General features: G+C 57.4%; 58 protein-coding genes, 1 tRNA gene and 1 riboswitch (1 of these 60 cut by a window edge). Of the genes, 27 read left to right on the forward strand and 32 right to left on the reverse strand.

Annotated elements, in window-relative coordinates; translation table 11 throughout:
- The 6 genes from AC2FJV_RS10575 to cbiE form a co-directional block, all read right to left on the reverse strand.
- Positions 1-133 (reverse strand): SAM-dependent methyltransferase (locus AC2FJV_RS10575; protein WP_496713769.1); only part of this gene is annotated, 133 nt, incomplete at its 3' end.
- The gene (gene cobA, locus AC2FJV_RS10580) at positions 126-854 is read right to left on the reverse strand and encodes a uroporphyrinogen-III C-methyltransferase (RefSeq protein WP_142632880.1); all 729 of its coding nucleotides are present in this window, start codon (positions 852-854) and stop codon (positions 126-128) included. The genes cobA and AC2FJV_RS10575, both read right to left, overlap by 8 nt.
- Entirely contained in the window at positions 851-2,173 is a 1,323-nt protein-coding gene (locus AC2FJV_RS10585) for a cobyrinic acid a,c-diamide synthase CobB (protein ID WP_496713665.1), read from the reverse strand. Before AC2FJV_RS10585 ends, cobA begins: the two co-directional genes overlap by 4 nt.
- On the reverse strand, positions 2,160-2,954 hold the full coding sequence (gene cobM, locus AC2FJV_RS10590) for a precorrin-4 C(11)-methyltransferase (protein ID WP_271947964.1): 795 nt from the start codon (positions 2,952-2,954) through the stop codon (positions 2,160-2,162). Before cobM ends, AC2FJV_RS10585 begins: the two co-directional genes overlap by 14 nt.
- Entirely contained in the window at positions 2,951-3,319 is a 369-nt protein-coding gene (locus AC2FJV_RS10595; protein WP_271948085.1) for a cobalamin biosynthesis protein, read from the reverse strand. Before AC2FJV_RS10595 ends, cobM begins: the two co-directional genes overlap by 4 nt.
- A complete protein-coding gene (gene cbiE, locus AC2FJV_RS10600; RefSeq protein ID WP_281994383.1) occupies positions 3,316-4,515 on the reverse strand; it encodes a precorrin-6y C5,15-methyltransferase (decarboxylating) subunit CbiE in 1,200 nt (399 codons plus the stop codon). The genes AC2FJV_RS10595 and cbiE overlap by 4 nt, the downstream gene beginning before the upstream one ends.
- Here cbiE and AC2FJV_RS10605 point away from each other — a divergent pair.
- Positions 4,514-5,263, forward strand: a complete 750-nt coding sequence (locus tag AC2FJV_RS10605; protein WP_496713667.1) for a cobalt-precorrin-6A reductase — start codon at positions 4,514-4,516, stop codon at positions 5,261-5,263. The two genes, cbiE and AC2FJV_RS10605, sit on opposite strands and share 2 nt — an antisense overlap.
- Here AC2FJV_RS10605 and cobJ read toward each other — a convergent pair.
- The 8 genes from cobJ to AC2FJV_RS10645 all read right to left on the reverse strand — a co-directional run bounded on the left by cobJ (position 5,236) and on the right by AC2FJV_RS10645 (position 14,427).
- Positions 5,236-5,988: a precorrin-3B C(17)-methyltransferase gene (gene cobJ / locus AC2FJV_RS10610; RefSeq protein WP_496713669.1), complete on the reverse strand. Its 753-nt coding sequence runs from the start codon at positions 5,986-5,988 to the stop codon at positions 5,236-5,238. The two genes, AC2FJV_RS10605 and cobJ, sit on opposite strands and share 28 nt — an antisense overlap.
- A complete protein-coding gene (locus tag AC2FJV_RS10615) occupies positions 5,985-6,713 on the reverse strand; it encodes a precorrin-2 C(20)-methyltransferase (RefSeq protein ID WP_496688603.1) in 729 nt (242 codons plus the stop codon). Before AC2FJV_RS10615 ends, cobJ begins: the two co-directional genes overlap by 4 nt.
- Positions 6,710-7,339 carry a precorrin-8X methylmutase gene (locus AC2FJV_RS10620; RefSeq protein ID WP_496713671.1) on the reverse strand — a complete coding sequence of 210 codons (630 nt, stop codon included), beginning with the start codon at positions 7,337-7,339 and terminating at the stop codon, positions 6,710-6,712. Before AC2FJV_RS10620 ends, AC2FJV_RS10615 begins: the two co-directional genes overlap by 4 nt.
- Entirely contained in the window at positions 7,339-8,466 is a 1,128-nt protein-coding gene (cobG, locus tag AC2FJV_RS10625; RefSeq protein WP_496688599.1) for a precorrin-3B synthase, read from the reverse strand. The genes AC2FJV_RS10620 and cobG overlap by 1 nt, the downstream gene beginning before the upstream one ends.
- Complete coding sequence (gene cobN / locus AC2FJV_RS10630; protein ID WP_496713673.1) at positions 8,463-11,756, reverse strand: cobaltochelatase subunit CobN; 3,294 nt, start codon at positions 11,754-11,756, stop codon at positions 8,463-8,465. Before cobN ends, cobG begins: the two co-directional genes overlap by 4 nt.
- Before the next feature lie 3 nt (positions 11,757-11,759).
- A complete protein-coding gene (gene cobW / locus AC2FJV_RS10635) occupies positions 11,760-12,815 on the reverse strand; it encodes a cobalamin biosynthesis protein CobW (RefSeq protein WP_142632900.1) in 1,056 nt (351 codons plus the stop codon).
- 2 nt (positions 12,816-12,817) lie between these two features.
- Positions 12,818-13,192: a DUF1636 family protein gene (locus AC2FJV_RS10640; RefSeq protein ID WP_496688588.1), complete on the reverse strand. Its 375-nt coding sequence runs from the start codon at positions 13,190-13,192 to the stop codon at positions 12,818-12,820.
- A 94-nt stretch (positions 13,193-13,286) separates the two neighbouring features.
- A riboswitch (cobalamin riboswitch) is annotated at positions 13,287-13,493 on the reverse strand.
- Positions 13,494-14,022: 529 nt separating this feature from the next.
- Positions 14,023-14,427: a hypothetical protein gene (locus AC2FJV_RS10645; protein WP_496713675.1), complete on the reverse strand. Its 405-nt coding sequence runs from the start codon at positions 14,425-14,427 to the stop codon at positions 14,023-14,025.
- Between the two features lie 522 nt (positions 14,428-14,949).
- Here AC2FJV_RS10645 and AC2FJV_RS10650 point away from each other — a divergent pair.
- Positions 14,950-15,393, forward strand: a complete 444-nt coding sequence (locus AC2FJV_RS10650) for a hypothetical protein (protein ID WP_496713677.1) — start codon at positions 14,950-14,952, stop codon at positions 15,391-15,393.
- Positions 15,390-15,755 (forward strand): hypothetical protein, encoded by a 366-nt coding sequence (locus tag AC2FJV_RS10655; RefSeq protein WP_496713679.1) that lies wholly within the window; start codon positions 15,390-15,392, stop codon positions 15,753-15,755. The genes AC2FJV_RS10650 and AC2FJV_RS10655 overlap by 4 nt, the downstream gene beginning before the upstream one ends.
- A gap of 226 nt (positions 15,756-15,981) precedes the next feature.
- Here the strand turns inward: AC2FJV_RS10655 and AC2FJV_RS10660 are convergent, their stop codons facing one another.
- On the reverse strand, positions 15,982-16,881 hold the full coding sequence (locus AC2FJV_RS10660; protein WP_496713681.1) for an HNH endonuclease: 900 nt from the start codon (positions 16,879-16,881) through the stop codon (positions 15,982-15,984).
- A 200-nt stretch (positions 16,882-17,081) separates the two neighbouring features.
- A complete protein-coding gene (locus AC2FJV_RS10665; protein ID WP_496713683.1) occupies positions 17,082-17,909 on the reverse strand; it encodes a competence protein CoiA in 828 nt (275 codons plus the stop codon).
- A gap of 467 nt (positions 17,910-18,376) precedes the next feature.
- On the opposite strand from AC2FJV_RS10665, the gene AC2FJV_RS10670 reads away from it, so the two are divergent.
- The 3 genes from AC2FJV_RS10670 to AC2FJV_RS10680 all read left to right on the forward strand — a co-directional run bounded on the left by AC2FJV_RS10670 (position 18,377) and on the right by AC2FJV_RS10680 (position 20,564).
- Positions 18,377-19,147, forward strand: coding sequence for a ParB N-terminal domain-containing protein (locus AC2FJV_RS10670; RefSeq protein ID WP_496713685.1), 771 nt, complete (start codon positions 18,377-18,379; stop codon positions 19,145-19,147).
- 450 nt (positions 19,148-19,597) lie between these two features.
- Positions 19,598-20,236, forward strand: a complete 639-nt coding sequence (locus tag AC2FJV_RS10675) for a recombinase family protein (RefSeq protein WP_496713687.1) — start codon at positions 19,598-19,600, stop codon at positions 20,234-20,236.
- Positions 20,237-20,294: 58 nt separating this feature from the next.
- The gene (locus AC2FJV_RS10680; protein ID WP_496713689.1) at positions 20,295-20,564 is read left to right on the forward strand and encodes a hypothetical protein; all 270 of its coding nucleotides are present in this window, start codon (positions 20,295-20,297) and stop codon (positions 20,562-20,564) included.
- Between the two features lie 54 nt (positions 20,565-20,618).
- Here AC2FJV_RS10680 and AC2FJV_RS10685 read toward each other — a convergent pair whose 3' ends face one another.
- Complete coding sequence (locus AC2FJV_RS10685; protein ID WP_496713691.1) at positions 20,619-22,004, reverse strand: tyrosine-type recombinase/integrase; 1,386 nt, start codon at positions 22,002-22,004, stop codon at positions 20,619-20,621.
- 98 nt (positions 22,005-22,102) lie between these two features.
- Positions 22,103-22,176 (reverse strand) — tRNA-Cys (locus AC2FJV_RS10690).
- 228 nt (positions 22,177-22,404) lie between these two features.
- On the opposite strand from AC2FJV_RS10690, the gene AC2FJV_RS10695 reads away from it, so the two are divergent.
- The 3 genes from AC2FJV_RS10695 (at position 22,405) to AC2FJV_RS10705 (ending at position 25,364) form a co-directional block, all read left to right on the forward strand.
- Positions 22,405-23,058, forward strand: coding sequence for a protein-L-isoaspartate O-methyltransferase family protein (locus AC2FJV_RS10695; protein ID WP_142635071.1), 654 nt, complete (start codon positions 22,405-22,407; stop codon positions 23,056-23,058).
- A 95-nt stretch (positions 23,059-23,153) separates the two neighbouring features.
- Entirely contained in the window at positions 23,154-24,572 is a 1,419-nt protein-coding gene (locus AC2FJV_RS10700) for a TolC family outer membrane protein (protein WP_281971845.1), read from the forward strand.
- A 75-nt stretch (positions 24,573-24,647) separates the two neighbouring features.
- Positions 24,648-25,364 (forward strand): hypothetical protein, encoded by a 717-nt coding sequence (locus tag AC2FJV_RS10705; RefSeq protein WP_271947944.1) that lies wholly within the window; start codon positions 24,648-24,650, stop codon positions 25,362-25,364.
- A 3-nt stretch (positions 25,365-25,367) separates the two neighbouring features.
- Here the strand turns inward: AC2FJV_RS10705 and AC2FJV_RS10710 are convergent, their stop codons facing one another.
- Together AC2FJV_RS10710 and AC2FJV_RS10715 are read right to left on the reverse strand one after the other, a co-directional pair.
- Entirely contained in the window at positions 25,368-26,825 is a 1,458-nt protein-coding gene (locus AC2FJV_RS10710) for a cobyric acid synthase (protein WP_271947942.1), read from the reverse strand.
- Positions 26,826-27,029: 204 nt separating this feature from the next.
- Entirely contained in the window at positions 27,030-27,350 is a 321-nt protein-coding gene (locus AC2FJV_RS10715) for a DUF6280 family protein (RefSeq protein WP_108785849.1), read from the reverse strand.
- A gap of 218 nt (positions 27,351-27,568) precedes the next feature.
- On the opposite strand from AC2FJV_RS10715, the gene efp reads away from it, so the two are divergent.
- Positions 27,569-28,132, forward strand: coding sequence for an elongation factor P (gene efp / locus AC2FJV_RS10720; RefSeq protein WP_142632922.1), 564 nt, complete (start codon positions 27,569-27,571; stop codon positions 28,130-28,132).
- Positions 28,133-28,195: 63 nt separating this feature from the next.
- Here the strand turns inward: efp and AC2FJV_RS10725 are convergent, their stop codons facing one another.
- Together AC2FJV_RS10725 and ygfZ are read right to left on the reverse strand one after the other, a co-directional pair.
- On the reverse strand, positions 28,196-29,134 hold the full coding sequence (locus AC2FJV_RS10725) for an ABC transporter transmembrane domain-containing protein (RefSeq protein WP_271947939.1): 939 nt from the start codon (positions 29,132-29,134) through the stop codon (positions 28,196-28,198).
- Positions 29,135-29,240: 106 nt separating this feature from the next.
- Positions 29,241-29,978, reverse strand: a complete 738-nt coding sequence (gene ygfZ, locus AC2FJV_RS10730) for a CAF17-like 4Fe-4S cluster assembly/insertion protein YgfZ (RefSeq protein WP_496713693.1) — start codon at positions 29,976-29,978, stop codon at positions 29,241-29,243.
- 73 nt (positions 29,979-30,051) lie between these two features.
- Between ygfZ and AC2FJV_RS10735 the strand changes: the two genes are divergently transcribed.
- Positions 30,052-30,726 (forward strand): TIGR04283 family arsenosugar biosynthesis glycosyltransferase, encoded by a 675-nt coding sequence (locus tag AC2FJV_RS10735; RefSeq protein WP_282021858.1) that lies wholly within the window; start codon positions 30,052-30,054, stop codon positions 30,724-30,726.
- 838 nt (positions 30,727-31,564) lie between these two features.
- On the opposite strand, the gene AC2FJV_RS10740 is transcribed toward AC2FJV_RS10735, so the two are convergent.
- Positions 31,565-32,428, reverse strand: a complete 864-nt coding sequence (locus AC2FJV_RS10740; RefSeq protein WP_246097116.1) for a MurR/RpiR family transcriptional regulator — start codon at positions 32,426-32,428, stop codon at positions 31,565-31,567.
- 162 nt (positions 32,429-32,590) lie between these two features.
- Between AC2FJV_RS10740 and AC2FJV_RS10745 the strand changes: the two genes are divergently transcribed.
- From AC2FJV_RS10745 to AC2FJV_RS10785, 9 genes are all read left to right on the forward strand, one after another.
- Positions 32,591-33,346, forward strand: a complete 756-nt coding sequence (locus tag AC2FJV_RS10745; RefSeq protein WP_496688570.1) for an N-formylglutamate amidohydrolase — start codon at positions 32,591-32,593, stop codon at positions 33,344-33,346.
- Between the two features lie 8 nt (positions 33,347-33,354).
- The gene (locus AC2FJV_RS10750; protein ID WP_185956598.1) at positions 33,355-33,927 is read left to right on the forward strand and encodes a TRAP transporter small permease subunit; all 573 of its coding nucleotides are present in this window, start codon (positions 33,355-33,357) and stop codon (positions 33,925-33,927) included.
- On the forward strand, positions 33,924-35,243 hold the full coding sequence (locus tag AC2FJV_RS10755) for a TRAP transporter large permease (RefSeq protein WP_496713696.1): 1,320 nt from the start codon (positions 33,924-33,926) through the stop codon (positions 35,241-35,243). Before AC2FJV_RS10750 ends, AC2FJV_RS10755 begins: the two co-directional genes overlap by 4 nt.
- Positions 35,244-35,295: 52 nt before the next feature.
- Entirely contained in the window at positions 35,296-36,330 is a 1,035-nt protein-coding gene (locus tag AC2FJV_RS10760) for a TRAP transporter substrate-binding protein (RefSeq protein WP_142632938.1), read from the forward strand.
- A gap of 146 nt (positions 36,331-36,476) precedes the next feature.
- Positions 36,477-38,162, forward strand: coding sequence for a Na/Pi cotransporter family protein (locus AC2FJV_RS10765; protein ID WP_142632940.1), 1,686 nt, complete (start codon positions 36,477-36,479; stop codon positions 38,160-38,162).
- A 57-nt stretch (positions 38,163-38,219) separates the two neighbouring features.
- The gene (locus tag AC2FJV_RS10770; RefSeq protein ID WP_281971850.1) at positions 38,220-39,581 is read left to right on the forward strand and encodes a glutamine synthetase family protein; all 1,362 of its coding nucleotides are present in this window, start codon (positions 38,220-38,222) and stop codon (positions 39,579-39,581) included.
- Positions 39,582-39,711: 130 nt separating this feature from the next.
- Positions 39,712-41,094 (forward strand): aldehyde dehydrogenase family protein, encoded by a 1,383-nt coding sequence (locus AC2FJV_RS10775; protein ID WP_496713698.1) that lies wholly within the window; start codon positions 39,712-39,714, stop codon positions 41,092-41,094.
- The gene (locus AC2FJV_RS10780) at positions 41,091-42,236 is read left to right on the forward strand and encodes an iron-containing alcohol dehydrogenase (protein ID WP_496688565.1); all 1,146 of its coding nucleotides are present in this window, start codon (positions 41,091-41,093) and stop codon (positions 42,234-42,236) included. Before AC2FJV_RS10775 ends, AC2FJV_RS10780 begins: the two co-directional genes overlap by 4 nt.
- A gap of 59 nt (positions 42,237-42,295) precedes the next feature.
- A complete protein-coding gene (locus tag AC2FJV_RS10785; RefSeq protein WP_496713700.1) occupies positions 42,296-43,075 on the forward strand; it encodes an alpha/beta hydrolase in 780 nt (259 codons plus the stop codon).
- Positions 43,076-43,293: 218 nt separating this feature from the next.
- On the opposite strand, the gene AC2FJV_RS10790 is transcribed toward AC2FJV_RS10785, so the two are convergent.
- From AC2FJV_RS10790 to AC2FJV_RS10800, 3 genes are all read right to left on the reverse strand, one after another.
- A complete protein-coding gene (locus AC2FJV_RS10790) occupies positions 43,294-43,971 on the reverse strand; it encodes a DUF2971 domain-containing protein (RefSeq protein ID WP_496713702.1) in 678 nt (225 codons plus the stop codon).
- Positions 43,968-45,926: a DNA topoisomerase IV subunit B gene (parE, locus tag AC2FJV_RS10795; RefSeq protein WP_496713704.1), complete on the reverse strand. Its 1,959-nt coding sequence runs from the start codon at positions 45,924-45,926 to the stop codon at positions 43,968-43,970. Before parE ends, AC2FJV_RS10790 begins: the two co-directional genes overlap by 4 nt.
- A gap of 214 nt (positions 45,927-46,140) precedes the next feature.
- A complete protein-coding gene (locus tag AC2FJV_RS10800; RefSeq protein ID WP_246097118.1) occupies positions 46,141-46,701 on the reverse strand; it encodes an NYN domain-containing protein in 561 nt (186 codons plus the stop codon).
- Positions 46,702-46,966: 265 nt separating this feature from the next.
- On the opposite strand from AC2FJV_RS10800, the gene AC2FJV_RS10805 reads away from it, so the two are divergent.
- Positions 46,967-47,575 (forward strand): carboxymuconolactone decarboxylase family protein, encoded by a 609-nt coding sequence (locus tag AC2FJV_RS10805; protein WP_496713706.1) that lies wholly within the window; start codon positions 46,967-46,969, stop codon positions 47,573-47,575.
- Positions 47,576-47,578: 3 nt separating this feature from the next.
- Here AC2FJV_RS10805 and AC2FJV_RS10810 read toward each other — a convergent pair whose 3' ends face one another.
- Complete coding sequence (locus AC2FJV_RS10810) at positions 47,579-48,454, reverse strand: alpha/beta fold hydrolase (protein ID WP_496677910.1); 876 nt, start codon at positions 48,452-48,454, stop codon at positions 47,579-47,581.
- Between the two features lie 110 nt (positions 48,455-48,564).
- Between AC2FJV_RS10810 and ppk2 the strand changes: the two genes are divergently transcribed.
- Positions 48,565-49,491, forward strand: a complete 927-nt coding sequence (gene ppk2 / locus AC2FJV_RS10815) for a polyphosphate kinase 2 (RefSeq protein WP_281971857.1) — start codon at positions 48,565-48,567, stop codon at positions 49,489-49,491.
- 104 nt (positions 49,492-49,595) lie between these two features.
- On the forward strand, positions 49,596-50,960 hold the full coding sequence (locus tag AC2FJV_RS10820; RefSeq protein ID WP_496677908.1) for an MATE family efflux transporter: 1,365 nt from the start codon (positions 49,596-49,598) through the stop codon (positions 50,958-50,960).
- Between the two features lie 7 nt (positions 50,961-50,967).
- On the opposite strand, the gene AC2FJV_RS10825 is transcribed toward AC2FJV_RS10820, so the two are convergent.
- A complete protein-coding gene (locus AC2FJV_RS10825) occupies positions 50,968-51,369 on the reverse strand; it encodes a hypothetical protein (protein ID WP_281971859.1) in 402 nt (133 codons plus the stop codon).
- Positions 51,370-51,380: 11 nt separating this feature from the next.
- A complete protein-coding gene (locus AC2FJV_RS10830; protein ID WP_496693368.1) occupies positions 51,381-52,583 on the reverse strand; it encodes a pyridoxal phosphate-dependent aminotransferase in 1,203 nt (400 codons plus the stop codon).
- 92 nt (positions 52,584-52,675) lie between these two features.
- Between AC2FJV_RS10830 and AC2FJV_RS10835 the strand changes: the two genes are divergently transcribed.
- The 3 genes from AC2FJV_RS10835 (at position 52,676) to AC2FJV_RS10845 (ending at position 53,897) form a co-directional block, all read left to right on the forward strand.
- Positions 52,676-53,065: a helix-turn-helix domain-containing protein gene (locus tag AC2FJV_RS10835; protein ID WP_142632968.1), complete on the forward strand. Its 390-nt coding sequence runs from the start codon at positions 52,676-52,678 to the stop codon at positions 53,063-53,065.
- Positions 53,066-53,097: 32 nt separating this feature from the next.
- Complete coding sequence (locus tag AC2FJV_RS10840; RefSeq protein WP_281971861.1) at positions 53,098-53,322, forward strand: succinate dehydrogenase assembly factor 2; 225 nt, start codon at positions 53,098-53,100, stop codon at positions 53,320-53,322.
- 77 nt (positions 53,323-53,399) lie between these two features.
- Positions 53,400-53,897, forward strand: a complete 498-nt coding sequence (locus AC2FJV_RS10845) for a MarR family winged helix-turn-helix transcriptional regulator (protein ID WP_496688549.1) — start codon at positions 53,400-53,402, stop codon at positions 53,895-53,897.
- On the opposite strand, the gene AC2FJV_RS10850 is transcribed toward AC2FJV_RS10845, so the two are convergent.
- From AC2FJV_RS10850 to AC2FJV_RS10860, 3 genes are read right to left on the reverse strand one after another with little or no spacing between them, the layout of a single operon-like run.
- Positions 53,891-54,619, reverse strand: a complete 729-nt coding sequence (locus AC2FJV_RS10850; RefSeq protein ID WP_496688547.1) for a DUF1194 domain-containing protein — start codon at positions 54,617-54,619, stop codon at positions 53,891-53,893. The two genes, AC2FJV_RS10845 and AC2FJV_RS10850, sit on opposite strands and share 7 nt — an antisense overlap.
- Positions 54,616-55,320: a DUF1194 domain-containing protein gene (locus AC2FJV_RS10855; RefSeq protein ID WP_271947892.1), complete on the reverse strand. Its 705-nt coding sequence runs from the start codon at positions 55,318-55,320 to the stop codon at positions 54,616-54,618. Before AC2FJV_RS10855 ends, AC2FJV_RS10850 begins: the two co-directional genes overlap by 4 nt.
- Positions 55,317-55,745 (reverse strand): VOC family protein, encoded by a 429-nt coding sequence (locus AC2FJV_RS10860; RefSeq protein WP_142632976.1) that lies wholly within the window; start codon positions 55,743-55,745, stop codon positions 55,317-55,319. The genes AC2FJV_RS10855 and AC2FJV_RS10860 overlap by 4 nt, the downstream gene beginning before the upstream one ends.
- A 175-nt stretch (positions 55,746-55,920) precedes the next feature.
- Between AC2FJV_RS10860 and thyX the strand changes: the two genes are divergently transcribed.
- A protein-coding gene (thyX, locus tag AC2FJV_RS10865; RefSeq protein WP_281971864.1) for an FAD-dependent thymidylate synthase crosses the window boundary here: on the forward strand, positions 55,921-56,032 show its beginning. 800 nt of this gene lie beyond the right edge of the window; the window shows 112 of its 912 coding nt (coding positions 1-112); its start codon is at positions 55,921-55,923; its stop codon lies off the right edge, out of view.

Genomic DNA, 56,032 nt, shown 5'->3' on the forward strand with positions numbered 1-56,032 from the left:
CTGCCAGATCGGCCTTGTTTTCGCCCTTGCGGGGGATCAGGATCAGGTCCGCCGAGCGGATCGCCTGCGCCCCTTGAAATGTCACATGATCCGGGTTGCCGGTGCCAATACCGATCAGCGTCAGGTCAATCATTTTCGAACTCTGCCAGAGGTCCATACAGGATCAGGGCCGGGGCGGTGCCGATCTCGGTTTCCAACTGCTGCGACAAGGCACCGATGGTCGAGCGTTGCAGTTTTTGCTCGGGGGTCGAGACGGACTCGGCCATCAAAGCAGGTGTGTCCAGCGGTAGGCCGTGGGAATGCAGGGCGCCAACCAAAAGGGGAAAGGTGCGCTTGCCCATAAACACGACGGTCGTAGCCTGTGGATCAGCCAGTGCTGCCAGGTTCAGATCTTCGGGCAGTTTGCCACTGACATCGTGGCCGGTGACGAATTGCACGCGCCGCGCGGTCAGTCGCCGGGTCAGCGGAATGCCCGCCGCTGCCGCCGCCGCTACCGCCGAGGGGATGCCGGGGATGATTTCATAGTCGATCCCGGCCTCTTGCAGGGCCACCAGTTCTTCTTCAAGCCGGCCGAACATGCCGCCATCACCGGATTTCAGCCGCACAACATGCTGACCGGTTTGTGCATATTCGACCAACAAGCGGCTGACGTGATCCTGCTTGGGCGAGGGGCGCCCGGCGCGTTTGCCGACACCAACCAGATCAGCATCCTCACGCGCGTGGCTCAGGATCGGGCCACTGCTGAGGTCATCAAACAGCACCGCATCGGCTTTCTGCATCCTGTCTACCGCCTTCAGTGTCAGCAATTCCGGGTCGCCGGGGCCTGAACCGATGAAGGACACAAAACCACTCATGCCGAGGCCTCGGCGATCAGATGAAAGAATGTCCCGGTGACATTGTTTCGCACCGATCCGGTTTGCGGGCCTTCCGCGCCTTCGGCGTCGAACACGCGCGCCAGCGGGGCGTCAGGCTGTTCGATGATCGAGGAATAGTGGAACTCATGCCCGCGTAGCGCTGTGCCTTCGGCAAATCCGGCCATTGGGGCCAATAATTCCGCCTTGCGATAACCCAGGTTGAACTTGCGCTTTTCATAGGAGGTCACAAGGCCCAGAAGGCCCGCCATTTCGTGCCGGGCACCCTCTTTGTCGATCAACGCCTGACCCAGCGCCATGTAGCCCCCGCATTCGCCATGCACAGGTCTTGTCTCGGCATGTTTGCGCAGCCCAGTCTGGAAGGTGTTGGCGGCGGCCAATGTGGCTGCGTGCAACTCGGGATACCCACCCGGCAGCCAGACCAGATCGGCATCCGGGGCAGGGGCTTCATTCGCCAGCGGTGAAAACGGTAGGATTTCTGCACCCGCCGTGCGCCAGCCTTCCAGCAAATGCGGATAGGTGAACGAAAACGCAGCATCCCGCGCCAGTGCGATCCGCTGCGCCGGAGGGCGGGGTAGCACGGCTGGCGATGGCCTATTTGGGCTTGAGGAAGCCGCCCGCTTGATCGCCTCCAGATCGACATGTTCACGCAGGAACGCAGCATAGCCGACAATGGCGCTTTCCAGATCGGGATGTTCCACCGCCTGGATCAAACCTAAGTGCCGCTCGGGAAGTGTCAGGTCTCCGCGTCGTGGCAGAACGCCCAGAACCGGCAGGCCTGCACGTTCCATACCCAACCGGGTCAGACGCTCGTGACGCGGGCTGGCGCAGCGGTTCAAAATTACCCCGGCAAAGGGCAGGTCGGGGTTGTACATCCGAAACCCCAGCGTCGTGGCTGCAGCTGATTGCGCCTGACCGCCGACATCCAGAACCAACACCACAGGCCAGCCCATACGCTGCGCAGTTTCCGCGCTAGATCCATGGCCAATCTCACCGGGTTTGGCGACACCGTCGAACAGACCCATCGATCCTTCGGCTACGACGATATCCGCGCCGTCAGCCTGTGCCGATATTGCGTTCAGCAGAGGATCGCCCATCGCCCAGCTGTCCAGATTGAACGAGGCGCGCCCAGCCGCCGCCCGGTGAAAGGCCGGGTCGATATAGTCAGGGCCGCTTTTGAATGGTTGGACGGTCAGGCCATCCTCGGCCAGCGCACGCAGCAGGCCCAGCATCACGGTGGTCTTGCCAGTCCCCGAAGACGGTGCCGAAATCAGAATACCCGGAGGGTTAGTCATCACCATGGCTCCAGCTTGACCAAGGGCTGTCCGCGCTTTGCGGGCGATACCGGCGGTCGTAATCCTTTGAATACAGGCAGCTTTCGTCGAATCCTTCACCAGCCAGTGCCGGGCCAACCATGATCAGCGCAGTGCGCGAGATGCTCTCGTCCAACGCGTCTTTTAGGGTTGCCAGCGTCGCACGGATGATCCGCTCATCGGGCCAGCTGGCACGATAGACAACGGCCACTGGGCAGTCGGCCCCATAGGCAGGTGTCAGATCGGCGATCACCGTACCCAGATTGCCGATCGACAGGTGGATGGCCAGCGTCGCCCCGGTACGGGCAAAATTCGCCAACGTCTCGCCCTCGGGCATCGACGATGCGCGTCCCGGTGTCCGGGTCAGGACCACTGATTGCGCAAGTCCGGGCAGGGTCAGTTCCGTGCCCAGTGATGCGGCCGCAGCGGCAAAAGACGGCACGCCAGGGGTCACGCTGACCGGGATGCCCAGCTCTTTCAAGCGGCGGATCTGCTCGCCCATCGCGGACCAGACCGACAGGTCGCCGGAATGCAGTCGCGCAACATCCAGACCGGCCTGATGTGCGGTTGCGATTTCGGCCATGATCTGGTCCAGATCCATCGCCGCCGTGTTCACGATCTTGGCGTCGTCGGGGCAATGGTCCAGAATTTCCTCTGGCACCAGCGAACCCGCATACAGGCAGACCGGGCAAGCGGCGATGATATCGCGCCCGCGCAGGGTCAGCAGGTCGGCGGCGCCCGGTCCGGCGCCAATGAAATGAACGGTCATGTCTGTCCTCCGATGGCGATGGCGCAGGTGGCCAGCCGGTCGTCTGAAATCTGTCGGGGTGAGATCAGCCGCGCACCAGGTCCGGCGGCGGCAAGGGCGGTCGCTTCGGCAACGCTGCCGGTGCCATAGGTGGCGCGGCTGCGGGTCGAGCAGGTGAGGGTGCGCTGCCCGGCCAGATCGGCGGGGGCAATGAAATGCAGCGGCAGGGCAATGGTCGAGGCAAAATCTGTCAGCGCGGCGTGACCTTCCTTGTCGGCAACTGTGGCCAGCGCGTCCACAGCGTGGCCGGCACTCGCCTGATCATAGGCGGCGCGCAGGCTGTCCAGCGTAGCGGTCGAGGAAAATCCGATGCCTGCGACAATCATAACGTGACGCTCCATTGCACCACCGGATAGGCCGATTTCCAACCGCGCCGTGGCCCCAGGGCCGAAGCCTGTGCCAATTCGATCCGCAGCAGCTCACCGCCCAGCTTATCCTGCCATTGCGCCAGCAGCGCTTCGCTCTCCAGCGTCACCGCGTTGGCCACCAGCCGCGTGCCGGAGGGCAGGGTTGTATGCAGCCATTGCAACAGCTCACTGCTCAGCCCGCCGCCAATGAACACGACATCGGGTAGGGGCAGGCCGTCCAGCGCATCCGGGGCTGTGCCATGCACGACTTGCAGCCGGTCTTGACCCAGCGCGTCGGCATTTCGGCGAATGCGCTCGGCGCGGTCTTCGCGGGGTTCGATCGTTGTGGCGCTGAGCGTTGGATCACACATCAGCCATTCGATGCTGATTGACCCGGTGCCACCGCCAATGTCCCACAGATGCTCGTCCCGCTGCGGGGCCAGCGCCGATAGGGTCAGCGCACGGATAGGGCGTTTGGTTATCTGCCCATCGGTCTCAAAAATCTCATCCGGCTTGCCAGAGGCGCGCGGCAAGGCCTGCCCGCCGCCAGCAACCTCGAGCCCGACGCATACCGGGTGATCGAACCCACCCAGCAGCGCCTCGGTCAGCGAGACACTGCGCGCCCGTTCACGCGGGCCGCCCAAGGCCTCCATCACGTGCAGATGTGTGTCGGCAAAACCAGTGTCGGTCAGATAGGTGGCCAGCTCGGTCACGGCCTTGCCATCGCGCAATAGCAGAATCGCGCGCAGGCCGGGGGCCAGATGGGGGCGCAGGCGGGTCAGCGGGGCTGCATGCAGACCAAATGTCTGCGTGCTTTCCAGCGGCCAACCCAACCGCGCAGCGGCCAGCGAAAAAGTGGATTGGCCGGGTAGGGCGGCCCATTCCCCGGCTTCGAAATTCCGCGCGATCACGGATCCGGCGCCGAACCAGAACGGATCACCCGAGGCCAGAACCACGGTTGATCGCCCGCGAAAACCGGTCAGGATCGGCAGACCATCGGCAAAGGGCACAGGCCATTCCACCTGCTGGGCTCCGAAATCGGGAACCAAGGACAGGTGTCGCGGTGGCCCCATGATGATTTCAGCGCGTTCCAGCACTTGACGGCTTGCGGGGGGCAAGCCATCCAGTCCATCTTCGCCCAAACCCAAAACGGTCAGCCACGGAGCTTCAGACATGTCCAACCTCCTGATATTGGGCGGCACGACCGAGGCCAACGCGCTGGCAAAAGCCATTGCCGACCGGGGTATTCCCGCGACCTACTCCTATGCAGGACGCGTGGACAACCCGCGCCCGCAAGCCCTGCCGGTGCGTGTTGGTGGGTTCGGTGGGGCCGAAGGGCTGGTGAAATATATCCATGACCACAGCATAAGCCACGTTATCGACGCGACCCACCCGTTTGCTGCCGGGATGAGCCGTAACGCGATTGAGGCCTGCCATGCGGCGCAGATTCCACTTGTTGCGCTGACACGGCCCGAATGGGCACCGCAGCCCGGTGACACCTGGCTGCGCGTCCCGGATATCGCCGCAGCGGTGGCCGCTTTGTCCGGTAATCCGCAGCGCGTGTTTCTTGCGGTCGGGCGCATGCATCTCGAAGATTTCGTCAGCCAGCCCCAGAACCATTACCTGTTGCGGCTGGTGGATGAACCCGATGTCCTGCCCTTGCCGAATTGCGAGGTTGTCGTGGCGCGCGGACCCTTTGCCGAGGCTGATGACCGGGCGTTGATGCAGCGCCACGGCACGCAACTGGTGGTATCCAAGAACGCGGGCGGTACTGGCGCGCGCGCCAAGCTGGACGCCGCGCGGGCGCTGGACATACCGGTGTTGATGATCGACCGTCCAGCCCTGCCGCAGCGGCTGGAACTGTCGAGCGTTCCGCAGGTTCTGGACTGGCTGGTTCATTCGGGTGTGAACCTCGGCGTATAGACGATGGGATCACCGTCGCGTTCTATCACGCGGGTTAAGGATGAGCCGACGATCACCACGGTCTGCATATCGGCCATATCAGGCGTGGCCTCGACCAATGTCGAAATCCGGATTGCCTCATCCGCCCGGCTGACAGCGCGGGCGAACAGGATCAGCCGCTCGGGTTCACATTCTTCGCGCAGGATTTCCAGCGTTTTGACAAAGCCTTCGGGGCGGGATTTCGAGCGGGGGTTGTAAAACGCCATCGCGAAATCCGCTTGCGCGGCCAGACGCAGGCGCTTCTCAATCAGAGGCCAAGGTTTGAGGTTGTCACTCAGGTTGATAGTGCAGAAATCATGCCCCAGCGGGGCACCAGCGCGGGCGGAGGCCGCAAGCATCGCAGTGATCCCGGGCAGCACTTCAACCGGTAGGTCGCGCCATTCACGGGGGCCGTTTTCCAGCGCTTCGAACACCGCTGCTGCCATGGCAAATACGCCCGGATCGCCCGAGGATACGACCACTACGCGCTTCCCTTCGGCCGCCATTTGCAACGCATGCTGAGAGCGGTCGATCTCAACCCGGTTGTCGCTGGCATGCAGCGTCAGGCCGGGGCGTTCGGCGATGCGCGCGACGTAAGGAATGTAGCCGACGACATCCGTCGCCCCAGCCAGCGCAGCGGTCACTTCGGGCGTCACCAAAGCCTCGTTTCCTGGCCCGAGTCCTGCGATCTTGACCCAACCGCTCATGGCCGCCGCCCTTGTCCGTGAACGATGATGATCGAGAAATACGGAGTGATCCCCTCGCAATTTTCCGACAATTTGCACACGCGTTGATTGGGCATCTGAGCGTATTCCACGATCCAAGCACGGTCATACAAACCGGCCGTCTTCAGGGCCCGCTTCACTTTGTCGATATTGCGCCCGATCTTCATCACCACCAGCGCGTCGGTTTGGGCCATTCGGTGGGCCAGATCGTCTTCGGGCAATGTGCCGACCAGCACGGTCAATACGTCGTCTCCCCAGGTGATGGGGTCGCCGGTTGCGGTCCACGCGCCGGACATACCGGTGATCGCAGGCACGACTTCAACTTTAGCCTCGCTACGTAATCGATTGTAAAGATGCATGAATGATCCGTAGAAGAACGGATCACCCTCGCACAGGACCACCACGTCTTCGCCCTGATCCGACAGTGTCTTCAGATGCGCGGCACAATCTTCATAAAACGCCGAGAGCAGCTCATTGTACCGCGGATCACTCAATGGAATTTCTGTGGTCACGGGGTATTCCATCGGGAATTCCACCGCGCCTTCTGGGATCATGCCATTGACGATCTTGCGGGCCTGACCACTGCGACCCGGTTTGCGGAAAAAGGCCACGTGGCGGGCAGTGCGCAGTAGGCGGTCGGCCCGGACGCTCATAAGGTCCGGATCGCCTGGGCCGAGGCCCACGCCGTATATCTTGCCCGCGTTCATTCGGCGCGGCTCGCGATGGCGTTGATGGCTGCGACTGTGATGGCACTGCCGCCGAGGCGGCCCTTGACGATGCAGGACGGCACAGGCTGCGCCTCCCACAGAGCGTCTTTAGATTCGACCGCACCGACAAAGCCCACCGGGCAGCCGATGATGGCCGCAGGGCGCGGGCAGTCGGGGTCTTCCAGCATGTTCAGCAGGTGGAACAGCGCGGTGGGCGCATTACCGATGGCCACCACGGCGCCTTGCAGATGCGGGCGCCACAACTCCAGCGCAGCGGCGGACCGGGTGTTGCTTATCTCGGCAGCCAGCGGACGCACACGTTCGTCGTGCAGGGTGCAGATCACCTCGTTATCGGCGGGCAGGCGGAACCGGGTGACACCCTCGCTGACCATGCGGGCGTCGCACAGGATCGGTGCGCCGTCTTCCACCGCGGCACGGGCCGAGGTCACAAAACCGGGTGAGAAATGCACGAACTCTTCCAACCCCACCATACCTGCCGCGTGGATCATCCGAACGGCGACCTGTTCCTCATCGGCGTCGAACCGTGCCAGATCGGCCTCGGACCGGATGGTGGCAAAGCTTTGTTTGTAGATCGCCGCGCCGTCGGTTTCGTATTCATAGGGCATCAGGAGAAGTCCATGGTCATAAGTGTTTCGGGGCTTAACCCGCGCAGGTTTGGCTCATCTCCCGCGCGGCCTTGTTTGACAAGATCAAATCGACCATCGTGGCCGACCAGGGTGACATCAGCTGGTCCCATGCGCGCGCATCCTTTGGCACAGCCCGAGACATGCAAGTGGCCGGGAATACGCGAGGCAAGCGCGCGGGCGATATCGCGGGTCTCCACCTGCGCCTGCGGGCAGAGCGGGGCGCCGGGGCAGGCGTCAGTGGTCATCAGCGGGTCGGTGCCATCGGTGACGAACGCTGGGGCGGGTATCGCCGCCCCGCCTTCCATCAGGAACAGCCGCCAAGGGGTGACCCGCAGCGCAGAGGCACCGCAGGTCTCAATCAGCCCCGCAAGCCCTCGCGCTGGCAACTGACCGAACGCGGCTCCGTAAAACGCACCCAGTTCCACGATGCCCGGCTCAGGCAGAGCGCCAACATCACCCGGTGCGCTGCCTTGGCATTCTGACGGCAAATCTTGTGTCGCAACCACGCGGGCCATGCGCCGGGCCTCGGGCGTGTGGTGATCCGCGAACCATTCGGCCAGCGCGATCAGGTGGTCGATGGCGATTTTTTCGGTCACGCGACGCCCTGTTTCGGCCCCATCAGCGCGTAGGATCAGCCCCTCGGGGCCTGTCTCCAGCCGGATATCCGCGGAATCCCCGACCAACAGGCGATTTGGTCCGGTGTCGATGGCAAACCCAAACTTGGCTGGTAGCGACGGCAATTCGCCCAACCGGTCGATCAGTTCCTGCGTCAGTCGTGCGGTAAGATCGCCGGATTGGTAGAGCGGTGTCACCAGAATATTGCGCCGCACCTCGATACCCGGTTCCGCATCCAAAAGGTTCAGCGCAGCGAGTTCTTCCAGCAAAGGTTGGTGATCGGCCTCGGCCACACCGCGCAGTTGCAGATTGGCGCGGATGGTCAGGTCAATGGTGCCATTGCCGAACCGGTCGGCAAGTTCGCACAGGCCTAACATCTGCGCTGCCTCAAGGCGCGCCAGCCGCGGCCGAACCCGCACGACCAACCCGTCCCCCGACATCATCGGGCGATGGGCGCCGGGGCACCAGCCCTGAACGATCGGTGCACTCATCCCAACCCCTCCAGATCGGCTCGGATCGAGTTTCGGCGCGTGTTCCACAGGCCAGCCTCGAGCAGAGCACGGAACCGGTCCTGCATGGCCTGATGCGCCTGTGGGTTCTTCTCTTGCAGAAAGGCATCAACCTCGGCGTTACCCAGTGTGGCATCGTGGTAGATGTCAAACAGATGCGGTGCAACGGTTCCCGACAGATGGGCAAAGCTTGCCATATGATCCAGCGTTGCCGCGATCTCGGCGGCGCCGCGGAATCCGTGCCGTTGCATTCCTGCGATCCAGTCAGGATTAGCCGCGCGCGCGTGGACAACGCGGCTGATTTCCTCAGAGAGGGTTCGGGCGCGGGGGGTGTCTGGGTTGGTATTGTCCAGATGGTACAGCTGCGCAGTACCGCCAGTGACTTTCTTGGCGGCGGCAAAACCGGCCTCATGCGTGGCATAGTCATTGGCCAACAGCAGATCGGTTTCGGTCAGGTCCTGAAGGTGAACAAAGCTATCGGCGTGGGCAACGCGTTGGGTAATACCATCGACATCCCGTGCAATTTGCTCGCCCTCAAGCGCAAAGGAACTGGCATCCAGCCAAGCCTGACCGGCCTGTGTGCGCGCTTCGTCCGTATAGATTTCGGATAGCTGCGTCATGTTCAGGCCATAGCTGCCGGGGGCGGGGCCATAGACACGGGCGGCCGGTGCCTGCCCGGCATATGGGTTCCAGTCTGCTGCCTCGTCCCGTTCACACAATGCTCGCACTGCCTGGCCATACAGCGCAGAAAGCGTCGGGAATACATCGCGGAACAGGCCCGAGACACGCAAGGTCACGTCTAGCCGTGGACGGCTGAGATCAGTGATTGGCAGCACCTCGATACCGGAAACCCGCTCCGACCCCTTGTCCCAAACCGGTTTCACACCCAGCAGGTGAAGCGCCATGGCGAATTCTTCACCCGCAGTGCGCATCGTGGCCGAGCCCCAGAGGTCGACAATCAGCCCCTTGGGGTAATCGCCTTCTTCCTGCAGATGCCGCCGCACTAGTTCCTCGGCCAGTTTGACACCTTGGGTATAGGCCGCGCGTGTTGGAACCGAACGCGGATCGGTGGTGTAAAGATTTCGCCCTGTCGGCAGCACGTCCGAGCGCCCGCGATAGGGTGAGCCAGACGGGCCAGCCTCGATCCGTTTCCCGGCCAGTGCGTCCAAAAGTGATTGACGTTCCGCATGCGCCGAAGGCGTGGCATCAAAATTGCCGGTCACTTCGGGGACGCGGCCAAAGACGTGCAAGCCGTCGCCGAACTGGCTTTCTTTGATGTCGCAGACAAATCGGTCGATACGGGTGATCGCTTCGGCGGTACAGGTTGCCTGATTCAGACCCAGATCGCTTTCCAGACCAATGGCCTGCGCCTCATCCCGTATGTCTTCTTGTAGTCGGTCGCGGCGTTTGGGGTCCAGCCCGTCGGCGTTCGAGAATTCGTCCAGCAGGGATTCCAGCCGCACCATACGGTCCGGCGTGTCGCTTGTGCGCATCGGGGGCGGGATATGGCCCAGCGTGACAGCCCCGATCCGGCGTTTGGCCTGTGCGGCCTCGCCGGGGTCATTCACGATAAAGGGGTAGATCACCGGCAGATCGCGGACCAACGCCTCGGGCCAGCAATTTGCCGACAGAGCAACGGATTTACCAGGCAACCACTCCAGCGTGCCATGCGCGCCGATATGGATCAGCGCGTCCGCGCCATGCCCCTTACGCAGCCAGAGATAGAAGGCAACATAGCTGTGGCGCGGGGTGCGCGAAAGATCGTGATAGTCGTCATCGCGCAGCTCGGGCGTGCCGCGTTCCGGTTGCAGCGCGATCAGTGTCTTGCCCCGGTTCAAGGCGGTAAAGTGGAACGCACCATCGGCAAAAACCGGGTCGTCCTCAGGCTTGCCCCAAATGGATTGCAGATCCGTTTGCAACTGTTCCGGCAAGTCTGCCAGCGCGGTCTGATAGGCCGCGAGCGGCCAAGCCAGTCGCGCATCCAAAAGCGTCTCGGCTATCGGTTCGCCGGGTGCTGTATCATAGCCTTCAGCCTGCAGATCGGACAGCATCGCCTCGGCCGAGGCCAACGCATCCAGGCCAACCGCATGGGCCATCTGCCAGTCCTTGCCGGGATAAGTCGACAGCACCAACGCTGGAACCTGATCTGGCTTGGGTTTGTCGCTTAGGCGCAGCCAGCCGTCCACCCGGTCTATGATCGCCTCAACCCGTTCCGGCTCGGGGCGGTGGGCAAAACGGGAATATTCCAGATACGGGTCGCGCTTGCCCGGTTCCTTGAACGAAGCGATGCCCGCCGAAATGCGGCCATCCACCTCGGGCAGGACCACATGCATTGCGAGGTCGGCGGGGGACAGCCCGCGTTCCGCATCGACCCAAGCCTTGCGGCGTGCGGTGGACAAGGCGACCTGAAATACCGGCACATTGGCGGCGTCCAGCGGGGACGTTCCCGAGGCGCCTTTGCCCGAAAAGGAGGTGGCGTTGATGATTGCCGAGGGGGCCAGCGCTACGACCTGTTCGCGCAGCCAGTCAGCGGCGGTAGGGGCTTTGAGCGACGGCGCAAATAGGCCAACAGCCTGAAACCCACGCGCACGCAGACGGTGGATCAGGGCCGCGACCGGGGCAGTGTCTGCCGAGGTCAGATAGGCGCGATAGAAGGTCACGAGGATGCGCTTGGCATCACCGGCGAATGCGGTATCCGCCGGGATCACACCGCGATCCGGACACCATACGCCACATTCCGGGATCGTCTTGGCCCCCATCACTGGGCCAGAATAAAGCCCCGCGGCCAGTGCCATTTGCGCCAGCGCAGCCTGCGCTGCGACCTCACCGCCTGTGTCGCAAAGATGCGCCAGCCGCCGCAGGGTTGAAACGGGCAGGGTAGAATAGTCATCCAGGCGCGTATCTTCACGTCCATCCGCCGGCAGGACTGCCACAGCGATGCCTTTGGCGTGGGCCAGTGCCAGAACCTGCTGCAATCCGTAGGACCAATAGGGCACGCCACCGATCAGGCGGATCAGAATGCCTTTGGCGCCCTCCAGCGTCTGCTCGACATAGGTGTCGACAGAAAGCGGGTGCTTCAGCGCCGTTAGATTGGCCAGCCGCAGGGTCGGCATCCGGCCTTCGGGTCCACCCCCACGATGCCAGCCTGCCGCGAAAGCGCCAAGATCACTGTCGGAAAAGGACAGCACCACCAGATCCGCCGGGCTCTGGCCCAGATCGGTCGGGGTCTCCGTTTCCTCTAACCCGTGGCTTTCGCGGAAGACGACGTGCATGGTTTACTCGGCAGCCTCGGTCACACCCACGAGGATTTCGCGGATTTCAGCCTCTTTGATGTCGTCATGCTCGGCGATGACCACCAGACGCGAGCGACGCTCTTCACCTGGCTCCCACGGGCGGTCGTACTGATGACGCACACGGGCCCCGACTGCCTGCACCAAAAGGCGCATGGGTTTGCCGGTAACAGCGGCATAGCCTTTGACCCGCAGGATGTTCAGTTCATTCGCCAGACGTTCGATATTGGCGACCAGCTGGGCCGGATCGGTCTGTTCCGGCAGCTCGACAATGATGCTTTCGAAATCATCATGCTCGTGATCGTGGTGGCCATCGTGATGGCTGGGACGTGCCTCCATGTCATCTTCGGCAGCGGCCTCAAGCCCCAGCACAACACGTACATCCACAGCGCCTTCGGCCACTTCGACCACGGGCAGCGGGCGCGGAGCCTCTGCCGCGATGATTTCCTTGGCCTTGGCGACCCCCTCGGGGCCAGCAAGATCAGGCTTGGTCAGCAGAATGATGTCGGCGCAGGAGATCTGGTCCTCGAACACCTCGGATAGCGGCGTTTCGTGATCAATCGAGTCATCGGCCAGGCGCTGGGCATCCACCGCAGCGACATTCGGGGCAAAGCGACCGGCGGCCACAGCTTCGGCATCGGCCAGAGCAATTACGCCATCCACGGTGATTTTCGAGCGGATATCCGGCCAGTCGAACGCTTTCAGCAGCGGCTTGGGCAGGGCCAAGCCAGAGGTTTCGATCAGAATGTGATCGGGGCGCGGCTCTAGCGCCATCAGCGCCTCGATGGTCGGGATGAAATCATCTGCCACGGTGCAGCAGATGCATCCATTGGCCAATTCCATGATGTTTTCCGCCGGGCAATCGGGGATCGCGCAGGATTTGAGGATATCGCCATCGACGCCAACATCTCCAAACTCGTTGACCACAATGGCCAGGCGCTTGCCCTGCGGGTTCTGCATCAGATGACGCACCAGCGTGGTCTTTCCCGAGCCCAGAAAGCCGGTGATCACAGTGACGGGCAGTTTTTCGAGATTGCTCATATCTAAGCTCCAATCGGGGGAATGCGGGCCGCACAGTTTTTGCGGAAATGTTCAGGACGTTCGCGCCATTTAACGAGGCCATCTTGGGTCGCGAGATATTTGGTCGCACCTTCAACAATGGTCTCGACATGATCGGTTTCATCGAGATGCTCATAGACAAAGGTCCAACGTTCGGGTCCGCCACGCAGCACAATCGAGCAGCCCTGATCGCAATTTGAAAGGCATTCTACTGCCTTCAAAGTGACGCCATCAGGAAGTTCTGCCTGCTCCAACGCCTTGTGCAGCAACGCCCCAGGACGATCTGCATCATTCTCGACGGGCAGGCCGCGGCGGCAGGTCGTGCACACCAGCAGTTCAACAGGTGTGGTCTCGGTCATGTCTCTCATCCCCCCAAATCCTCTTCGCGGGGGACGGGGTTTCATGCGGGCCACGTATTGCGACATGGGCCCGACACCGGATCACCCCGTCCGGTTTCAACTTCGGATGTTGGCAGGTCTCCCGGCTTGCGGATGTCAGAGGCTGGCCTCTGGCAGATGTCCCGCCTTCCCGGCCTGTCTGGCCAGTGGCTTTGGGCACCCTCTCCGGTCACGGTCGCGGGGGCGGCTGCGTTTGACGGATGACCGCTGACGCATTCCCTTTTCATCTGCACGTGCAGACACCAACGGATGGGACATGCGGCACGGGCAGGGGGCTTGTCAAGCGCGGCAGACGCACGGAAATCATCGAGAATGGAAAAGCGACCTGCCAATGCCTGTCAGCGGCATGTTTGGTCAGTCAGATGCAAAATGACCGCAGGCGAGTTTGGGCTTTGCGCCTCGAAGATATCCAGACGAAAGGATTCGCGGGCCCGTTACTTCAAAGGGCATATCGCGTGGATTCGATAGAGCGGTCAAATTTACCGGCCGAGCCAGTGAGTTCACCGCCTTCTGATCAATCCGGTGTCAAGCTTCACTCAGCAGAGCACTGCCGTAGCGAGACGGCATGTCGCAGGCTCGAAAAGCCGAATGCGAAGCAACTGTTTGAAAGTATTGGAGGCGAGTACCGGACACGAACCACTTTACCGCAAGCCTTTGAAAGTAAGTCGAAAATATCTCTGATGTTGTCTGGTTCGCCTGTTGTGCAGCCCAGACAACACTTATCATTGTGGCAATCGGGGAGCAACAGGCGTAGATTGAACAACGTACTGGAATAGTATTGCCGTCCGTCTTCAAACCATACCTTGGACAAATCCTTCCGCCCGAAAAATGTTATTGATCGAGGTTGCTGCAATCCCAAATGATTTGAATGAGTTGGCTGGAGTAAAATCGTCGTTCTGAAAGTCTCCCATATAGACTTTGAATACGCGTTTCTGTCCGCCGAAAAGCCCTCTGCCTGCGTTTTCACAAGTGAATACGAAATCCGATTGGATTTGCGGGCAAGTCAACACAAATACACCATTCTCCATCCCTTCTAGCGCTTCCTGTGGCGTATGGGTGAAGCTGGGGTGGAAACGTACCACTAAACCCTTGGCGTGTTGTTTTTTCATTAGTGAGATCAAAAACTGAACGTGCTTACTCTCGAACGGCACAAGACTGGAAGTCTTCATAATTTCTTGCATCGAACAACGTTGCATCGCTGGTTTTCCTTCTTCTCAGTTTTTTTCTTGTTCCACAGCGCTACCTGGGGTTCAACGCCAAACCGAGCCTATTCTTTTGCTAGGGTATTGAGGCCCACCATTATGGCCGCTACGGCAGAAGCGCAACCTGAGGTGACCGAATAAGCTCAGAGGGTGGATACAGCCGCTGCGAAACAGTGCAACACAATGTGCAGGGGCAGGAAGCCGCGCTATGATTGGAAAACGCTGGGCGTTATTGTTGATATGCTGAGCAATTGAGCAGGGGCATCTGAGATCAGCAAATCCACATGGCTCACGAGGCAAACTGTACTGCGGATTAAAAGGATCCAGCGGCGGCAGGTATACATTGGTTCGGTGGGAAATGTAGACCTTGGATAGCCTTTGTCATTTGTCGTTCCTTGCCGCCGTAGACAGCAAAAGAACTACTCCTTATTGAGGTTTAGCAAAACTATTTACCGTTTGGTTCTTGCCTTCCATAACGTTCCCAAACAGAGTGCAAGCGTTACTAGAGAGGCTGGTATGTCCCCAAACGAAGTCGAAGACAATGAGCTGGAAGAGCCGAAAGACGGGGACGCACCGATTGAAGGTACCGCCGCCCCTACTAAAAGTCCGCGGCAGTCCTTTAGAGGAGTGCGTCGGCAGCTAAACGATGATGAACTTAACTCGGCTGCAGCACAAAAACTCCTCCTAGACGAAATAGAACGACTAGAAAGCGAGTTGAGTGAAGCAAAAGACTATGCTGAGAAATATTATACAGCAGACAAAAATGAAGCCGTGCTGAGGCAGAAATTAACAACGCACACCGGCGTAGAAATCCTATCCAGTGCATCCTTAACTGCCGGAGCAATCATTATCGGTTTTGTTGTCAGCATATGGGATAACCAACCTACGGCGGGTGTATTTCTTACTGGCGGAATTGTCTTACTGGCGGGTGGGTTATTGGCCAAGGTAATCAAGCTATGAACTTGGAATTACGTTCTATCATCGAAAAGGGAAACCTGGCTAAAGAGCGTCTGACGCTACGCGTCAAAGCCAATCTCGACTTGGGTGATTACCTGATTGCGCAATCCGGATACGCCGAGGGATCACCGACAATCGACTTTCGCCACACCTATTGGTTTCCGTTCAAAAGAGTGGAGAAAGGGGACTTGGTCGTCATCTACACCAAAAAAGGGACGGAAGGCAAAAAACCACTTTCTACCGGCAAGACCGCCCACTTTTACTACTTGGACCTTAGCACTCCTATCTGGGATGACCCTTCCACGGCTGCAATTGTTCTCCATGCCCCAAGCTGGGAAAGCAAGCCTGTGGACGAGCTTGGGTAGAAAACCAGTGCCCACAAGTACCAAGTCTGCGCTTTGGCTACGCTTCATGAAGTCACAACACTGCACGACCAGAAAAGCAGTCCACGACGTCTGACTTATCCTTATTCACCACATAAAAATCATAAGCCACTGAAATATAGCGGAAGTACAAAGAAGTGTTCGAAACGCGTCATCTCTTTCAGTTCGATTGCCTTTAGGTCATGTAACTGGCCGAGCGAATGTGGCATCAGCCTCGACGGAAAATTTCACTCCGATGGTAATCCATGTAGGTCGCCTGCCTTTTCGTGAGCGGCCTATTTTCATCTACGGCAGACAGGCCCCATGCTGTGACGACTTCAGTAGGTAGCGATGGGCTTCGCATTAACACTCCGCTGTCATCAAAGGAAATATAGCCGCGGTCGAACAAACGATCTACGTGGGGCGCGAGAAGCAGGCCGTTGTTGCCGTCGATTTTCTCAAAGTCGTTGCTCTTTGACCAAGGCTTGATGTGGCTGGCGGTCAAGAAGCGGCCGTCTGTAATACCCGTTACGCGACATCCGACTTCGTGTCGCTCCAGGTTCTTCCGGTACTGGCCCTGGCCTACGCGCGACAGTACAAGCTGGTACTTCTCTGTGGCGCCAATATCGGTCCGATTTTGGATTTCTCGCTCCTGGCCTTCCTCAATGGGCGTGTCGAGCTGACGGCCTATTAGCGATAGCAAGGCTTTGGCCATGGGTTCTGGAATTTCAGCTAGGTACATTTGGTTGCCGCCACCGTCAGCGCGAATTGGCGAGTATCGCTTGGGAAGGAGCGGTGCGAGCGCTTTCATGTGATCCTTGGGCTTGATTGGTTTGCCAAGCTCCTCATAGTCAACTTGAACCAACCAACCATCAATATCCCAAGCATCTCCGGCTTTCCCGAACTCATTGGGCTTCTCTGCGGATCGAGCTGGCGCTGAAACTACCCCAACTGTCTTGATGAACGTGTCTGCAAAGGAGAAGACTATGTCGCCAGGGCTGGTCTCTGTCATGTTCTTGTAGAACTGGTTGTAACCACCATCTTTGTTGATCTTCGGAGACCACATGTAGCCGCCGCCAACCTCTGCTTTGTAGGTTTGGTTTTGGTTGACCCACCAGTAACGAGGCATAGTTAAATCCTTTTAATTTATGTACTTACATTCCACACTAAAGTGCTTGCGTATGATGGCAATAGGTTGCGGTCAGAAGATGGCGGTGATTGTTGGGTTGTGCTACGGATCGTGATAGTTGGGGTCAGGGCAGCGACCTCAGCTAAGGACCGCCATTTTAAAACGAGGAACGCTTTCCCAGCTTACAACGCCAACGCGGGTTACATACGACGATTGGACCGGCGCAAGTCAGTGAACTGGGTCCGGCGCAATCTCGGTTTCTTGGGGCGAGGGGAGTTGCTTTCTTTCTGCGCCTCCACAACAGGCTCAGGTTTCGGTAGTGAACGTGGGACGGTGTGCGTTCGCTTGCCAGTTTTACGCCCGCGTCGGTCCCGATGCTCGGTGACAACGAAAGGTATCTGAGTTCCATCGAGGATGTGCTTTATCAGCTCCTCCTTGCTGAAGAAAAACCCCAGTGAACAAGCCCAATCGCGACCGCTCATAAGCCAAATCCCGTCTTGACCGAAATCAAAGGCGACTATCGCCTGCAGATCGCCCCATTCCTCAACCAACCTGGCGTCAAAACCCGAAATCCTGTCAATCTTTTTGTTGCCCAGTGATTGCCAAGTTCTACGGTCGAAAACCTCATTGAACTGCTTCCTATCGGTGGAGCGTCGCAGTGCGTCAACAACCCATATCATTGGTGCATGGAAGATGGTTCGTTTAAGAGCTTCTTCAGGTTTTATGTAAGAGTGCTGGAACTCGACAACCAAACCATGAGGCGTCTTGAGGTCTGCAATATGTAGCTCACCGCTTTCGTCTCTCGCTGGAACCTCTTGCCACTCCTTCGGGAAATTATCTTTCCATGAGCGGTGCCACTCAGTTTCATTCTCCCACCAGTGATCACAGTGCCGTTTACCTTTGTGAGCCCAATGCCAGACTTTACGTGTGCCGCATCTTGGGATCATTTCAGCGCCACAGCCAGGGCAGAACCCGGTCGCGCCTGGAGTGGCTTCTATCTTGTCTTGGTCGAGTATGGCGAACCGCATGTTTCCATTATGGTTTCGCGTGATGCAATTGCCAATGCCTCGGCCCGATCTTGCAGTAATAATCTGAGCGCGTTTGATTTGGGTTATCATTTCACCGAAACTAAGTTCCACCATTGAGATAGTGAGGAACGCTTTCGCGCGTGTCGCTGTGGCTTGGCCGGTTGTCCTGTCGGACGGGCTCTTATCCCTTCAGCTGAGCCCCAGAAACCCTCAGTCTCTCACAAGCCCCTGCAGCTTAGCGCCGCTTTGTCCCGACAGCCTCATGTGGTTGTGCTGGCCAGTGTCGCTGTCGGAAATCCCCCACGGCGTAGCTGCAGGAGGTGAGGGGGCGGCTTGAAGCGGGCGTAGGGATGCGCAGCTTCAGCAAAACCTGAGGCAGCAAGGGTGTCCAGCTACAGAGTGTCCATAATGGACAGGTTGGTCATCGTCTCAAAACAGCAAATCAAACAGCACAACACACGGAAATCATGAAGAAAAACAACACTGGAGAGCCGCAACGGGTACGGCTGGAACTCCGCGAAATCGAAACAGACACGAGCAGGTTTCAGTTCAGACACAGTGGGCTGGACGAGGGCCACGCAAAGGAACTTGCGCGGGTCATCAAAGACGGCAGAAATGCGTTGGACCCAATTTGGGTTTGGCTGGACCCGGCGACAGGTAGACCCACTGTGCTGAGTGGCCACCATCGGCTTGAGGCGTATCGGCTGGCGAAGTGGAAACGGAAAGTCCCCGCCCTGCTGTATCGCTGTAGCGAGCGTGAGGCCAAGCTGCTGGCAGCGGCTGGCAACAAGAAGCAGCACAAGCCTATGACGCTGCAAGAACGCATGGACATGGCGTGGTCCTTGGTTTGCGATGCAGAGAGTAGCAAGCGTGAGATCAACGAAGCCACGACCGTGAGCAATGGTCAGATCGGCAAAATGCGCAGTACACGTCGACAGCTACTGGAAGCAGGCGAAGAACTACCGCCACTATGGTGGATGGCGCAAAACCGCCTCAAGGGGCTGGACGCAGGGGAATGGTCGGAAGAGGACAAAGAAGCCATGATCGAAGCACAAGCGGCGGCGCTGGACGCGAAGATTGGTGAGGCGCTGGGCGTGGCGGCAAAGCGATGGCCTGAAGCGGTGGCACAGGTGATCCAGAGCAGACTTGGAAGGCGCGGCGTTGAGCTGCTCGCCGATGAACTGGGCTGGCTGACCGATGCCAGTTTCTATGACGACGCTGAAAACGAAGACGAGTAGAACCCAACTGGTTTTTGAGGCGCAAAAATCTGAGCGCTTGTGAGTACGTATCCGATAGCGTTTCTTCCCCCCTTTGGCTTGCGCGGTCACTGGGGTGGAACAAAAAAAGCAGGGAGGGGATAGCCCTCTCCCCACAGCGCCACGGAGCGCGTCACACAACGCGTTGGTAGACCGACCAGCGGGTGAGTGCAGCTTCACCTTCTCAGCGCACAGCGTCAGTTCTCCAGCACTGGTGCGCTCCAGCTGCTGACTGCAAAACGGTAGCACTTGACCGTTGTCTACCAAGTTGATTGCGCCAGTGAACGGCAGGTCAACAGTGTCAGTTCTCATGGGTCTTCTTTACTGTGTGTTTCAGTCACAACCTACGTTGACGATTGCAACATGCATCCGCTAATTTACCCTGACAGGTGAAGTCAAGAGGTGTCGGTGATGCGGAGATACGTGACGTACATGCGGGTCAGCACGGCCAAGCAGGGAAGCAGCGGCCTTGGGCTGGATGCACAAGAGCGGGACATCAACCTGTTCTTGGAAAACTACTCCGATGTTCCGTATGAAATTGTCTGCGGATTTGTTGAAATAGAAAGCGGCACTGATGACGACAGACCCGAGTTGAAAAAGGCTGTGGAGTTGGCGAAGCGTGAAGAGGCGGAACTACTGGTCTCCAAGCTGGACAGGCTGTCACGACGGGTCTCATTCATCGCTGCGCTGATGGACGACAAGAAGCTGAAGCTACGGGTCGCGGCGATGCCCCATGCTGACAAGTTCCAATTGCACATTTACGCGGCGCTGGCTGAGCAGGAGCGGGATTTCATATCGCTTCGGACCAAGGCGGCGCTCACTGCTGCTAAGGCGCGGGGCAAGAAGCTGGGCGGTCTGCGCGATAAGACAATGAAGCGTAACGACGCGGTCAAGGCCAACGCCCAGCGCAGAGCTGAAAAGGTCGCGGGGATTGTGGTTCCCCTCAGAGAAGCAGGAAAGAGCCTTAGGGATATTGCGGCTGAGCTGGACACGGCGGGCGTGGAGACAGCACGAGGCGGGAAGTGGTCTGCAGCGCAAGTGAAGCGCGTTTTGGAGAGGCTGGCTGATTAAGGCGTTGACGAACCACGAAATTCCCGATTGAGTGGCAAAAACAATTGAGGGTTGAGTAGTGAGCGCAGATACAAAAACGCAGCTTAGGGCTGCAGCAGTTGCAATTCCAGTGGGCTTCAGTGTGGGCTGCATTTATCAGATGTTGAAGCTGAAGGTGGGGGTTTCAGAAGCTGTCGCCGTCTATACCGACATGATGCGGGAGAACGTAGGCATGGCACTCGGGTTGTGCTTCGCCTTTTATTTTTTCGGTATGATGGCGCTGGTTGCCCTTGGGCATTTCGGGGCTAAGGCAAGCCGCTTGCTGGGAATGGCTCCAGAACGCGACTAAAGTAGGCGGAGCATCAGAGCCGAGCTGGAAAGCTGGTTCATTTAGGCCGCCAGTCTACCATCCATCCAGATAGCCACCGTCAACCAAAGCGTCCCAGATGCGTTGCTGCGCCGTTATCAGCTGAGTGCGCAAGAGACCGTGATCATAGATCGTGTCTGAGGTCCGAGGCCCAGCCCAGCCCCCAAGATCGCGAACATCGGTGTCGTTGATGCCGCTTCGACGTGCTACGGTTCGCCATGTGTGCCGAGTGGAGTGCAGGACGAGACGGCCATCTGTTTCTTTGCCCAAGACCCTGCGACGGAATACCACGAACCACTTCGACACCGCATCGCTCTTGCCCTTCTTCGCGTATATCGGCCACTCGGGAAACAGTCGTCCAGAGGCGCGATTGGTATCAAGGCGGGCGTGAAACAACGCGTGAGCCTCACCTACCACCGGGACATAACGCTTACCATTTGGGGTCTTGGCGTCGGGGATCACGAAGCCCGTGCCGTCGCTTTCAACATCAGCTGGCGTCAACAGGACCAGTTCATTTATGCGAACGCCAGTAGCAATCGACAGGCGTATTGCATCTCCACCCTTGGTGCCACGGGGAGCGGCAGCAAGCAGCTTACGCATCTCCTCAGCCGTGTATGGATCATGTTTGGCTTCGTTGGTTTTACGGACGCGAGGGAGGCCAAGATCGAATTGCCACGGGTCCGAATAGCCAGATGCGGTCAGCTTGGCGGCGATAGCCCAGCGCCAAAGCGGGCGCAACATCGTGATATATTTGTCTGCTGTGCGGGCGCTCATCGGCTTGCCGCTGTACTTGGAGATCACCGATGGCAGGTAAGTGAAACGGAAGGCTTGGGCTTGTTCCTTGGTTATATCTTCAAGGCAAAGCATCTCCGCATCGGCACCGAAGAAATCCTTCAGGTGTTTGGCAGCGGTGTCCACTTCCTTGATAGTCCCAGCCTTGAGCGGCTTAACCCCAAGCGAATTGTCTGGGGATCGCGCGGCTATATACTCGGGCAGCGCTTTAGCGAACGGGTAGCCAGATCGAGAGGCGATGCGGTTAAATTGCCGCAGCTTCTTTCTGGGCTGCCCACGGCTCTCTGCAGCCTCCAGCGAATAGCTCATGGCAAGCTCAAGGCGGTCAGCTGCTTTGCCAGTAGGGTCTTTTGCGTCTGCGTCCTGCAGTTCCTGACGGAAGTCTAAGGCCATGTCAGCGTCATATTTTGAGGCGTCAGACGCATCGTATTCCATTTGACGGAGTTGTCCGATGTAGATGTCACGCAGCCGTCTTGCTTCATCAAGGTAACGTGTCCCAAGTCCCTTGCGTATGGTTTTAGCGAACGGTTTGCCCGTCCAAGGGTTTTCCATCCCGATAAGACCCACAGGCGTTTCCATGCTCAACACCCAGCTGGTGCCGGGTCCACGGGGTTGCTTCAGTCTTCGCATGTCTTCGTCCTTTCTTCCCGAATTGTTGTACGGGTCGGACAACGCGTGTTTGGACAACGTCAGGGTTTTCCCTTGTTCTTCAATGTTATGAGGCCAAGTGGAGGCGAGTACCGGAATCGAACCGGTGTACACGGATTTGCAATCCGCTGCGTCACCACTCCGCCAACTCGCCTTTTCAAGTAATATCAAATACTTGCCGTGGTGTGACAGGCGTTTTAGCAGCTTTAATCCGGGGCGTCCAGTGGGTTCGGTCTAAATTTGAGGTACTGAAAATTGGATCACCCATTCGGATCACTCTAAAATCTCCACGACAGACGAAAGTTTCCGCTTGCGGGCCGTTGCTGGTTTGCCCGGGATGTGGCACAAACCCATCAACCTTGGGAAATGAATGAGCGATCCAATGACAGATTTCGCAGCCCGCCGCCGCACCATGGTCGATACGCAGGTCCGGCCTTCGGACGTTACCAAGTTCCCGATCATTGATGCCATGCTGTCCGTCAAGCGCGAGAATTTTGTGCCAGACGCGCAACGCGAAGCCGCCTATGTCGAGGGTTTGATAGAACTTGAGGCTGGACGCTGCATTCTGGAACCGAGAACACTGGCCAAGATGTTGGATGTGCTGAACATTACCAATGATGAGGTTGTTCTGGATATTGCTCCGGCGCTGGGATATTCGACGGCTGTTGCAGCCCGTATGGCGCAGTTGGTCGTAGCGGTGGAAGCGGATGAAGCGCTAGCTGCCGAAGCGCAAACGCTGCTGATGGAGGCTGACGCGGATAATGTGGTTGTTCACGTGGGGCCGCTGGATGAGGGCGCCGCCGAGCATGGGCCTTATGACGTGGTCATGATCCAGGGCGGTGTAGAAGAGGTTCCGTCTGCATTGATTGACCAGCTTAAGGATCATGGGCGTATCGCCTGCCTGTTCATGGAAGGTGATCTTGGGACCGTCCGTATAGGCCACAAATCAGGCGATCGCGTTACCTGGCGCCAGGCATTCAACGCAAGTGCACCAGTTCTGAAGGCTTTCTCGGCCGAGAGTGCATTTTCGCTATAGTCGGCGGGCAGATATATCTGCTGCCTTGATTAGTTCAACACAAAGACGCAAACTGGCCTGAGGGCTGCGTTATTTTGATTTGAGAGGATTTCGCCATGCGTTTTGCAGCAGGAGGAAAGCTGGTCAGGACTCTGGCAGTGACTGCAGGTATTGCTTTGGGCACGTTGCCTGGACGGGCGGTTTGGGCCGACAACCTGACCGACGCGTTCATCGGAGCATATAATACTAGTGGTTTGCTGGAACAGAACCGGGCGTTGCTGCGGGCTGCGGACGAGGATGTGGCGATCGCGCTATCGGCTTTGCGCCCTATTATCAACTGGACCGTCGCGGTTAGCCAAGACTATACGCGCAGCAGAAACAGTGGTGTTACGAACAGTGTTGATCCTTCGAACTTCTTCTCGGGCCTGACGCTGAGCCAGCTGTTGTATGATGGCGGAGCCTCGATTCTAGGCAAGCAATCAGCGCAGGAAACGGTGCTGTCGACCCGGCAGGCGCTGATCGATATCGAACAGCAGGTCCTGTTCCGCGCAGCGACCGCTTACCTGAGTGTTCTGCTGCAGGAAGAGACCGTATCGATTCGTCAAAACAACGTTGAACTGTCCGCAGAAGAGCTTCGCGCCTCGCAGGATCGTTTCGAAGTTGGGGAAGTTACCCGCACAGACGTCGCATTGTCTCAGGCTCAGCTTGCAAGCTCGCAGGCCGATCTGGCGAATGCGCGCGGCGATCTGAGCACTGCTCAGGCGGAATATGTGAACGCAGTCGGCAAACTGCCGGGCCGTACTGCTGGTCAGCCCAGCCTGCCAAACTTGCCCCGCTCCGAGGCCGAGGCTGTCAGCCTGGCACAACGCAATCACCCGTCCATTCTGTCCGCACAGCACCAAGTGCGGGCTTTTGATCTGGTCGTTCAGCAGCAGCGCGCGGGCCTGGGTCCGAATGTCAGCCTGAACGCTGATGCGGGCGTCACCGAGAGCTATGATGACGACGATTATGTGAATGATGCGAGTATCTCGCTGAACTTCAGCCAGCCGATCTATGCGGGTGGTCGACTCGCGGCAAGCGTGCGCCGCGCAATGGCATCGCGGGACGCGTCGCGTGCCAATCTGCTGAATGTTCAAAAGAACATTACGCAGGGCGTGTCTGATGCCTATGTCCGGTTTCAAACTGCAAGCGCAAGCCTGAGGGCCTCTTCGGAACGTGTGCGCGCCTCGGAAGTTGCGTTTGACGGTATCCGCGAAGAGGCAACTTTGGGTGCGCGGACCACTCTGGACGTGCTGGCTGCTCAGCAGGATTTGCTGGACGCGCAGCTTGCCGAAATTGCTTCCAGAACCGAGCGATCTCTGGCGGCTTATCAGTTGCTGCAGGCCCAAGGTTTGCTCACGGCCGAGCGTTTGGGTCTGGCGGTTCAGATTTACGATCCGACCCTTTACTATAATCTGGTGAAGAAAGCCCCCGCGCAGGTCAGCAAGCAGAGCAAAGATCTGGATCGGGTCCTGAAAGCACTGCGTCGGGACTAAACACCCAATACTGCCTGTTGTGAGGTCTGCATTGTTTGGCTACACTCGGACCTGAGGTTAGAGCGGTAGAAAACAATGACAGACAATGTCGTGAACTCCGGGATCGAAGACGTACTGTCATCGGTCAAGCGGCTGGTCAGCGAAGAAGGTCGAAAAGTTCCCGATCTGGTGCGTTCCAAGTCAGAGCGAAAGCCAGGGCGGCTTGTTCTGACTGATGCGCTCAGGGTTGGCGAGCAAACAGGTGTCGAGACGCAGCCTTTCAAGCTGGATGCTGAGTACAGCGCTGAAAAATCGGTGAAACCGATGCTTTTGCGCGCCTGCGATGTTGTTGCGGGTGATGAAGCGGAGTCGGCTACAGAGCATTCACCTGATCCAGTTGCGGAAGAGGGCATAGCCAAAAGTCTAAGTGCCAAAATTGAGGCGCTGGAAGCCGCGATCGCCAGGACCGAAGATCAGTGGGAGCCCGACGGTGACAGCGTAGATGCCTATTCAGGAACGCCAAATCAACCGTTGGAATGGCAACCCCAAGACGAAGCCCCAGATGCAGAGACTGAGACTGTTGAAAAGGCAGTGTTTGTACGGGACCCAGAGGTATCGGCTGCCGCGGATACAACAGGTTCAGAAGCAGATGCTGCCATGTCCCGGCTTGATGACGATGGCTTGCGCTCTTTGATTGCGCAGGTTGTTCGTGAAGAACTGCAGGGCGTACTGGGTGAACGCATTACGCGGAACGTTCGAAAAATGGTTCGCCGCGAAATCTACCGTGCGTTGGCCGAGCAAAAAGCCGAGTAAAAGTCAGCCTTTAATCGGCGTTTCAGCCAGTTCCAGCAAGCGGTCCAGATCCATATGTCGTTCCAGATGGTCGGCCAGACGATCAAGCGTATCTTCGACACCGTCCTCATAGTGCAGGGTGGAAGAGACTCCCAAAACCTGTAGGTAGTCGGCCCGAAATTGATCGGATGAGAATATACCGTGTAGGTAGCTTCCGCGTATCCGGCCAGTCCGATCAGCTGCGCCCTCCGGGCGGCCCTCGACCTCCAGCCAAGCGCGGGTGCAATCGTTGCCTTCGGTGCGGCCCATATGGATCTCATATCCGGTTAGCGGTTGGTGCCCCGGCAGGGCGCGTGCAGTCCGCAGGGTCACCTTTTTCTCGCCGACCATAACGGTATCCACATCCAACAGCCCCAATCCATCGACTGTACCTGGCCGCCCGTCCACACCATCGGGATCAGCAATGGTGTTCCCGAGCATCTGGTAGCCGCCACATAGCCCCAACACATGGCCGCCACGTCGGACATGGGCATAGAGGTCGATATCCCAGCCCTGAGCACGGAAGTAGGCCAAATCGCCAATGGTTGACTTGCTTCCAGGCAGCAGGACCAGATCGGCGTCGCCGGGCAGCGCGCGGCCAGCGGGCACGATCTCGACCGTGATGCCAGGCTCTGCCGATAGCGGATCAAGATCATCAAAATTGGCCATCCGTTCCAACTGAGGTACTGCAACCTTACAGGAACCGCCACTGTGGGACCGGATATCCATCATATCTTCGGCTGGCAGCTTCCAGGCATCGTCGAACCAAGGCACAACACCGATACAGGCCCAGCCTGTTCGAGCGGCGATGTCATCGCGACCTTCGTCGAATAGGGATACATCGCCCTTAAAGCGATTGATGGCAAAGCCTCGGATCATTGCCAGATCGCCAGCATCCAGCACGGCCTGAGTCCCGACGATCTGAGCAATTACCCCACCTCGGTGAATATCGCCGACAAGTACGACCGGCACACCCGCGGCGCAGGCGAAGCCCATATTGGCAATATCACCCTGACGCAGGTTGGTCTCGGCCGGGCTTCCGGCCCCTTCAACCAACACCAGATCAGCGTCGGTGCAGAGCCGGTCAAAACTCTGGCGCGCGGCTGTCATCAGCTTGGATTTATCCTTGCGGTAATCGCCAGCCTGCATCGTTCCGGCGCGTTTGCCCTGAATGACGATCTGCGCGCCTGTATCTGTTTCAGGCTTCAAAAGGATCGGGTTCATATCCGTATGTGTGGCGCGTCGTGCCGCCAACGCTTGTAGGGCTTGCGCGCGCCCGATCTCGCCACCATTTTCGGTTACTGCGGCGTTATTCGACATGTTCTGCGGTTTGAACGGGGCAACCCGCAGGCCTCGGCGCGTATAGGCGCGTGCCAATCCGGCCACCAGAACCGATTTTCCAACATTGCTGCCTGTGCCCTGAATCATGATGGCGCGAACCATGCCGTGTCTCCTGTTAGCTAACGCGCAGATGACCTGTTTTGACGGTGAAGGGAAAGCCCCGGATGACGCGGCATTGTCATCATTTTTCAGTCATCGGGTGAGGGCGCAGTTTCGCACCGGAATTCATATTCGGGGTCTATGCAACAAAAAAACACGCCTCCATCAATAGGAGGCGCGTTTTTTCAAACAGACTCGTGTCTGTGATCAGGCGGCTTCGGCCTGTTGGGCGGCGTTGCGGCGCTCGCTTTCTTCGCGCGAAAGAGCGACCGAAGTCCGCACACCGCGACCAACGAAATCCATCAATCCGCTGACAACCCGTTCATTTGGGTCGATACCCGCGCAAGACAGCACTTCGCGCCCATCGCGCGAGCGTGCCCAGCGGGCGATCTGTTCTGGGCCATTGCCATACTTTTTGTCGTCGGCGATAGCATCATCCAGCGCAGCCAAAACGACGGCTGCGAAAAGTTTACGAGCACGGTTGCCTTGCTCATTGTTAAAGGCGGTGCCGTCAACGAAATCTCTCATCTCGTCTTCCTTGTTGTTCTTGCTCTTGCATTTTCGGCGTGACGGTTCTTATGACCTATTAAGTGCGATTCGGATACACCTAATGTGCATAGTTGCGTTGCGTCACGCGCATAGCTTGCTGCGGCTGCAGCACAAGGTGTCGTTGTCTTGTCAGGTGCGGCCACGCCAGATATAGGGTGCGCGACTGACGCATCAACCGTTTGTGAAGGATTTAAGTCATGCCCAAGATAAATGGGAACGAAATTCGCCCCGGCAATGTGCTTGAGCATAACGATGGGCTATGGGCCGCTGTCAAAGTTGATCATGTAAAGCCCGGTAAAGGCGGGGCTTTTGCACAGGTCGAACTGCGCAATCTGCGCAATGGTTCCAAACTGAACGAACGTTTCCGCTCAGCTGACAAGGTCGAGCGTGTTCGCCTGGAACAGAAAGACCAGCAGTTTCTATACGAATCCGACGGCATGTTGGTGTTCATGGATTCCGAGACTTATGAGCAGATCGAACTGTCCGCTGATCTGTTGGGTGATCGCCGCCCGTTTCTGCAGGACGGCATGACTATCGTCGTAGAATTTTACGAAAGTGAGGCACTGAACGCCAAACTGCCACAGAAAGTGACGTGCAAGATCGTCGAGACCGAGCCTGTGGTCAAAGGTCAGACCGCTGCGAACTCGTTCAAACCGGCCGTTCTGGACAATGGTGTAAAAGTCATGGTGCCACCATTTGTGGGCCAAGATGAAATGATCGTGGTGAATACTGAAACCATGGACTATTCGGAACGCGCGTAACTGCACTTCTGCTTCAAGACAACGAGAACCGCGACAGCCCGCGCTGCGCGGTTCTTTCTATTTTTAGTCTTTGACGCGTCGGTATTTTTCTGGGTTCGGGCCAAATAGTTCGAGCATCAGTTCGAATTTGATCCGGTTTGCGCTGACCTGGCGATAATAGGCGATCAGAAAAGCCGTGGGGCCTTGAATACGGCTGAGCCCACTGGTGGCGGCAACAACTGTGCCGACATCGGTTCTGCCCTGAAGGACAAGCCAGCCACCCAGCATCAGAACCCCAACCGTCCCGGCGCCATTGATCACGCTTAGAAGGAATTTGGCCGAGAGCTTCCAGATGAACATCTTTCGGCGAGTTTCGTAGATTTTGTCGAATTCCGCTTCGATCTCGTGCGCGGCCGCGTCAATCTTTTCTGCTGTCAAACTGTCGGTGGCGCGGCGCAGTATACGAACGCGTTCGGCGACAAAGACGTTCACTTTGCGTTGCGAAACCAGAACGATGATGATCTGCGGCGCGACCATCGAAAAAGCGATCAAACCCAACCCCGGCTGTGTAGACGAGATATAGCCAATCACGCTGATCAGAGTGCCGATTTGGACCACCGGGTCGGAAAAGGCACCGCCTGCGAATTTACCCAGCTCTTCTGCTTCGGCAGAAATGGCGGTAGTCATGGTCCCCTTGCGCATGGTCTCGCCGGTTTCATCCAGATCGGCGGACCGGACCAGCAGCCTTTGCCGGATCAGGCGGATCATATCCTCGCCCAATGTTCCCGCCCGATAGCCGAGCAGCCATTTCAGCCCCAGGCTCAGCAAGATAACCACCATCATACCCGCACCAAGCAGGATCATTCGGTCCACAGATACATCGTCCGAGGTCAGGTGGTTGATGATATCGCGCTGAAACTCCAGCGGGACGGCTGCCAGAGCGGCAACCGCAATAGACAGGATGATAAGGATGATCTGCCGGGCGGAACTGGCACGCCAAATTGCTTTATACAGACGAAACATCAACTCACCCGGATCACTGAACCAAACCTAGTTTGGCAGCCTGTGCTGGGCGGATCAAATGGTTCCGGGGCTGGCGGGGCCATGACCAGGCTGTATTCGAGAATTTTCATTCCTTCAGGCGCACGGTCGCGTCGCCCGCCTGCATATCACCCTTGGCCCTGTCGAGCCTGAGATATGCGATCCCCTGGCCATCCGCTTGGGTAAACAGGCGCCCCACGGATTTCCCGTCAGCAGTTATTTCGGTTCCGACAGGCGTGGTGCCCGCGACATTTACCGTGCGCAGCCCTTTACGCAGCTCGGTCTTGTGTTTCATGCGCGCGGTCACTTCCTGACCGACATAACACCCTTTTTTGAAATCAACGCCGTTCAGCAACTCGAACCCTGATTCCAGAATATAGCTGTCCTCGGTCAGTTCGATTCCGGTTTCGGGAATGCAATGGAGCACGCGGATCGCGTTCCAATCGGTTCCGTCCTCGCTTTCGGCATCTTCCGTATATGCGCGCCAGCCCATATCTGAATGGCGCGGATCGGGCAGGGCCCCATCGGGTGCCAGGCCAGTGCCGCGTTGCAGATTCAGGCCGCTGGCTTCGATCGTCAGGTCGGCGCGCAGCTTGTACATGCTCAGACGTTTGACCAATCCGTCGGCAATAACCTCGGCGACGTCCAGCAAGATATCGTCGCCCTCGCGTTTCAGAAAGAAATCGGCCAGATACTTGCCTTGTGGTGTCAGCAGCGCCGTATAGACCAGACCCCGATCAAGCCCGGCAATGTCATTGGTCACCAGCCCCTGCAAGAAGCTGTCAACGTCGGCACCGGTTAGGCGCAGAATGCGGCGATTGGGCATGGCAGAGTCCTCGTCTTTTCCATGGTGCTCGTGATATATGAGAAGTCGCTCATAAGACCAGAGGATATCCGACGTGCCGGCACCGATCAGTATTGTAATTCCAACCCTGAACGCGGCCGAAACCTTGCCTGCTACACTTGGAGCGCTGATGGAGGGGCTGCGCGCAGGGTTGATCCACGAATTGATTGTGTCGGACGCAGGCTCTACCGACAAAACCCATGAAATCGCAGAGAATGCTGGGGCCAGGATCGTGACCGGAGAAGCCTCGCGCGGGGGGCAGCTGCGCCGTGGCTGTGCAGCCGCCAAAGCCGATTGGCTGTTGGTACTTCATGCGGATACGGTTTTGCAGGACGGGTGGAGCAATGTTGTGCGGGATCATCTGCCCTCCGGGCGACCTGCGGCGTTCAGACTGGCCTTTGTGGCCGCGGGCTTTGCGCCATCCTGGGTTGCCGGATGGGCCAATCTTCGTAGCCGGATCTTTGGGTTGCCCTATGGTGACCAGGGCTTGCTAGTCCGGCGTTCTGAATATCAAGATGCAGGCGGTTTCCCGGAACAGCCCTTGATGGAAGACGTGGCGCTTGCCAAAGAGTTGCGCCGCATCACGCTGTTGTCCGCCCGCGCCTTTACGAGCGCGGACCGGTATGAACGGGCGGGGTGGTTGCGTCGTGGTGGTCGGAATCTGTGGACTCTGACCCGCTATCTTCTGGGCGCTGATCCCGAGCGGTTGGCGCGGGCGTACCGGCAGTAAGCGTCGTTCTGAGTTCGACAATGGATTTGCCCAGCCGGAACGGGGCGGCGAAACTGACAAGGCACAGTGCAATGATCTGAAGCACCAGAATATGCCCGTTTTCTCGCAAATACTCCCATTCATCCTTAAGCTTGCCGACCTGAGTGACAAGGTCATCGTAACTTTGGGCCAAGATCAAATAGTCGCCTGCGATTGCGGGAACTTTCCTGCGCAGATTGTCGATAGCTTCCTGTGTCGGGTCATCCAGCGTTGTGAACACCAGAAACTGGTCGACGTCGAATGAGTGCACTTTCGATGTCATCGCGCGCATGTCATCGCGCTCTTCCTGGGCCTGCCGTCCAAACAGGAATTGTAGCCCCCTCAGAGGGGCGACTTCGTTTGTTACGGCAATAAACAAGGGCAGGTCAGCGTTGCTTGCGGTTGAGGCTGACAGGAACTCAACTTTTTCGCACAGCGCTCCGATATCCTTGTCATAGGCCGGGTCGCAGAACCGCAATCGAAACCGCGCGGCGTCGCGGTCAAAGGCAAGCGTTGCGGCATAGGCAACGTCAATCTGCCGGTCCAGACGGGAACTGTCCGCTGTATAAAGCCCGGCCATCACCGCAACCAATGCGCCGACCCCGCCCAGAACCACCCAGACCAGATCAGCCAGTTTCCATGCGCGATGCCCGGCTGGTTTACGAAACAGGAATGCTGTGCCAACTGTGCCGATCAGAAAAAACAGAATCAGCAGCGGCAGCTGGTTTTCGGTAATAAATGTCATGGAAACAAAGTGACCAACCGCCGGTCAAGTGGCAACACTCCTCACGGGCAGTTGTAGTTTTGGAACAATCCGAAGCTAAGAGCCCGAACTTTGGCCGAATTTCCTAAACAGCTTGGTGCGATCAAAGGCCTGTTCCAGTTCGACCGTGCGATCTTTGACCGAATCCCAAAGCCGTTCCTGAACTTCGGCTATGGCGCATTCCATCAGGGTCAGTATCGCAGCCATCGAATCCCAGGCAGAAGGCACCGAGATGCGCGCCGCGAATGTGTGTTTGGCCAGCCGGTGGATTGGCGAGCGCCACTGATCGGTCAACAGCACGATTTCGGCCCCGCGCTCGTGGCAGAGCTGACCAATCAGCAGGCTCGCATTCTCATAGCGCCGGACATCCAGCGCGATCAGCACATCCCCTTGACGCACGTCCAACAGATCATGGGTCCAGGATGCGGCGACCGGCAACAGGCGGACATCCGGTCGGATCATTTGCAGGTGCAGATACAGGTATTGCGCCAGTGTTCCGGTAATGCGGCCACCGGTGATGAAAATACGCCGGTTCTGATCGCTCAACAGGCTGCAGAAGCTATCGAATTCGTCGGGGTCGATCTCGTCGATTGTGCGCTTCTGGTTGGCCAGAGAACGCTGGGAATAGCGGTTGAGGATATGTTCTTCGGGCAGGTCATTCTGCCAGACATCACGTTTGGCTACTGGCCCCGAGATCATTTCTTTGACCTCACCACGCAGCGCGGCCTGAAATTGAGGATATCCGTCAAAACCGGTCTTTTGCAGCATCCGTGCAACCGTAGTGGTCGAGACTGAGGCGGTACTGGCCAATTCGGTAATACTACCCAGCCCGGCCATCGGGTAATCATCCAGTAGAACGCTGACCAGCTGCCGTTCAGACGGGGTCATCTTGTCCCGATGGGCCAGAAGCCTGTCTGTCACCCGCACTGGCGTGTCCTCCTATTATGCGACCAGACCATAATGTGAATAATTTTTCAGCAAGATCAAGCTTGGAAAAATTTATACAGAAAAAATATTGACAGGATGATGCGGTCTGTGGAAATTTTTCCACAATGTCTCATTTTGGAATCGCAGGACGGTAGATTGGACTTCGGCAAAGTTGTTCATACGGATTTGGCGGGCAATGCGCCTGTGGTCGTGCTGGTGTGCGAACATGCGTCTAATCGTATCCCGGCTTTTCTGGGCGATATGGGGCTAAGCGCTGAAGCACGCGAAAGTCATATTGCCTGGGATCCAGGCGCACTGGTCGTGGCGCAGGCTATGGCCAAACGCATGTCAGCACCTTTGGTCCATGGCGGGGTGTCTCGGCTGGTCTATGACTGCAATCGCCCGCCCGAGGCGGCGGGTGCAATGCCGATCCGCAGCGAGGATTACGAAATCCCGGCGAACATCAACATGTCGCCCGAGCAGCGAGTGGCCAGAATCGAAAACGTGTATCAGCCGTTTTGCGCCGCTTTGTCGGATTTGATCGATCAGCACAGCGCTTCACTTAGGCTGATGGTGACAATCCACAGTTTCACACCGATCTATCTGGGGCAGAAACGGCAGGTCGAACTGGGTATTCTGCACGGTGTGGACAACCAGTTTGCCACAGCGATGATGGCTGACGAAGCTATCGGCAGCCCTTTTATCATCAGGCTGAATGAGCCTTATTCTGCGGCGGATGGAGTAGCTCATACACTGGATACCCAGGCGCTGCCCCACCGCTTGCTGAACGTGATGATCGAGATCCGCAATGACTTGATCCGCACGCCTAAGCAGCAGGCAGAGATGGCCGATTGCCTAGTGCCCTGGATTGCGCGTGTTCTGTCCGGTTTTCAGGAAGGGGCGTCAGCGTGATCAAAGCGATGAGCGCATATGTCCGTATCGTGGATGCGATCAACTATCGGATCGGGCGGGTCATGATGTGGGGCCTGTTTGTCATGATGGGCATCCTGCTGTGGTCTTCGATATCAAAGACCTTCTTCCTACCGTCGCTCTGGACACTTGAAATGGCACAGTTTGCGATGGTGACCTATTACATCATGGGTGGGCCATATTCGATCCAGCTAGGGTCGAATGTGCGCATGGACCTGTTTTATCACAACTGGAGCCCCCAACGAAAAGCGTGGTTCGATGCATTTACCGTGCTTTTGCTGATCCTCTATCTGGGTGTGCTTTTCTATGGCGGGTTGGGATCGACGGCGTATAGCCTTGGTTATTGGGGCGACGAACCCGTTTCCTACTTCACCGGACTGCTGACCGGCAGTGAAGAGATCGGTCGGCTTGAACGTTCGTCGACTGCGTGGCGACCGTATATCTGGCCGGTCAAATCCATCATGGTTTTCGGCTTCTTCCTGATGTTGCTGCAGGCAGTCTCGGAATTTTTCAAAGACATTGCGCGGATCAACGGGCAGGAAATCGGGGTACAGCGGGCATGAGCCAGGAATATATCGCCATCTTCATGTTCGCGTTGATGATGCTGATGCTGTTCACCGGTCAGCGCGTTTTTGGTGCGATCGGTGCGGTTGCGACGATCGCGGCGCTTTCATTGTGGGGAACCGGAGGGCAGGACATCACATTTTCAGCCGCGATGAAGCTGATGAAGTGGTATCCGCTGCTGACCCTGCCAATGTTCATTTTCATGGGCTATGTGCTCAGCGAAAGCAGGCTGGCGGATGACCTGTATCGCATGTTCCATGTCTGGATGGGGCCGGTGAATGGCGGGCTTGCCATCGGGACGATTGGTTTGATGGTCTTGGTTTCTGCCATGAATGGCCTCAGCGTGGCCGGGATGGCTATTGGAGCCACGATTGCTTTGCCTGAACTGTTGAGACGCGGGTACGACAAAACCATGGTGACCGGTGTCATTCAGGCCGGGTCCAGTTTGGGTATCCTTGTACCGCCTTCGGTGGTTCTGGTGCTGTATGCGATGATCGCCCGTCAACCTGTGGGGCAGTTATGGCTGGCGGGGATCGTGCCCGGCCTGATGATGGCTGGCATGTTCATTCTTTATATATGGATCCGCTGTCGCATTCAGCCCGAGCTTGGTCCAGCGATGAAAGACGCGCACGAGGTTCCGCAGGCCGAGAAAATCCGGTTGCTGGGCGCGGGTGCGTTGCCGCTGATTATCTTCGCTGCGATGATGGTGCCCTTTGTGAACGGGTGGACGTCACTGGTTGAAAGTTCGGCCATCGGAGCGCTGGCGGCATTGGTGGTTTCGGTGGCCAAACGTCGAATGACCTGGGCGATTTTTGAAACCTGTACCAAGCATACGCTGGCGATATCGTGCATGTTCATGTGGATCATCCTTGCAGCCCTTGGTTTTGGCGCGGTTTTCGACGGGCTTGGTGCGGTGAAGGCAATCGACAACTTGTTCACCGACCAGTTGGGCCTGTCACCCTGGATGATCCTGATCTTGATGCAGCTCAGCTTTATTGTCATGGGCACGTTTCTGGACGACACCGCGATGCTGGTGATTGTGGCACCGCTTTATGTACCGCTGGTTGGTGCGCTGGGCTTTGACTTGATTTGGTACGGGGTTCTGTACACGATCACCACACAGATCGCCTATATGACACCGCCTTTCGGCTATAACCTATTTCTGATGCGCGCGATGGCACCGCCAGAAATCACGCTGAGGGATATCTATGGCTCGATCTTTCCGTTCGTCGCCGTGATGGTTCTGGCGCTTACGATTATCATGATCTTCCCGGAACTGGCTCTTTGGCTGCCCGGCTATGTCTATGGAAATTAACAAGAATGCCTTTCGAAGAGGCACGAAGCACTTCAACAGAGAGGAAATTGACATGACGACAAGACGTAAGTTTCTGAAAACCGCCGGGGTAGGGGTCGCAGCCGCACCTCTGGCCGCACCGGCGCTGGCTCAAAGCACGATCACGTGGCGCATGCAGACCTATGCCGGTCCTGCGCTGGCGGCGCATGTGATCGACCCGGCAATCGAGATGTTCAACAAGATCGCCGGTGATCGGATGCAGATCGAGCTGTTCTATGCTGACCAGCTTGTTCCGACAGGCGAACTGTTTCGTGCCATGCAGAAAGGCACCATTGATGCGGTACAATCCGATGATGACTCGATGGCGTCGCCCACCGATGTCACAGTGTTCGGCGGCTATTTCCCGTTTGCCTCGCGCTATTCCCTGGATGTACCGGTTCTGTTCAATCAGTACGGTCTGAACGAAATCTGGGACGAAGAATACTCGAAAGTCGGGGTCAAGCACATCTCGGCGGGCGCCTGGGACCCGTGCCATTTCGCCACCAAGGACCCAATCAACAGCCTGGCGGATCTGCAAGGCAAGCGTGTCTTCACTTTCCCAACAGCGGGTCGCTTCCTCAGCCAGTTCGGTGTGGTACCAGTTACACTGCCATGGGAAGATATCGAGGTCGCCGTACAGACCGGCGAGTTGGACGGCATCGCATGGTCGGGCATCACCGAGGATTACACTGTCGGCTGGGCGGATGTGACCAACTACTTCCTGACCAACAACATCTCAGGCGCCTGGGCCGGGTCTTTCTTTGCCAACATGGATCGCTGGAACGAGTTGCCGGAAGATCTGCAAACGCTGTTCCGTGTTTGCTGTGATCAGTCGCATTACTACCGCCAGTGGTGGTACTGGGGCGGCGAGGCCAGCTTGCGGGTCAATGGCGACAAGATGCAGCTGACCACGATCCCGGATGAGGAATGGGCACAGGTCGAAGGCGCGGCAATCGCATTCTGGGATGAGATTGCGGCAGAATCTGAGATCAAGGCGAGGGTTGTTGAGATATTCAAGCAATACAACGCCGACATGCTCAAGGCCGGACGGCCTTATCGTTACGGATAATAAGCAACTTCCCGACGCGGGTAACTCCTCTCGCGTCGGGTTTGGACATCACCTGGCGACACCTCTTATGTTCATATCAATCCCAATAACAGAGATGCGAAACCGGATGCACAGTGCTGCTCACCGGTCGGACGGGGTATGAACACATGGCCATCGCTGGTTTTCTGATCGAGATTTTTGCCGCAACCATGTTGCTGCTTTTCGCCGTTCGCTTGGTTCGTACGGGGATTGAGCGGCGATTTGGCGCGCTATTTCAATCGCTTTTGACCCGACATTCAAACAGTTTTGTCGCCGGTGGCGCGGGTATGGTTCTGGCTACGATCCTGCAAAGTTCAGCCGCCGTGGCGGTTTTGCTGACAGGGTTTGCGGCGGCCGGAATGGTCAGTTTTGGCATCGCCCTGGCGGGGGTTTTGGGGGCCGATCTGGGATCGGCTCTGGTCATTCAGATACTGTCTTATGATTTGGGATGGTTGCAGCCGGTATTGCTGGCGCTGGGCGGGTGGCTCTACCTCAAATCCGATCGGGCAAATGTTCGCCTGATGGGGCGGATTGTTCTGGGTGTGGCCTTCATTTTGGTATCACTGCAATTTTTGCGCGATGCAGTTGATCCGATTCGTGAAAGTGCCTTTTTGCCAGCTATCGCGGGCTATCTTGAAAGCGACTATTTCAGTGCCTTCATCGTTGGGGCTGTGCTTGCCTTTGTCATGCACAGCTCGGTTGCGACAATCCTGATGTGCGTGACGCTGGTACAGATCGGGGCAATCCCATTCGCGGCGGGTTTGTCGTTGGTATTGGGGGCAAATTTGGGCTCGGCCTTTATTCCGATCTGGTTGACGCGCGACCAGATCGTTTCGGCCCGCCGGATACCGATAGCCAACCTGTTGCTGCGCGGCAGTGCGGCGCTTGTGATGCTGTTTGCTGTCAACGTCACCGGGACCCATGCCGCATTGATGATCAGCGGGCCGGGGCAATCGTTGATCTTTGCCCATATCGGTTTCAACCTCGTGGTGTTTCTGCTGGCAACCGGATTCGTCACCCGGATGGAAGCGCCGATGGCTTTGCTCATGCCCGAGACCGACCCTGAATCTGGTGTGGCAGATCAGTTCTCGGGTGCTCTTAATCCGCTAGGCGACCCCAGCGCCACAGGCCCTGATGTTGCGATGTCCTCGGTGCGCCACGAATTGTTGCAGATGGTCACGCAGGTCGAACGCATGTTCCGCCCGGTGCTGGATATCTATGAGCGTGACGACATTGATACCATTGCTGCCCTGTCGCAGCAGGATGAAATGGTAAACGCCCAGTTGACGGAAATCCGACGCTTTGTCGCGCGGTTGCCGCGGCAGAATATGAGCAAGTCTCAGATCAAAGCCGCCCGTGGTCTGGTGGAATACGCTATTCGGCTCGAGGCCGCTGGAGATGTCGTGTCGAACAGAATGACGCGTTCAGCAAAGATTAAACACATGGAAAGGGCCGAGTTTTCCGCCCAGGGGTGGAAAGAACTCAAGGATTTACACGCCACCATTCAGGAAAGTTTTTCGCTGGCGCGACACGTTTTGTTGGTGGATGACGTCGACTGTGCCCGCCGTCTTGTTCTGGACAAGGCCGAGATCAAAAGGATGTCCCGCGACAGCCGCAAGGCGCATCTAAAGCGGCTGGAGCGTGGTCAAACGGAAAGTTTCCAGTCCAGCGATCTGCATCTGGAGGCACTGCGCGCTATGCGCGATCTGCACGGCCATATCGCGGCCATCGCCTATCCGATCCTCTACAAAAGCGGACAGGTTCTGGAAACGCGGTTGGTTATGGAAATGGAGAAAGAAGCGGCCGAAGACTAACGGCCGTCGATGGGAACAGGGGCGCGGTGGGCCCGATTGTGATGAAGGATGAACATGATGGGTCATGATGTTGTGTTGGCGGACCTCAAAACCAAGGTTGAAGCAGGTGAAGTAGACACCGTTCTTGTTTGCATGGTGGACATGCAGGGGCGGCTGATGGGCAAACGGTTTCATGCCGGTCACTTTGTGGCAGGCGCTTGGCAAGAGACCCATTGCTGCAATTATCTGTTGGCGACAGATCTGGAAATGGGCACGCCTGACGGATATGCCTCGACCAGCTGGGAGCGGGGCTATGGCGATTACGTCATGAAACCTGATCTCAGCACTTTGCGCCCGGTGCCGTGGCTTGAGGGCACGGTGATGGTGATGTGCGATGTTCTGGATCACCACACGCATGAAGAGATCCCGCACGCGCCCCGGTCGATCCTGAAGAAACAGGTCAAACGCCTGAAAGCCATGGGTTACGACGCGATGTGCGCCACCGAGTTGGAGTTCTTTTTGTTTGAGAAGAGCTTTGACCAGATCCGCAAGGAAGGCTTTCGCGATCTGGCGCCGATCTCGGGCTATAATGAGGATTATCATATCCTGCAGACCACCAAGGAAGAGCATGTGATGCGTCCCATCCGCAATCATTTGTGGAACGCGGGCATCCCGGTCGAGAATACGAAGGGCGAGGCCGAGACCGGTCAAGAAGAGTTGAACATCAAATACGCCGCCGCCATGGAAACGGCCGAGTATCACTCGATCGCCAAGAATGCGGTGAAGGAAATCGCCTGGCAGCACGGGCATGCGGCCACGTTCCTGCCGAAATGGCATCATGACAAGGTTGGTAGTTCATCCCATGTGCATCAGTCGCTGTGGTCTGAGGGAAGGCCAATCTTTTTCGACGAAAAAGATCCGCTCGGCATGTCGGCAGTAATGAAAAGCTATATGGCCGGGTTGTTGAAATACGCTGCCGATTATACGTGTTTCATGGCCCCCTACATCAACAGCTACAAGCGTTTCCAAAAAGGAAGTTTTGCGCCGACGCGGATCATCTGGTCGGTCGACAACCGCACCGCCGGTTTCCGACTGTGTGGTGATGGAACCAAATCGGTTCGCGTGGAATGCCGTATTCCGGGCTCGGATATGAACCCGTATCTGGCGATTGCTGGTATGTTGGCGGCGGGTATCGCGGGCATCAAGGAAGGGTTGGAGCTTGAGCCACCAACCAAAGGCGATGCGTATCAGAGCGAGTCCGGCATGATCCCCGGGAACCTGCCCGCTGCGCGGGATGCCCTGCTTGGCTCAACCATGTTGCGGGCCGCTATGGGGGACGAAGTTGTTGATCACTATGCGCGCGCCGCCGAGGTGGAAATCGAGGAATTCGAAAGCGTGGTTACTGATTGGGAAATTGCCCGCGGGTTCGAAAGGGCCTGAGGGTGGACGAAGCTGGGGGCCCTGCCTGCCGCTATTGGTGCTTGAGCCAATGGCGCATCAATGACGGCCCCCGAGGTTTGTGTTGGCCAGATAAAGCAGGAGATTCTGCTTTTTAGAGGATGGAGTGGAGATGGGGCAGATGTTGAAATGCATCTCGCCGATCGATGGATCGGTTTATGCTGAGCGCGAAACCTTATCGCGCGAAGCAGCGTTTGAGGTGGCCGCGCGGGCCAGGGAAGCGCAAACATCCTGGGCAGCACGCCCATTACAAGAGCGAATTGATCTTGTGATGGCGGGTGTCGCCGCTGTTGGTGCGATGAATGACGAAATCGTGTCCGAGTTGGCCCATATGATGGGGCGCCCAGTGCGCTACGGCGGAGAGTTCGGCGGGTTCAACGAGCGCGCCGGCCATATGGCCGAGATCGCGCAGGGTGCACTGGCCGATATTGCGGTGGGCGAGGATGAGATCTTCAGGCGCTATATCAAACGCATTCCGCATGGGGTTGTCTTTGTCGTGGCGCCCTGGAACTACCCGTACATGACTGCGATCAATACGGTGGCCCCGGCGTTGATTGCGGGCAATACCGTGGTGCTGAAACACGCGACCCAGACCTTGTTGGTGGGTGAGCGGATGGCGCAGGCTTTCCATTCGGCAGGTGTTCCTGAGAATGTGTTCCAGAATGTGTTCCTGAGTCATGATGTGACTAACGATTTGATCGCTGGAAATGCGTTTGATTTCGTGAACTTCACTGGCTCGGTCGGTGGTGGTCAGGCGATGGAACGTGCGGCGGCGGGCACATTCACCGGGGTCGGTACCGAGTTGGGCGGCAAGGATCCAGGCTATGTCATGGACGACGCCGATCTGGACGCAGCTGTTGATACGCTGATCGACGGTGCGATGTTCAACGCGGGCCAGTGCTGCTGCGGGATTGAGCGGATTTATGTGCACGAAAGCCTGTATGATGCGTTCGTTGCCAAAGCGGTTGAGATTGTTCAGGGCTATAAGCTGGGCAATCCGCTGGATGCAGAGACGACGATTGGACCGATGGCCAATATACGCTTTGCCGATGAGGTCCGCGCGCAGATTGCCGAGGCAGTCGCGGATGGCGCAGTTACCCATATCGACACTTTCCCCGAGGATGATGGGGGGGCATATCTGACCCCGCAAATCCTGACCAATGTCACACACGACATGCGGGTGATGCGGGATGAGAGTTTCGGCCCCGTAGTTGGAATCATGAAAGTGTCGTCGGATGACGAAGCCATCGCGCTGATGAATGACAGCGAGTTTGGCCTGACCGCCAGCCTCTGGACCCGCGACGTGGACCGGGCCGCGCAGGTCGGGGACCAGATTGAAACTGGCACCGTCTTCATGAACCGCGCCGATTATCTGGATCCGGGCCTGTGCTGGACCGGTTGCAAGAATACCGGGCGTGGCGGTGGTCTTTCTGTCATCGGCTATCACAACCTTACCCGCCCCAAATCCTACCATCTGAAGAAGGTGACATCATGAGCCTGTCTGGAAACTGGTCCTATCCGACCGCGATCAAATTCGGCGCTGGCCGCATCAAGGAACTGCCCGAAGCCTGCGCTGCGGCCGGAATGAAACGCCCTCTGCTGGTCACGGACAAGGGGCTGGCTGATCTGCCGATCACCTCGGCGACGCTGGATATTCTTGAGGCTGCGGGTCTGGGGCGTGGCCTGTATAGCGAAGTGGACCCGAACCCCAATGAGAAGAACCTTGAGGCCGGCGTTGCGGCGTATCGGGCAGGCGACCATGACGGGGTAATCGCATTTGGCGGTGGCTCGGGGCTGGATCTGGGTAAGATGGTGGCCTTCATGGCCGGTCAGATGCGCCCGGTCTGGGATTTCGAAGATATTGGCGACTGGTGGACCCGCGCCGATGCCGATGTCATTGCTCCGATCATTGCGGTTCCGACCACCGCTGGCACCGGGTCCGAGGTCGGGCGCGCCAGCGTCATCACCAATTCGGAAACTCATGCGAAAAAGATTATCTTTCACCCTAAGGTACTGCCAACCGTGGTGATCTGTGACCCGGAACTGACCGTGGGAATGCCGAAATTCATCACCGCTGGCACTGGTCTGGACGCCTTTGCCCATTGTGTCGAGGCGTTCTCAAGCCCGCATTACCACCCTATGTCACACGGCATCGCGCTGGAGGGGATGCGGCTGGTCAAGGACTATCTGCCGCGCGCCTATACCGATGGCACCGATATCGAAGCGCGGGCGCAGATGATGAGCGCGGCAGCCATGGGCGCGACCGCCTTCCAGAAGGGCCTCGGCGCGATCCACGCGATGAGCCACCCGATTGGCGCGGTGTTCAACACCCATCACGGGACGACCAACGCGGTCTGCATGCCCGCGGTGTTGGAGTTCAACGCCCCCGCCATCGCCGACCGGTTCCAGCAGGCCGCGGCCTATCTGGGCATCGATGGAGGCTTTGACGGGTTCCGCGCCTTTGTGCAGGAGTTTAATGACTCGCTGGGTATCCCCCGCAAACTCTCGGATATGAAAGTGACCGATGCGGCAATCCCCGAACTGGTCAAGGGGGCGATCATCGACCCCTCTTGCGGCGGCAATCCGATTGAACTGACCGAGGACAACCTGACAGCGCTGTTCAAAGCGGCGCTGTAAGCCTCTTGCCGATCCGCTCCCTCATCTCTCATAGTGATGGCAGGTGAGGGGGCGTTTCCATGACCAAAGAGATTGTTCTGATCCACGGAGCCTTTGCCGGACCGTGGTGTATGGCCGATTACGCGGGGTTCTTCCGCGACCGGGGCTGGACCGTGCACACGCCTGCTCTGCGGTACCATGGCGGCGACTCCAAGGCCGAACCCGATCCGGGCCTGACCGACGTCAGCGTCACCGACTATGCCAACGACATTGCAGAGTTCGTGCAGGGGCTGGACGGCAAGCCGGTGCTGCTGGGTCACGCCATCGCAGGCGTAGTGGCGCAGCAGGTGGCAGCGCGCGGCTTGGCCAGCGCCATCGTTCTGATCAATCCGAACGCGCCATGGGGCACGCTGCCCGAAACCGACGACGAACGCGCCGTGCCGCGCGCGTTGATGGAGGGCGGGGCGTTCTGGAAACAGCCCATGCGCGTTGAGTTCGATCTGATGGCCCCCTTTGCATTGAACAAGATGCCCGAGGCGCAGCAGCATGAGGTGTTCGACCAGTTGGGCGCGGAAAGCGGGCGGGTGATGTTCGAGATGTTCTTTTGGATGTTCGACGACCACCACGCGATGAAGCTGGATATCGACAAGGTCGACTGCCCGGTTCTGATCGTATCTGGCACCGAGGATCGGGCCGTGAACCCCAACACCTGCCGCGCGTTGGCGAAGCTTTACGGAGACCGCGCGACGTTTCTGCCGATCGAGAACCACGCGCATTTTCTGTTCATGGAGCCCGGGTGGGAGGGGCCAGTCGGGCAGATTGCGGAGTGGTTGGATGGGGTGCCGGTGATGCCGGGCTGAAGCCCGGCCTACGGATAGTGGAGACGTACTAAACTATCCACACAATGCTTGATGCAAAGCATCAAGCACGCGCTCGACCCGCCCCTTAAGGCGGGCGCGTTCCTCTCCCATCCTAGGGCCAAGCGCGAGGTTCAAATTAAAAAGAACCGTTGCTGTTCGAACGTCACAAGATGATCACTTCTTCGATTAGCTGAATGCGGGAGTCTCTCATTGGAATTCTATTTCATTTGTTTCAGAAACCGTCGTTCAACAATTTTGAAACCACGAAATGACGCTCTGGCTTTTTTTATTTTGACGCCGTTGTAGTCCTTCAAAGCACATTCAAACTGAGAGGGTTTTAGGTTTGACCTGGCACCGATAATAATCTCTCGCAGCCTTAGCTCATCGCTAAATGGATGGAAGAACAGATTTGCACCACGTGCCTTTAGTTCTTTGTCTTTTTGCGGAAGTTCAACGTATGCTCTCCATTCGTTTTCGTACATCCAATGTTTGCTTTTTGTGTTTCGAGCCTTGGAGAGTAAATGCTCCAACACTTTAGTGTCCAAGAGGGCTACCGGGCAAAAGGGAAAAAAGTCCTCTTCGTATTCGATTGGAATAACGTCACCAGAAACGTCAAAACCGAAGCAAACCCCTTTATGATTCTGAGCGTAGTGGCCCCACATAGTCGGGAGGGTCCATTCACTACAGAACGAGATAAAACCGCGTTCTTTAGAGAATTCTTCAATGGTAGCACGCCATGCTATTCTTGCTGTACGATTGTTCCCGAAGTCGAATGGCATCATCTCGAAGATATCATTCACTTCATTGGGGAACGACAGTTTCAAGCGGCGTCGTACAACGTTGTCTAGTGCATGTTCTGGGCCCGTGAAATAGTATAGACGTTTGGATTCAATCAAACATCCAACTCCTCCACAAACCGCGCGTTCTCTTGAATGTATTGGAACCGCAGTTCGGGTTTTTTGCCCATCAGGCGCTCGACCAAGTCGCCGGTTTCGCCAGGTTCGTCCTCGTCAATCGTGACGCGGATCAGTTTGCGGGATGCCGGGTCCATCGTGGTTTCTTTCAGGTCCTTGGCGTCCATTTCACCCAGTCCCTTGAAGCGGGATACATCGATCTTGCCCTTGCCGCCCAGGCCCTTCTCAAGCCATTCGTCGCGCTCGGCCTCGTCCAAACAGTAGACGCGTTTAGCGCCTTGGGTCAGCCGATATAGGGGCGGGCAGGCCAGGTAAAGGTGGCCCGTGTCGATCATCGGGCGCATTTGGGTGAAGAAGAACGTCATCAGCAGCGCCGCGATATGCGCGCCGTCGACATCCGCGTCGGTCATGATGATGATCTTGTCATAGCGCAGGTCGTCGACGTTGAAACGGGTGCCAAGCCCGACACCCAGCGCCTGGGTCAGATCGTTGATCTCGGCATTGGTGCCCAGCTTGGAACTGGCCGCGCCCAGCACGTTCAGGATCTTGCCACGCAGGGGCAGCAGGGCCTGTGTTTTGCGGTTGCGACCCATCTTGGCCGAGCCGCCCGCCGAGTCGCCCTCGACGATGAACAATTCGGTGCCGTTCCGTGTTGAACTGGAACAGTCCACCAGCTTGCCGGGGAGACGAAGTTTCTTAGTGGCGGACTTGCGCTGTGTTTCCTTCTCGGCTCGCCGGCGCAGGCGTTCCTCGGACCTTAGAATGAGGAAGTCGAGGATCGCTCCGGCGGATTTGTTATCCGCGGCCAGCCAGTTGTCGAAATGGTCACGGACCGAGTTTTCGACCAGCCGCTGTGCTTCGACCGTGGCGAGACGGTCTTTGGTCTGGCCGACGAATTCAGGCTCGCTGATAAAGCAGGACACTAGGGCGCAGCCGCCGGTAACCAGGTCGTCGCGGGTGATCTGCGCGGCCTTTTTGTTGTTGATCAGCTCGCCGTAAGCTTTGATGCCCTTGAGGACCGCCGCCCAGAAGCCCGCCACATGCGTGCCGCCTTCGGGGGTGGGGACGGTGTTACAGTAGGATTGGATGAACCCGTCGCGTGAGGGGGTCCAGTTGATCGCCCATTCGACCTTGCCGGGGGCGTTGAATTTTTCGCGGAAATCCACGGTGCCGGCAAAGGGCTGGTCGGCATAGGTCGACGAGCCGTTCATCGTTTCCTTCAGGTAATCCGACAACCCGCCGGGAAAGTGGAACGTCGCCTCGGTGGGGGTTTCGCCGTCGTCGATGGCGGTTTTCCAGCGGATTTCGACGCCCGAGAACAGATAGGCCTTGGAGCGGATGGATTTGAACAGCCGCGCGGGTTTGAATTTGTGGTGGCCAAAGATGTCGGGATCGGCATGGAAGGTCACCGTGGTGCCGCGCCGATTGGGGGCAGCACCAACCTTTTCAACCGGTCCCTGAGGTACTCCGCGCGAGAAGCGTTGTTCGAACAGCTGTTTGTCCCGGGCCACCTGAACAACCATGGAATCCGACAAAGCATTGACCACAGATGCACCAACCCCATGCAGACCGCCCGAGGTCTGATACGCCTTACCCGAGAACTTGCCACCCGCGTGCAATGTGCACAGGATGACCTCAAGCGCGGATTTGTCGGGGAATTTCGGGTGCGGATCGATCGGAATGCCGCGCCCATTGTCACGCACGGTCAGGGCGTAATCTGCGTGCAGTTCGACCTCGATCCGGTTGGCATGGCCTGCCACCGCTTCGTCCATCGAGTTGTCGAGGATTTCAGCGACCATATGGTGCAGCGCACGCTCATCCGTGCCGCCGATATACATGCCGGGGCGTTTGCGAACAGGTTCAAGACCTTCGAGCACCTCAATGGATGAGGCGTCATAGGTATTGGTCGCTTCGGGCGTCAACAGATCGTCGGGCATATGGGCTGCTCTTGTTTTTGAGTTTCCCCCATTATGGCAGGTGATGTGGTCCGGGGGAAGAGGGACGCGAGGTGTTGTGGATGGTTTGGGTCTTGGAAGCGCGAGGAGTAGGAGCGATGCTTTGGAATTGGACGTTCTGTGGTGTCTGTCTTTAGCTAAGTACAGACATACAAGCGAATACGTCAGGCAAAGCTACCCGCAAATTGGTGAGGTATCAAAGGGACAACCAAAGCATTCCGTCCTTGTAACCGCCGCGTATTGGTTTTCTGTCGTTTAGAACATCTTGGTAGTCATCAGCCCAATCGCGGAATCGGTCATTCGTAACGATGCTGGCTTGATAATCCCTGGCGGCTTGCAAGACTAATGGGTCTGCTGGTGTTCCTTTTGGAGCGACCATAACGCGATCTCTCGGTAGCCTAAGCTTGGACGCCAGATATTTGTCACTCATGTATCGATCAGAAATTTTGTATCCCACATTCGCATCAAAGACCACTCCGGGCGTTAGCCCTGCTTTGGTCAGTGCGATCGTGACCTCGCGAACGGTCTCGATACTTGGAACATCGTCCTTCCAGTGCATGACGTTTGATCCGTCAACGACTGCCCACTTTCTTGCTTTTTGAAAGCGCTTCAGCCAGTTTTTGAGTAGCAATACCACACTTGCCAATGAGCAGGGCCCAGCCAGCAATACCCAATCGGTGAGCCCGGGTTGCGTCAATGCGACGACGGTGCCTATCCCGGAGAGCACGAAGACAGTACAGAGTATGCGCAATTCCAAAATCTCTTTCGCAAAATTGATAGTCTATGTGACTGAAGCGAATAAAACACCGAAATGAAAATTGTAATATAGTGGGGCCCGGGGCGACGTGGTGTTGGGTTTGGCGCTATGTGCACCCCAAAACGTTGTATAATAATCCCGAACCTTGTGTATCTATCTGGTTCGATGCCCCGAGGTACTAAAAGCTCTGCTTTTTACCTCGCAACGCTCAGTTTTCGCTTCTAGTCTTTTCGCGAAGCTGAACAACAGTAACAAGGCATGCTAAATGAGCTGGATCAATACCATTCCTTTCGAACAAGCTACGGGCAAGCTGCGCAAGCTGTATGAGCGGGTGACCGGCCCCGACAACAATGTCGACAACATCATGATGGCGCATTCCTTGCGGCCGCATTCGATGGAAGGACATATGGCGTTGTACAAGAATGTGCTGCACCATTCGGCCAATCAGATTCCCAAGTGGTTTCTCGAAACTCTGGGTGTCTGGGTCAGTTCTCTGAACAACTGCGGGTACTGTGTCGAGCATCATTTCAACGGGTTGCAAAGGTTGTTAGGCGACGAAGTGCGCGGTAATGCAATCCGTGCCGCGATCGAAGCTGGGACACCTGAAAGCGCACCATTGGAGGCTGCTCAGGTTGCGGCCATGCTGTATGCGCGCAAGCTGACGCAGGCCCCTGCAGAATTGGTGGAAGGTGACATCGCCGCCCTACGCAAGGCGGGGTGGGATGATGGAGAAATTCTCGAGATCAATCAGGTCTGCGCCTATTTCGCCTATGCTAACCGCACCGTTCTGGGGCTGGGATGTTCTACCGATGGTGACATTCTGGGGCTGTCCCCCAATAACTCGGCTGATCCTGCCGATTGGGGGCATAAATAGGCCTCAGCCGTCTGTCCACTCAATGATTGCCTGTGCCATTGCTTCGGGCTTCTGGTGGTGTAACCAGTGATCCGTGCCCGGAATATCGACTCGTGTGAGGTCGGGCGCGAAATCTTCCAGACCGTCTGTCGCCTCGGGCAGCAGCGCTTTGTCATCGGAGCCCCATAGCAAAAGATGTGGGCAACGAACCATCAGCCGCTCGACCGGAAGCCGGGGCAGGTCTGTGCAGGGCTCGCCCGGTTTCGCCACAACCAGCGGAGAGGCCCGATACCAGTTCAGCATGGCATTCAGACGACCGGGACGGGCCCATTCAGTTCGATAGTCCTCCATTCGGGCATCGGACAGCCAGTCCAAGCCCATCCCGTGGCGAAAGAAACTTTCCAAGCGGGTAAAATTGTTCGCGGCAAAGTGTGTTGCGGCATCAGGGGCCCGTAGCGCGTTAATATATTGAGAGGCCGCGGATTGTGCGCCGCCCGATGCCATAGCCCGTTGGAAGGGCACCGGGTGAACGCCGTTTGCGATGATCAGGCGACCGACGAGATCTGGGCGGAACATGGCCAGGCCATAGGCGACCGCGGCGCCCCAGTCATGGCCCAGAACACTGATTGGCGTATCCAGACCTTCGACAAGTGCGATCATATCCGAGACCAGCTCGGACGTGGCATATTGGCCGACACCCTCTGGTGCCCAGCTTTGGCCGTAACCGCGTTGATCAGGGGCAATGCAATGGAAATGAGATGCCAGATGTGGCGCCAGATCGGCCCATGCCCCACCATATTCCGGAAAGCCGTGCAGCATCAGCAAGGGTGGCAGGTCGGATGACCCCCAACGGCGAATATGAAACCTCTGGCCATTCAGGATCTGAAATCGGGTTTCCATGTTTCTTGGCCTTTTCGCCGTATAAGTGAATTTGGTTTGACCCCAATCAAAGCGCGAAAGCTTCGGTTCTGCTAGCCGTTTTTTCGAACAGTGAAAAAAGGAGAATATGAATGGATGCAGCTGCGCAACCCGAGCAAAATCTACCACGCGTGAATGACGAAACATCTGTTGCAGGTGCTGTTTCCGAGCCAAGCCCGGAAAAGATCCGCAAGGCATTCGAAAGTGGAAGATATCCCTATCATCGCAAGATGCCCCGGCGGGTCTATGAGGCCGAGAAGGCCAAACTGCAGGCTGAGTTGCTTAAGGTTCAGCTGTGGGCGCAGGAAACCGGTCAACGGTTCGTATTGCTGTTCGAAGGGCGCGATGCGGCTGGTAAGGGCGGTACAATCAAACGGTTTATGGAACACCTAAACCCCCGTCAGGCGCGCGTGGTCGCCCTTAACAAACCCACCTGGGAAGAAAAGGGCCAATGGTACTATCAGCGCTATGTGCACGAGCTTCCCACCGTTGGTGAAATGGTGTTCTACGACCGCTCTTGGTACAACCGCGCCGGGGTCGAGAGGGTGATGGGGTTCTGTTCTCCGAACGAGTACCTAGAGTTTATGCGCCAGACGCCAGAGCTTGAACGGATGTTGGTGAGGTCGGGAATTCAGCTTTACAAATACTGGTTTTCGGTCACGCAACCCGAACAACAGCGGCGGTTTCAAAGCCGTGAGACCGATCCGTTGAAGCAATGGAAACTATCTCCGATCGACAAGGCAAGCCTTGGCAAATGGGATGACTATACCGAGGCGAAAGAGGCGATGTTCTTTTATACAGACACCGCTGATGCGCCCTGGACCATCGTGAAATCGAATGACAAAAAACGCGCTCGTCTGAACTGTATGCGCCACTTTCTGTCGACACTTGATTACCCGGACAAGGATCACGGCATTGTTGGCGAGCCCGATCCTTTGATCGTGGGTCAGGCGCATCATGTGATCCACCGATCCGAGCATATTCTGGGCAACGCGCTGCATCCTGACGCCCGCTGCTAGGCCTAAGGTTCGGGGCAGGGCACCTGTCCCGGATCCATGTCTCACTCTGAAATTTCTCTGTTCCGGTCTTGTCCCGGCCTTTCGCCGGGCCTATGGCTGGTGGAATGAATAAGGTGATGACATATCAAGGCCATTTCCGTGCCATTGCCGTCCTGGGCCTGCCATTGGTTGGCGGGCATCTGGCGCAGTTCGCAATCGGTCTGACGGACACGATCATGCTTGGCTGGTACGGGGTCGAAGCTTTGGCGGCGGTCACGTTGGCCAGCAGCTTTTACTTTGTCCTGTTCCTGTTCGGGGGCGGGTTCGGTCTGGCCGTTATGCCAATGGTGGCAACAGCCGCTGCCGAAGACGATGAAACCAGCATTCGCCGTTCGACCCGCATGGGGCTCTGGTTGTCGTTGCTATATGCAGCAGTGGTAATGCCATTGCTGTGGTGGTCATACCCGATCTTGATCGCCACAGATCAGGATCCACAGGTGGCGGAAACTGCATCGGAATACCTGCGGGTTGCAGGCTGGGGTCTGTTCCCCGCTCTGGTGGTAATGGTCTTGAAGTCCTACCTTGCGGCGTTGGAGCGAACCCAGGTTGTTTTGTGGATCACCGTTGCTGCTGCGGTGGTGAACGGTCTGACCAACTATGCTTTGATCTTTGGCAACTGGGGTGCGCCTGAACTGGGCGTGATGGGCGCCGCTATCGCTTCGGTCGTGACGCAGACCGTGTCGTTAATTGCGGTTATCATCTATGCTGTAAAAGTTCTGCCCGAGCATAGCCTGTTCCAAAGGTTTTGGCGGCCCGACTGGGAGATGCTGCTGAGCGTTCTGAAGCTAGGCATACCCATCGGGCTGACCCTGCTGGCCGAAGTGTCTCTGTTCGCGATGTCGGCCTTTATGATGGGTTGGATCGGTCAGGTGCCGCTGGCGGCGCATGGGATCGCTCTGAACCTCGCCTCGGCGACATTCATGGTGCATCTGGGCCTGTCCAACGCTGCCACGATCCGGGCGGGCAATGCGCTTGGCCGCAAGGACCGCGCGCATCTGGAAAAAGGTGCCGTCGCCGTGACAGGGATGTCCCTTGTGGTGTCTATCCTGACAATCATCCTGTTCCTGACCTGCGCCGAGCCTCTGATTTCCGTATTTGTGGAACCGCAGGATCCGAAACGCCCCGAGATTCTGGCCATAGGTACCGGGTTGCTGGCCATGGCTGCGTTGTTCCAGCTGGTGGACGGTGCACAGGTGATCGCGCTGGGCCTATTGCGCGGATTGCAGGATGCCAAGGTGCCAATGGTCATGGCGGGGCTAAGCTATTGGGTCGTCGGAATTCCGGCGTCCTACTATTTTGGGTTCATCCGCGGCATGGAGGGCGTCGGTGTCTGGTTGGGCCTTGTGCTGGGTCTTGCCTGTGCCGCCGTACTGTTGATGGCGCGCTTCTGGCTGCGATCAGTGCGTATAATCGCTGAACCGGCAGCGTGAAGGCAAATTAGCCATTGTTCAGCCGGTCGGCTTTCTTCCGAACCAATACGCTGCGCAGATCATGCATCGCCAGTAGTAGCCGGTCCGTAACGTCCTCGAGCTGTTGGTCAGTCGCTTTGGACTGGGCCCACTGTGTGGTTAGGTTCAGATAGTCCACCGCGCGGTGAATATCGTCGATATCGCGCTGCGCCAGAAGATCTTTACGTTCTGCCATCCAGCGCTCGATTTCGGCCTGATCCGCCTCAGTCAGAGCGCGCTGACCCTGCGGCTTCACCTCTCCATTGCGGATGTTGATGACCGCGATCTGGTTCATTTCAATCCGACGTTGGCGGTTTTCCGTGTCGATCCGGAAAACCGCGGCACCGTTTTCGCGTATGCGGAAATAGTACTCAGGCAATTCGGCAGTCATAAGGTCTCCGATCAGGTCAGCGAAGCACAAAACCTCTGAATGCGCGTGCAGGCTTCGGTCAGCGCTTCATCTGACGTAGCATAGCTGACGCGGAAGTTGGGGGACAACCCAAACGCAGCGCCGAAGACGACTGCAACGTCAGCCTCTTCCAAAAGCGCGGTTGCGAAGGCTTCGTCTGTGTCGATCAAAGTGCCTGCAGGCGTGGTCTTTCCGATCAACCCGGAAATGGAAGGGTAGACGTAAAACGCACCTTCCGGAGTTGGGCAGGTCACTCCTTCGATCTGGTTCAGCATGCTGATGACCAGATCACGGCGGCGTTTGAACGTTTCATTGTTCGGGGCCAGAAAGGACTGTGTACCGTTCAGCGCCTCTACCGCCGCCCATTGGCTGATCGAGCAGGGGTTCGAGGTCGATTGAGACTGAACCTTGCGCATTGCCGCAATCAATTCGGCAGGCCCTGCTGCATAGCCAATCCGCCAGCCAGTCATAGCATAGGCTTTGGATACACCATTGCAGGTCAGGGTGCGGTCATAAAGCCTGGGCTCGACTTCTGCCGGTGTGCAGAACTCAAACCCGTCATAGGCCAGATGCTCGTACATATCATCCGTCATTACCCAAACATGCGGGTACCTGATCAGGACATCGGTCAAAGCTCTCAATTCCGCACGGCTATACCCTGCACCGGTTGGGTTGGACGGAGAGTTGAAGATGAACCATTTGGTCCTTGGTGTAATTGCTGCCTCAAGCTGTTCAGCGGTTAGTTTGAAACTGTTCTCCAAGGTCGTTTCAACTGTCACAGGCGTTCCCCCGGCCAGAAGAACCATATCGGGATAGCTAACCCAATAAGGTGCAGGTATGACCACCTCATCGCCCGCGTTCATGGTGGCCATCAGCGCGTTATACAGCGTCTGCTTGCCACCGGTTCCGACCGAGATCTGAGCAGGCGAATAGTCCAGTCCATGATCACGTTTCATCTTGGCGCAAACCGCCTGCTTCAGCTCTGGTATGCCATCGGGCGCGGTGTATTTGGTCTTTCCAGCAGCGATGGCCGCCACCGCAGCATCCTTGATGTTTTGGGGCGTGTCGAAATCTGGCTCCCCGGCGCTTAGGCCGATTACGTCTCGTCCGGCTGCCTTTAATTCGGCCGCCTTGGCTGTCATCGCGATTGTTGGAGATGGTTTTACGCGTGACAGTGTCGCAGACAGGAAACTCATGGTCGGCCTCAGTTTGTATGTTTAGCCTGACTGTCATAGGGTGCGCCTGAACGACGATCAAGCGATATAAAACAAGAGATTTGGAGACCCCGATGAACGACGAAAATGACTGGTACGGACCCGACGCGGCGACATTCGGAGACCGGCTGGCAGGGGCGCGTGAAGCAGCGGGGATGACGCAGGCACATCTGGCCCGCAGGCTGGGTGTCAAGAAGTCTACGATTGCCGCCTGGGAAAATGATCTGTCTGAGCCCCGGGCCAACCGACTGTCGATGATGGCAGGCATGATCAACGTTTCGATCATGTGGCTTCTCACCGGCGAGGGCGACGGGATGGACGCCCCTGTCGAGGCTGGAGAAAACGCACCTGACCTGGCCGGAATCGTATCCGAGCTTCGTTCAATCCGAGGCGAGATGCGCGCCAGCGCCGAGCGGGCTGCAAGACTGGAGAAACGTGTGCGCATGATGCTGGAGGCGGAATAGTGGTCGAACCGCGCAATGTCAGGATCAAACGGATGAAAATGCGTTCCATGCGACGCGGCATCAAAGAGATGGATCTGATTCTGGCTGCCTATGCAGACCGCAATCTGGACTCCATGGATGCAACAGGGCTGGATGTTTACGACGCCCTGTTGCACGAGAATGATCAGGACCTGTATCAATGGGTCACCGGTCAGGTCCTGCCACCTGCCCAATTCTCGGACCTTGTTTCCGAAATCGCACAAACCTTTCAAAAATAAAGATTATCCAGCTTAACTGATTTTTCGGCTTTTCGCTTCATTCTGCCTGAAACTGCGCGAATGAATCGGAGGATCGTATGAGTTTGGAAATGCAGGTCTCCGCGCCGGGGGTCAAAGGCTTCATGACCAGCTATCTTGAGGCACTTGCTCTGGTCGAGCGGCTTCATCGTTTGTTGTTGGACGTCATCAAAGATGAGTTTGAACGGGTCGGAGTTCTTGAGATCAACGCGGTTCAAGCGTTGCTTTTGTTCAATATCGGAGATCATGAGGTTACCGCTGGTGAATTGAAAAGCCGCGGCTACTATCAAGGCAGCAATGTCAGCTACAACCTCAAGAAATTGGTCGAGATGGGGTATATGCACCATCAACGTTGCGAAATAGACCGCCGTTCGGTGCGTGTCCGGTTGACGCCACAGGGCCGGGAAATCCGCGATATCGTCTCCGAGCTGTTTTCGAGACATGCCGAAGGCCTACAATCGCGCGGCGTGCTTGGACTGGAAGGGATCGAAGACATTACCGGAGCATTGCGGCGGGTAGAACGGTATTGGACGGATCAGATCCGCTATATCTACTGATGCTTGGTCGGCCTCTGTCCCGCATCCGATAGGATCAGGCCTTCAAGTTCGCGGATCAGTTTACGGGTCATTGCTTCTTCGTAATCGTCAAAGCCCAGGGCAACCTCAACAAAGGCGCCGGGGCCAAGGATGACCCATGCTTTGAAATAGGCCAGCAGCTCTCCGACCTGAACATAGCGGGTGCTACCGATGTCAGGGTCGTCGGCACCGATGACCAGTCCATTGATCGTGATACCGTCGTCAGAGAGCGTCTGTTTCGCATTTCTTGGATGCAGGCCGATATTGTGCTTTCCGTCCCCCGACAGATCCAATGTCCGCTTCCAGCAATCGGGTTTCTGGCCCAAAAGTTCAGCACCGAACAGCATGGCGGACCCGACGGCGGTTCCTTGCGGAGCGCCGCTGCGTTTCACATGGTCGAGCAGGGTGGCTATGCGCTCCAGATCGAGGTCCGATTGTACTGCGGTCCAGCCCAATAACAGGCGTTGGTGGCCGGGTTCGCTCCACTCATAAATCGCGATGTGTACCGGGTTTGCTGTGTTTGAAAGAAAGAGTTGCTTAATCTCGGGCCTGCGCAAAGCACCTGCCAAGCCGCCAAGCTGTAACCGGTATTCCGAGCTGTCGACCGATCCCGACACATCCAGGCCCAAAGCCAAAGCATGGCGGCATTCTGATGCCGCAGAGGTGGCCAATATGCTGACTATCGTTGCAAGCGCACGTATCATCGCTGGCCGGGGCCCGACAATGCGCCGATCTGCATACCTTTTAGTTCGCGTTCAAGTTTGCGCCGCATGGCGCGTTCGAAATCCTGGAACCCGTCGGCGATTTCCAGGAACGCGCCGGGGCCGTACAGGACATTGTTTTCAAAAAAGGGAATCAGATACAGCTCGCCTTCGAAGTCGGCGGCATTAATGACCAGGCCATTCACAATCGTATTCTCAAAGGGAAAATGCCGATAGGCGGAATCCGGGCCATATCCATCGTTGTTCGAACCGTCACCTGACAGATCAATGGTTTGAAAAAGACATGTCGGGGCCTGCTGCATCAGCGTCGCCCCAAAGGCCAGCGCATACCCCATCGCCGTGGCCGAGTCGCTGTCTGATCGGACCGATTGCTGTATCGTGGTCGCTGCCACCAGCAAATCGGTCTGCGTGTTGATCATCGTCCAGCCCAGTATGATATGCTGAACGTCCCGGCCGCTCCATTCATAAACAGCCAGCGCGACCGGCATCGGCGAGGAAAAGAAGGCCTCGGTCACCTCGGGGGCAACCAACGCTGCGGCAAGGCCCTGCCTTTGCAGCGCGTCCTCTTCTGCGCTTACCGATGTTGAAATGTCCATTGCCAGCGCAAGCGCAAGGCGACAGGGCTCGGCCCGCAGAGGGCTGGCTAAAAAGGCTAGGCCCAGTGTGATCAACCAGCGGATCACCAGTGCCCGGTGCTTTCCATGCTGGCCCAGGGTTCGGCCGGTTCCAGCGCATCACCGTTTTGTAGCAACTCTACCGAGATATTGTCGGGTGACCTGACAAACGCCATTCGGCCGTCGCGCGGTGGCCGGTTGATCACGACTCCATTGTCCTGCAGGTGCTGGCAGGTTTCATAAATATTGTCGACTCCATAGGCGAGATGGCCGAAATGGCGGCTGTCGTTGGGCAGATCGTCATCCCCATCCCAGTTATAGGTCAACTCGATTGGTCGATCCTCTTGCCCAGCAGGAGCCATGAAGATCAGGGAAAACCGCCCCTGTTCGCTGTCATAGCGGCGCGTTTCCTTAAGGCCCAGCAACTTGTAAAACGCCATGGATTTGTCCAGGTCCTTCACGCGAACCATGGTGTGGAGGTAAGTGAGCCCCATTGCGGGTTCCTTTCTGTTCCGGTGATGCCCTGCACCTTAGCGCGCGTACATCACGTGTCGAGAGGCCGCACGGACACAATTCTGAAAATGCAAATGTGGGCGCACATATCGCGGTTCCTGTCTTTTGATTGGCGATATATAGTGGCAGGCGACTCATTGCTGGAAAGGAAATTTCATGCCGCTGTCCTCTGACCAACTGGCCGAGATCGAAGCGCAACGGGCGCAATCGCATCCAACACGCCGTGTTGTAGCTGCGGGGATGGAGGAACACCTGTACACGGCGCATC

Source organism: Ruegeria sp. CDSA241 (genome assembly GCF_059611265.1).

Coding starts and splice junctions, on each gene's coding strand:
- AC2FJV_RS10705 (WP_271947944.1), top strand. CDS start 24,648: ATGACAGACAATGTCGTGAACTCCGGGATCGAAGACGTACTGTCATCG.
- cobW (WP_142632900.1), bottom strand. CDS start 12,815: ATGAGCAATCTCGAAAAACTGCCCGTCACTGTGATCACCGGCTTTCTG.
- cbiE (WP_281994383.1), bottom strand. CDS start 4,515: ATGTCTGAAGCTCCGTGGCTGACCGTTTTGGGTTTGGGCGAAGATGGA.
- AC2FJV_RS10780 (WP_496688565.1), top strand. CDS start 41,091: ATGAGCCTGTCTGGAAACTGGTCCTATCCGACCGCGATCAAATTCGGC.
- AC2FJV_RS10835 (WP_142632968.1), top strand. CDS start 52,676: ATGAACGACGAAAATGACTGGTACGGACCCGACGCGGCGACATTCGGA.
- AC2FJV_RS10620 (WP_496713671.1), bottom strand. CDS start 7,339: ATGCCCTATGAATACGAAACCGACGGCGCGGCGATCTACAAACAAAGC.
- AC2FJV_RS10605 (WP_496713667.1), top strand. CDS start 4,514: ATGTCCAACCTCCTGATATTGGGCGGCACGACCGAGGCCAACGCGCTG.
- AC2FJV_RS10725 (WP_271947939.1), bottom strand. CDS start 29,134: ATGTTTCGTCTGTATAAAGCAATTTGGCGTGCCAGTTCCGCCCGGCAG.
- AC2FJV_RS10775 (WP_496713698.1), top strand. CDS start 39,712: ATGGGGCAGATGTTGAAATGCATCTCGCCGATCGATGGATCGGTTTAT.
- AC2FJV_RS10670 (WP_496713685.1), top strand. CDS start 18,377: ATGAAGAAAAACAACACTGGAGAGCCGCAACGGGTACGGCTGGAACTC.
- parE (WP_496713704.1), bottom strand. CDS start 45,926: ATGCCCGACGATCTGTTGACGCCCGAAGCGACCAATACCTATGACGCC.
- AC2FJV_RS10695 (WP_142635071.1), top strand. CDS start 22,405: ATGACAGATTTCGCAGCCCGCCGCCGCACCATGGTCGATACGCAGGTC.
- AC2FJV_RS10750 (WP_185956598.1), top strand. CDS start 33,355: ATGAGCGCATATGTCCGTATCGTGGATGCGATCAACTATCGGATCGGG.
- AC2FJV_RS10660 (WP_496713681.1), bottom strand. CDS start 16,881: ATGCCTCGTTACTGGTGGGTCAACCAAAACCAAACCTACAAAGCAGAG.
- AC2FJV_RS10650 (WP_496713677.1), top strand. CDS start 14,950: ATGTCCCCAAACGAAGTCGAAGACAATGAGCTGGAAGAGCCGAAAGAC.
- cobJ (WP_496713669.1), bottom strand. CDS start 5,988: ATGAGCGGTTGGGTCAAGATCGCAGGACTCGGGCCAGGAAACGAGGCT.
- AC2FJV_RS10770 (WP_281971850.1), top strand. CDS start 38,220: ATGGGTCATGATGTTGTGTTGGCGGACCTCAAAACCAAGGTTGAAGCA.
- AC2FJV_RS10645 (WP_496713675.1), bottom strand. CDS start 14,427: ATGCAACGTTGTTCGATGCAAGAAATTATGAAGACTTCCAGTCTTGTG.
- AC2FJV_RS10840 (WP_281971861.1), top strand. CDS start 53,098: ATGAAAATGCGTTCCATGCGACGCGGCATCAAAGAGATGGATCTGATT.
- AC2FJV_RS10820 (WP_496677908.1), top strand. CDS start 49,596: ATGAATAAGGTGATGACATATCAAGGCCATTTCCGTGCCATTGCCGTC.
- AC2FJV_RS10655 (WP_496713679.1), top strand. CDS start 15,390: ATGAACTTGGAATTACGTTCTATCATCGAAAAGGGAAACCTGGCTAAA.
- AC2FJV_RS10810 (WP_496677910.1), bottom strand. CDS start 48,454: ATGGAAACCCGATTTCAGATCCTGAATGGCCAGAGGTTTCATATTCGC.
- AC2FJV_RS10755 (WP_496713696.1), top strand. CDS start 33,924: ATGAGCCAGGAATATATCGCCATCTTCATGTTCGCGTTGATGATGCTG.
- AC2FJV_RS10850 (WP_496688547.1), bottom strand. CDS start 54,619: ATGATACGTGCGCTTGCAACGATAGTCAGCATATTGGCCACCTCTGCG.
- AC2FJV_RS10700 (WP_281971845.1), top strand. CDS start 23,154: ATGCGTTTTGCAGCAGGAGGAAAGCTGGTCAGGACTCTGGCAGTGACT.
- cobM (WP_271947964.1), bottom strand. CDS start 2,954: ATGACCGTTCATTTCATTGGCGCCGGACCGGGCGCCGCCGACCTGCTG.
- AC2FJV_RS10665 (WP_496713683.1), bottom strand. CDS start 17,909: ATGCGGTTCGCCATACTCGACCAAGACAAGATAGAAGCCACTCCAGGC.
- AC2FJV_RS10710 (WP_271947942.1), bottom strand. CDS start 26,825: ATGGTTCGCGCCATCATGATTCAGGGCACAGGCAGCAATGTTGGAAAA.
- ygfZ (WP_496713693.1), bottom strand. CDS start 29,978: ATGCCCAATCGCCGCATTCTGCGCCTAACCGGTGCCGACGTTGACAGC.
- AC2FJV_RS10830 (WP_496693368.1), bottom strand. CDS start 52,583: ATGAGTTTCCTGTCTGCGACACTGTCACGCGTAAAACCATCTCCAACA.
- AC2FJV_RS10805 (WP_496713706.1), top strand. CDS start 46,967: ATGAGCTGGATCAATACCATTCCTTTCGAACAAGCTACGGGCAAGCTG.
- cobA (WP_142632880.1), bottom strand. CDS start 854: ATGAGTGGTTTTGTGTCCTTCATCGGTTCAGGCCCCGGCGACCCGGAA.
- AC2FJV_RS10860 (WP_142632976.1), bottom strand. CDS start 55,745: ATGGGGCTCACTTACCTCCACACCATGGTTCGCGTGAAGGACCTGGAC.
- AC2FJV_RS10825 (WP_281971859.1), bottom strand. CDS start 51,369: ATGACTGCCGAATTGCCTGAGTACTATTTCCGCATACGCGAAAACGGT.
- AC2FJV_RS10595 (WP_271948085.1), bottom strand. CDS start 3,319: ATGATTGTCGCAGGCATCGGATTTTCCTCGACCGCTACGCTGGACAGC.
- AC2FJV_RS10640 (WP_496688588.1), bottom strand. CDS start 13,192: ATGACCGAGACCACACCTGTTGAACTGCTGGTGTGCACGACCTGCCGC.
- AC2FJV_RS10675 (WP_496713687.1), top strand. CDS start 19,598: ATGCGGGTCAGCACGGCCAAGCAGGGAAGCAGCGGCCTTGGGCTGGAT.
- AC2FJV_RS10760 (WP_142632938.1), top strand. CDS start 35,296: ATGACGACAAGACGTAAGTTTCTGAAAACCGCCGGGGTAGGGGTCGCA.
- AC2FJV_RS10585 (WP_496713665.1), bottom strand. CDS start 2,173: ATGGTGATGACTAACCCTCCGGGTATTCTGATTTCGGCACCGTCTTCG.
- AC2FJV_RS10765 (WP_142632940.1), top strand. CDS start 36,477: ATGGCCATCGCTGGTTTTCTGATCGAGATTTTTGCCGCAACCATGTTG.
- ppk2 (WP_281971857.1), top strand. CDS start 48,565: ATGGATGCAGCTGCGCAACCCGAGCAAAATCTACCACGCGTGAATGAC.
- AC2FJV_RS10785 (WP_496713700.1), top strand. CDS start 42,296: ATGACCAAAGAGATTGTTCTGATCCACGGAGCCTTTGCCGGACCGTGG.
- AC2FJV_RS10685 (WP_496713691.1), bottom strand. CDS start 22,004: ATGCGAAGACTGAAGCAACCCCGTGGACCCGGCACCAGCTGGGTGTTG.
- efp (WP_142632922.1), top strand. CDS start 27,569: ATGCCCAAGATAAATGGGAACGAAATTCGCCCCGGCAATGTGCTTGAG.
- cobG (WP_496688599.1), bottom strand. CDS start 8,466: ATGAGTGCACCGATCGTTCAGGGCTGGTGCCCCGGCGCCCATCGCCCG.
- AC2FJV_RS10845 (WP_496688549.1), top strand. CDS start 53,400: ATGAGTTTGGAAATGCAGGTCTCCGCGCCGGGGGTCAAAGGCTTCATG.
- AC2FJV_RS10715 (WP_108785849.1), bottom strand. CDS start 27,350: ATGAGAGATTTCGTTGACGGCACCGCCTTTAACAATGAGCAAGGCAAC.
- cobN (WP_496713673.1), bottom strand. CDS start 11,756: ATGCACGTCGTCTTCCGCGAAAGCCACGGGTTAGAGGAAACGGAGACC.
- AC2FJV_RS10615 (WP_496688603.1), bottom strand. CDS start 6,713: ATGAACGCGGGCAAGATATACGGCGTGGGCCTCGGCCCAGGCGATCCG.